The organism is Paenibacillus sp. UMB7766-LJ446, assembly GCF_030226665.1.
GTDB lineage: Bacteria > Bacillota > Bacilli > Paenibacillales > Paenibacillaceae > Paenibacillus > Paenibacillus vandeheii.
Genome location: NZ_JASOYM010000001.1, coordinates 919,551 through 977,221 on the forward strand (window position 1 = coordinate 919,551; position 57,671 = coordinate 977,221).

47 protein-coding genes and 5 tRNA genes (2 of these 52 cut by a window edge) are annotated in these 57,671 nt (G+C 47.9%); 21 read left to right on the forward strand and 31 right to left on the reverse strand.

Annotation, left to right across the window (positions count from 1 at the left end; genetic code table 11):
- Nucleotides 1-51: the 3' portion of a nitrogen regulation protein NR(II) gene (locus QP794_RS04655; protein ID WP_285075138.1), read on the forward strand. The gene continues 603 nt to the left of window position 1, outside the view; 51 of the gene's 654 nt are visible here — the last part of the coding sequence; its start codon lies off the left edge, out of view; the stop codon is at nt 49-51.
- Nucleotides 52-76: 25 nt separating this feature from the next.
- Here the strand turns inward: QP794_RS04655 and urtE are convergent, their stop codons facing one another.
- The 5 genes from urtE to urtA all read right to left on the reverse strand — a co-directional run bounded on the left by urtE (nt 77) and on the right by urtA (nt 4,944).
- The gene (gene urtE / locus QP794_RS04660) at nt 77-772 is read right to left on the reverse strand and encodes an urea ABC transporter ATP-binding subunit UrtE (protein WP_285075139.1); all 696 of its coding nucleotides are present in this window, start codon (nt 770-772) and stop codon (nt 77-79) included.
- Nucleotides 750-1,559 (reverse strand): urea ABC transporter ATP-binding protein UrtD, encoded by an 810-nt coding sequence (gene urtD, locus QP794_RS04665; protein ID WP_285075140.1) that lies wholly within the window; start codon nt 1,557-1,559, stop codon nt 750-752. The genes urtE and urtD overlap by 23 nt, the downstream gene beginning before the upstream one ends.
- On the reverse strand, nt 1,522-2,613 hold the full coding sequence (urtC, locus tag QP794_RS04670) for an urea ABC transporter permease subunit UrtC (protein WP_285075141.1): 1,092 nt from the start codon (nt 2,611-2,613) through the stop codon (nt 1,522-1,524). Before urtC ends, urtD begins: the two co-directional genes overlap by 38 nt.
- Before the next feature lie 21 nt (nt 2,614-2,634).
- A complete protein-coding gene (gene urtB, locus QP794_RS04675; RefSeq protein WP_285075142.1) occupies nt 2,635-3,540 on the reverse strand; it encodes an urea ABC transporter permease subunit UrtB in 906 nt (301 codons plus the stop codon).
- A gap of 153 nt (nt 3,541-3,693) precedes the next feature.
- Nucleotides 3,694-4,944 carry an urea ABC transporter substrate-binding protein gene (urtA, locus tag QP794_RS04680; protein ID WP_285075143.1) on the reverse strand — a complete coding sequence of 417 codons (1,251 nt, stop codon included), beginning with the start codon at nt 4,942-4,944 and terminating at the stop codon, nt 3,694-3,696.
- A 260-nt stretch (nt 4,945-5,204) separates the two neighbouring features.
- On the opposite strand from urtA, the gene QP794_RS04685 reads away from it, so the two are divergent.
- From QP794_RS04685 to QP794_RS04710, 6 genes are read left to right on the forward strand one after another with little or no spacing between them, the layout of a single operon-like run.
- Entirely contained in the window at nt 5,205-5,507 is a 303-nt protein-coding gene (locus tag QP794_RS04685) for an urease subunit gamma (RefSeq protein ID WP_285075144.1), read from the forward strand.
- Between the two features lie 18 nt (nt 5,508-5,525).
- Entirely contained in the window at nt 5,526-5,915 is a 390-nt protein-coding gene (locus QP794_RS04690; protein WP_285075145.1) for an urease subunit beta, read from the forward strand.
- Nucleotides 5,912-7,630 (forward strand): urease subunit alpha, encoded by a 1,719-nt coding sequence (ureC, locus tag QP794_RS04695; RefSeq protein WP_285075146.1) that lies wholly within the window; start codon nt 5,912-5,914, stop codon nt 7,628-7,630. The genes QP794_RS04690 and ureC overlap by 4 nt, the downstream gene beginning before the upstream one ends.
- A 15-nt stretch (nt 7,631-7,645) precedes the next feature.
- Nucleotides 7,646-8,344: an urease accessory protein UreF gene (locus QP794_RS04700; protein ID WP_285075147.1), complete on the forward strand. Its 699-nt coding sequence runs from the start codon at nt 7,646-7,648 to the stop codon at nt 8,342-8,344.
- 38 nt (nt 8,345-8,382) lie between these two features.
- A complete protein-coding gene (ureG, locus tag QP794_RS04705) occupies nt 8,383-9,105 on the forward strand; it encodes an urease accessory protein UreG (protein ID WP_024630701.1) in 723 nt (240 codons plus the stop codon).
- Nucleotides 9,077-9,982, forward strand: coding sequence for an urease accessory protein UreD (locus tag QP794_RS04710; protein ID WP_285075148.1), 906 nt, complete (start codon nt 9,077-9,079; stop codon nt 9,980-9,982). The genes ureG and QP794_RS04710 overlap by 29 nt, the downstream gene beginning before the upstream one ends.
- Nucleotides 9,983-10,135: 153 nt before the next feature.
- Here QP794_RS04710 and QP794_RS04715 read toward each other — a convergent pair whose 3' ends face one another.
- The 5 genes from QP794_RS04715 to QP794_RS04735 all read right to left on the reverse strand — a co-directional run bounded on the left by QP794_RS04715 (nt 10,136) and on the right by QP794_RS04735 (nt 11,629).
- Entirely contained in the window at nt 10,136-10,552 is a 417-nt protein-coding gene (locus QP794_RS04715; RefSeq protein ID WP_285075149.1) for a helix-turn-helix domain-containing protein, read from the reverse strand.
- A gap of 121 nt (nt 10,553-10,673) precedes the next feature.
- The gene (locus QP794_RS04720; protein WP_285075223.1) at nt 10,674-11,102 is read right to left on the reverse strand and encodes a helix-turn-helix domain-containing protein; all 429 of its coding nucleotides are present in this window, start codon (nt 11,100-11,102) and stop codon (nt 10,674-10,676) included.
- Between the two features lie 172 nt (nt 11,103-11,274).
- Nucleotides 11,275-11,357, reverse strand: a tRNA-Leu gene (locus QP794_RS04725).
- 17 nt (nt 11,358-11,374) lie between these two features.
- Nucleotides 11,375-11,450 (reverse strand) — tRNA-Lys (locus QP794_RS04730).
- A gap of 107 nt (nt 11,451-11,557) precedes the next feature.
- Nucleotides 11,558-11,629, reverse strand: a tRNA-Glu gene (locus QP794_RS04735).
- Nucleotides 11,630-11,933: 304 nt separating this feature from the next.
- On the opposite strand from QP794_RS04735, the gene QP794_RS04740 reads away from it, so the two are divergent.
- Both QP794_RS04740 and QP794_RS04745 read left to right on the forward strand, forming a co-directional pair.
- Nucleotides 11,934-12,710 carry a DeoR/GlpR family DNA-binding transcription regulator gene (locus tag QP794_RS04740; RefSeq protein ID WP_285075150.1) on the forward strand — a complete coding sequence of 259 codons (777 nt, stop codon included), beginning with the start codon at nt 11,934-11,936 and terminating at the stop codon, nt 12,708-12,710.
- A 3-nt stretch (nt 12,711-12,713) separates the two neighbouring features.
- Nucleotides 12,714-13,610, forward strand: a complete 897-nt coding sequence (locus QP794_RS04745; protein WP_079350828.1) for a Cof-type HAD-IIB family hydrolase — start codon at nt 12,714-12,716, stop codon at nt 13,608-13,610.
- 54 nt (nt 13,611-13,664) lie between these two features.
- Here QP794_RS04745 and QP794_RS04750 read toward each other — a convergent pair whose 3' ends face one another.
- Together QP794_RS04750 and QP794_RS04755 are read right to left on the reverse strand one after the other, a co-directional pair.
- Nucleotides 13,665-14,336, reverse strand: coding sequence for an MgtC/SapB family protein (locus tag QP794_RS04750; RefSeq protein WP_079350829.1), 672 nt, complete (start codon nt 14,334-14,336; stop codon nt 13,665-13,667).
- Nucleotides 14,337-14,553: 217 nt separating this feature from the next.
- On the reverse strand, nt 14,554-15,153 hold the full coding sequence (locus QP794_RS04755; RefSeq protein WP_079351046.1) for a flavin reductase family protein: 600 nt from the start codon (nt 15,151-15,153) through the stop codon (nt 14,554-14,556).
- A gap of 168 nt (nt 15,154-15,321) precedes the next feature.
- Here QP794_RS04755 and QP794_RS04760 point away from each other — a divergent pair, with 168 nt between their 5' ends.
- Complete coding sequence (locus QP794_RS04760; RefSeq protein WP_285075151.1) at nt 15,322-16,020, forward strand: ArsR/SmtB family transcription factor; 699 nt, start codon at nt 15,322-15,324, stop codon at nt 16,018-16,020.
- A 224-nt stretch (nt 16,021-16,244) separates the two neighbouring features.
- Here the strand turns inward: QP794_RS04760 and QP794_RS04765 are convergent.
- The 3 genes from QP794_RS04765 to QP794_RS04775 form a co-directional block, all read right to left on the reverse strand.
- Nucleotides 16,245-16,333, reverse strand: a tRNA-Ser gene (locus QP794_RS04765).
- A 5-nt stretch (nt 16,334-16,338) separates the two neighbouring features.
- Nucleotides 16,339-16,414: transfer RNA gene (locus tag QP794_RS04770), tRNA-Asn, on the reverse strand.
- Between the two features lie 79 nt (nt 16,415-16,493).
- Entirely contained in the window at nt 16,494-16,955 is a 462-nt protein-coding gene (locus tag QP794_RS04775) for a SprT family protein (RefSeq protein WP_024630710.1), read from the reverse strand.
- 120 nt (nt 16,956-17,075) lie between these two features.
- Here QP794_RS04775 and QP794_RS04780 point away from each other — a divergent pair, with 120 nt between their 5' ends.
- Nucleotides 17,076-17,432 (forward strand): hypothetical protein, encoded by a 357-nt coding sequence (locus QP794_RS04780; protein ID WP_053781679.1) that lies wholly within the window; start codon nt 17,076-17,078, stop codon nt 17,430-17,432.
- 204 nt (nt 17,433-17,636) lie between these two features.
- Nucleotides 17,637-17,780: a cortex morphogenetic protein CmpA gene (gene cmpA, locus QP794_RS04785; RefSeq protein WP_090808144.1), complete on the forward strand. Its 144-nt coding sequence runs from the start codon at nt 17,637-17,639 to the stop codon at nt 17,778-17,780.
- A 153-nt stretch (nt 17,781-17,933) separates the two neighbouring features.
- Here cmpA and QP794_RS04790 read toward each other — a convergent pair whose 3' ends face one another.
- The 6 genes from QP794_RS04790 to QP794_RS04815 form a co-directional block, all read right to left on the reverse strand.
- Complete coding sequence (locus QP794_RS04790; RefSeq protein ID WP_079350832.1) at nt 17,934-20,156, reverse strand: Tex family protein; 2,223 nt, start codon at nt 20,154-20,156, stop codon at nt 17,934-17,936.
- Nucleotides 20,157-20,621: 465 nt separating this feature from the next.
- Nucleotides 20,622-22,811 carry an alpha-galactosidase gene (locus QP794_RS04795; RefSeq protein ID WP_285075152.1) on the reverse strand — a complete coding sequence of 730 codons (2,190 nt, stop codon included), beginning with the start codon at nt 22,809-22,811 and terminating at the stop codon, nt 20,622-20,624.
- A 234-nt stretch (nt 22,812-23,045) separates the two neighbouring features.
- The gene (locus QP794_RS04800; RefSeq protein WP_024630714.1) at nt 23,046-23,396 is read right to left on the reverse strand and encodes a type II toxin-antitoxin system PemK/MazF family toxin; all 351 of its coding nucleotides are present in this window, start codon (nt 23,394-23,396) and stop codon (nt 23,046-23,048) included.
- A 3-nt stretch (nt 23,397-23,399) separates the two neighbouring features.
- Entirely contained in the window at nt 23,400-23,681 is a 282-nt protein-coding gene (locus QP794_RS04805) for a CopG family ribbon-helix-helix protein (protein WP_024630715.1), read from the reverse strand.
- 262 nt (nt 23,682-23,943) lie between these two features.
- Nucleotides 23,944-25,131, reverse strand: coding sequence for an alanine racemase (alr, locus tag QP794_RS04810; RefSeq protein ID WP_285075153.1), 1,188 nt, complete (start codon nt 25,129-25,131; stop codon nt 23,944-23,946).
- A gap of 459 nt (nt 25,132-25,590) precedes the next feature.
- Nucleotides 25,591-26,793, reverse strand: a complete 1,203-nt coding sequence (locus tag QP794_RS04815) for an outer membrane lipoprotein-sorting protein (protein ID WP_024630717.1) — start codon at nt 26,791-26,793, stop codon at nt 25,591-25,593.
- Nucleotides 26,794-27,091: 298 nt separating this feature from the next.
- Between QP794_RS04815 and QP794_RS04820 the strand changes: the two genes are divergently transcribed.
- The gene (locus tag QP794_RS04820; RefSeq protein ID WP_285075154.1) at nt 27,092-28,585 is read left to right on the forward strand and encodes a serine hydrolase; all 1,494 of its coding nucleotides are present in this window, start codon (nt 27,092-27,094) and stop codon (nt 28,583-28,585) included.
- Between the two features lie 42 nt (nt 28,586-28,627).
- On the opposite strand, the gene QP794_RS04825 is transcribed toward QP794_RS04820, so the two are convergent.
- Nucleotides 28,628-30,520, reverse strand: coding sequence for an ABC transporter substrate-binding protein (locus QP794_RS04825; protein ID WP_285075155.1), 1,893 nt, complete (start codon nt 30,518-30,520; stop codon nt 28,628-28,630).
- A 105-nt stretch (nt 30,521-30,625) separates the two neighbouring features.
- On the opposite strand from QP794_RS04825, the gene QP794_RS04830 reads away from it, so the two are divergent.
- Both QP794_RS04830 and QP794_RS04835 read left to right on the forward strand, forming a co-directional pair.
- On the forward strand, nt 30,626-31,876 hold the full coding sequence (locus QP794_RS04830) for an MDR family MFS transporter (RefSeq protein WP_285075156.1): 1,251 nt from the start codon (nt 30,626-30,628) through the stop codon (nt 31,874-31,876).
- A gap of 156 nt (nt 31,877-32,032) precedes the next feature.
- Nucleotides 32,033-34,207, forward strand: coding sequence for a serine hydrolase domain-containing protein (locus tag QP794_RS04835; RefSeq protein WP_285075157.1), 2,175 nt, complete (start codon nt 32,033-32,035; stop codon nt 34,205-34,207).
- Between the two features lie 165 nt (nt 34,208-34,372).
- Here the strand turns inward: QP794_RS04835 and QP794_RS04840 are convergent, their stop codons facing one another.
- Both QP794_RS04840 and QP794_RS04845 read right to left on the reverse strand, forming a co-directional pair.
- On the reverse strand, nt 34,373-35,428 hold the full coding sequence (locus QP794_RS04840; RefSeq protein ID WP_285075158.1) for a hypothetical protein: 1,056 nt from the start codon (nt 35,426-35,428) through the stop codon (nt 34,373-34,375).
- Entirely contained in the window at nt 35,428-37,263 is a 1,836-nt protein-coding gene (locus QP794_RS04845) for an HSP90 family protein (RefSeq protein WP_285075159.1), read from the reverse strand. Before QP794_RS04845 ends, QP794_RS04840 begins: the two co-directional genes overlap by 1 nt.
- A 449-nt stretch (nt 37,264-37,712) precedes the next feature.
- Between QP794_RS04845 and QP794_RS04850 the strand changes: the two genes are divergently transcribed.
- From QP794_RS04850 to QP794_RS04865, 4 genes are all read left to right on the forward strand, one after another.
- On the forward strand, nt 37,713-38,618 hold the full coding sequence (locus QP794_RS04850) for an ABC transporter ATP-binding protein (protein WP_285075160.1): 906 nt from the start codon (nt 37,713-37,715) through the stop codon (nt 38,616-38,618).
- Entirely contained in the window at nt 38,611-39,444 is an 834-nt protein-coding gene (locus QP794_RS04855; RefSeq protein ID WP_285075161.1) for an ABC transporter permease subunit, read from the forward strand. Before QP794_RS04850 ends, QP794_RS04855 begins: the two co-directional genes overlap by 8 nt.
- A gap of 170 nt (nt 39,445-39,614) precedes the next feature.
- The gene (locus QP794_RS04860) at nt 39,615-40,901 is read left to right on the forward strand and encodes a DUF5050 domain-containing protein (protein WP_285075162.1); all 1,287 of its coding nucleotides are present in this window, start codon (nt 39,615-39,617) and stop codon (nt 40,899-40,901) included.
- 191 nt (nt 40,902-41,092) lie between these two features.
- Nucleotides 41,093-42,733 carry a helix-turn-helix domain-containing protein gene (locus tag QP794_RS04865; RefSeq protein WP_285075163.1) on the forward strand — a complete coding sequence of 547 codons (1,641 nt, stop codon included), beginning with the start codon at nt 41,093-41,095 and terminating at the stop codon, nt 42,731-42,733.
- A gap of 86 nt (nt 42,734-42,819) precedes the next feature.
- On the opposite strand, the gene QP794_RS04870 is transcribed toward QP794_RS04865, so the two are convergent.
- Nucleotides 42,820-43,392 carry a GbsR/MarR family transcriptional regulator gene (locus QP794_RS04870; RefSeq protein ID WP_024630728.1) on the reverse strand — a complete coding sequence of 191 codons (573 nt, stop codon included), beginning with the start codon at nt 43,390-43,392 and terminating at the stop codon, nt 42,820-42,822.
- 496 nt (nt 43,393-43,888) lie between these two features.
- On the opposite strand from QP794_RS04870, the gene QP794_RS04875 reads away from it, so the two are divergent.
- Complete coding sequence (locus tag QP794_RS04875) at nt 43,889-45,118, forward strand: quaternary amine ABC transporter ATP-binding protein (protein ID WP_024630729.1); 1,230 nt, start codon at nt 43,889-43,891, stop codon at nt 45,116-45,118.
- On the forward strand, nt 45,084-47,675 hold the full coding sequence (locus tag QP794_RS04880; protein WP_285075164.1) for a glycine betaine ABC transporter substrate-binding protein: 2,592 nt from the start codon (nt 45,084-45,086) through the stop codon (nt 47,673-47,675). The genes QP794_RS04875 and QP794_RS04880 overlap by 35 nt, the downstream gene beginning before the upstream one ends.
- Nucleotides 47,676-47,957: 282 nt before the next feature.
- On the opposite strand, the gene QP794_RS04885 is transcribed toward QP794_RS04880, so the two are convergent.
- The 6 genes from QP794_RS04885 to QP794_RS04910 form a co-directional block, all read right to left on the reverse strand.
- A complete protein-coding gene (locus tag QP794_RS04885; protein ID WP_079350846.1) occupies nt 47,958-48,170 on the reverse strand; it encodes an immunity 17 family protein in 213 nt (70 codons plus the stop codon).
- A gap of 185 nt (nt 48,171-48,355) precedes the next feature.
- Entirely contained in the window at nt 48,356-52,783 is a 4,428-nt protein-coding gene (locus QP794_RS04890) for an S-layer homology domain-containing protein (RefSeq protein WP_285075165.1), read from the reverse strand.
- Nucleotides 52,784-52,796: 13 nt separating this feature from the next.
- Nucleotides 52,797-53,933 carry a DUF6359 domain-containing protein gene (locus QP794_RS04895; protein WP_285075166.1) on the reverse strand — a complete coding sequence of 379 codons (1,137 nt, stop codon included), beginning with the start codon at nt 53,931-53,933 and terminating at the stop codon, nt 52,797-52,799.
- 490 nt (nt 53,934-54,423) lie between these two features.
- Complete coding sequence (locus tag QP794_RS04900; protein ID WP_285075167.1) at nt 54,424-55,797, reverse strand: ABC transporter substrate-binding protein; 1,374 nt, start codon at nt 55,795-55,797, stop codon at nt 54,424-54,426.
- A gap of 302 nt (nt 55,798-56,099) precedes the next feature.
- On the reverse strand, nt 56,100-56,921 hold the full coding sequence (locus QP794_RS04905) for a carbohydrate ABC transporter permease (protein ID WP_024630734.1): 822 nt from the start codon (nt 56,919-56,921) through the stop codon (nt 56,100-56,102).
- Nucleotides 56,918-57,671, reverse strand: the 3' portion of a protein-coding gene (locus QP794_RS04910) for a carbohydrate ABC transporter permease (protein ID WP_079350849.1). 209 nt of this gene lie beyond the right edge of the window; 754 of the gene's 963 nt are visible here — the last part of the coding sequence; the start codon falls outside the window, past its right edge; the stop codon is at nt 56,918-56,920. The genes QP794_RS04905 and QP794_RS04910 overlap by 4 nt, the downstream gene beginning before the upstream one ends.

Consider the following 57,671-nt stretch of genomic DNA (forward strand, 5'->3'; position numbering starts at 1 on the left):
ATCCGAAGACTATATCCGAAGTACTCCAACATTCTGGACAAGCACGCCTAAACTCTCCCTACACCACGAACCTTAGCTACACAGACAGATGGTGCTCAAACTGCGACATATCCAGTTCCCGCGGTGTTCCTTGCAGTGCAATTGCCCCTTTGTCCATTACATAGATATAATCTGCAGCACCGCGTACAAAATCAATGCTCTGCTCTACCAGCAAGATGGAGATCTCACCCTTTGCTTTAATTTGCAAAATAACCTGCCGGATATCCTCTACGATGGAAGGCTGAATGCCTTCTGTCGGCTCATCCAGAAGCAACAGACCAGGCCTTGAAGCCAGCGCGCGGGCAAAGGCCAACTGCTGCTGCTGCCCGCCACTTAGATCACCACCCTGCCGTCCATACATTGTCTCAAGCACCGGAAACATGGCCAGCACATCCTCCGGGAACGTCTTCACTCCTGAGCTGCTTGTCTCCAGACCCAGCAACAGATTTTCTTTTACTGTAAGCTGCGGAAAGATTTCCCGTCCCTGCGGCACATATCCAATTCCCGCCCTGGCCCGCCTGGCCGGGTCGTGGGTGGATAGTTCCTGACCTTTCCACTGAATACTTCCCTTCCGCGTTTTAAGAAGACCCATCAATGTTTTCATCAAGGTGGTTTTCCCTACACCATTGCGCCCCATCAGGCACACCACCTGACCCGGTCGGACATCCAGATTTACGCCGCGCAGCACATTGCTTTCCCCATAACCAGATTCAATTTGTTGCAGCGACAGCATGGTCATCCCTCCTTTTGCCCAGATACACTTCAGCCACTCTCGGATCTTCCTGCACTTCCGCCATCGTACCTTCCTTTAGCAGCTTGCCTTCATGCATCACCGTCACTTTGGCTGCATACTCGCGTACAAACTCCATATCATGCTCCACCACCACAACAGACCGTTCTCGTGCAATTTCCTGCAATAGGCGGCCTGTCTTATGTGTCTCTTCATCCGTCATTCCCGCTGCCGGCTCATCCAGCAGCAATACACGGGGTTCCTGCAGCAGCAGCATGCCAATCTCGAGCCACTGCTTCTCCCCATGGGATAAGGCCCCTGCACGCGCATCCACACGGTCCTGCAAACCAATTTGGTGCGTAATCCGCTCCATCGCAGGATTTATTTTCGAATACCGCTGAATACCTAGCGCCTGTAAAGGAGAACGACGAGTTTCCGCAGCCAGCGTCAGATTCTCCTGCACGGTCAGCCCAGCAAAGATCGATGGGGCCTGGAACTTGCGTCCTACCCCTTTCCGAACAATCTGGTGCTCCTTCAGGCGTGTCAGATCCGCACCATCCGCCATCTTCACCGTACCGGAGACAGGCTTGGTTTTGCCACAAATGACATCCAGCATTGTCGTTTTCCCCGCACCGTTCGGGCCGATCAGAAAATGCAGATCATGTTCATACAGCTTCAGATTCATGCCTTTGACTGCAACAAAACCGCCAAATGCCACCGTAATTCCCTCGGCAACCAGCACTACCGGAACCTCAGTAGACTTTAGGTTTTTCCTGACTGACTGGAACATGCACAACCTCTCCTCTCCGTTTCAGCAAGCGCACGACATGACGGTACACACCAACAAGCCCATTCGGCATGAACAAGACCACCGTTACAAAGAGCCCTCCAATGACAAACAACCAACCTTCCGGATAAGCTTCACTGATACCCGTTTTGGCGGCGTTGAGCACCACAGCTCCAATTACCGCACCAATAAGCGTCCCCCGACCGCCCAAAGCAACCCATAACACCATCTCAATTGAAGGCATGATTCCCATCATGGAAGGCGAAATGATCCCTACCTGGAGCACAAATAACATGCCAGCAATTCCCGCCAGCGCCCCGGAAAGGGCAAAGGCCAGCGTTTTGAAACCTGCCGGGTCATATCCAAGAAAGCGAACCCGATTCTCCCCATCCCGCGCAGCTTCAAGCACCTGACCGAACCTGCTGTTCACCACCCGGCGACAAAGCAGATAAGCGAGCACCAGAACGGCAAGCGTTATATAGTAGAGAGCAATCGTTGTCCCTGCCGAATGAAGGGTAAAACCAAAGATGGCATTATATCCCGTTATACCGTTGGTCCCTCCCGTCCATTCCTGTTTGCCAACGAATAACGTCACTGTAATGAGAACTAAAGCTTGGGTCAGGATTGTAAAATATACACCGGTGATCCGGTTACGGAACGTGAACCACCCCAAGGCAAAGGCCAGCAATGCCGGAAGAGCAATGCCCAGCACTAGCGCCACCGGAAAGGAACTGAATGGCTCCCAAAACCACGGCAGACCACTAAGACCACTCCATCCCATAAAGTCCGGAAGTGTTGTACCACTAGCCTGCAGCTTCAGATACATTGCCATGGCGTACCCGCCAAGTCCGAAGAATACGCCATGCCCCAGACTAAGCACCCCTCCATATCCCCAGATTAGATCCAGACCAATCGCCAGAATGGCCAAGGCCAGGAATTTCGCCAACAAACTAAGCCGGAATTCCGTGGAAATAAGCGGAGCCAGACACATCATGATCAGGACAACGGCCCAGATGATCTTCATTTTCAGACTACCCGTCTTGAGAAGTGCAGACATTACATAACCCCCTTTTTCGCATTAATCCAGACTCCGGGTCCGTATGGCAACGAGCCCGCGCGGCTTCCATTGGAGAAAAGCTACAATACAGACAAATACCAACACCTTGCCGATGGAGGCGGAGGTATACGTTTCGAATAACGTATTGAACATGCCAATTCCGAGCGCACCACACACGGTCCCCGCCAGTTTCCCGACACCACCTAGCACAACCACCATGAATGCATCCACGATATAATACGTACCCAGTGAAGGGCCAATCGGGCCAATGAGCGTCAAGGCACATCCAGCGATCCCGGCAATGCCCGAACCAATGGCAAAGGTCATGCCATCCACTCGTCTGGTGGAAATCCCAAGACAGCCCGCCATACTTCGATTCTGCATCACCGCTCTCATCCGTCTCCCGGAAGAAGTCCGATAAATGTACAAGTACATACACAACAACACAATCGCAACCAGCACAATAATGAAAATCCGTTTGTACGGAAACACAATGCCGTCCGCGATGGTCAGACCTCCGTTAAGCCAAGCCGGACTGGATACTCCTACATTTGGTGCTCCAAATATCGTTCGGGCCAATTGTTGCAGCATCATACCTACGCCCCATGTCGCAAGCAGACTGTCGAGCGGCCTCCCATACAGATGTCTGATCAGCACCACTTCCAGCAACCAGCCTATAAGAGCCGCCACACCAAAGGCGATAGGCAAAGCCACAATAAAATAGACATCAAACCACGCTGGCGGAGCGTATGAAATGAACAGGTTCTGCGTCACATACGTTGCGTAAGCGCCGATCATGATCAATTCACCATGAGCCATGTTAATGACATTCATCAGTCCAAACGTAACTGCGAGCCCTAAAGCAATCAGCAGCAGGATGGAACTGATGCTTAACCCATTGAACAGTTGCAGGACAAACATATCCATCGCCTTTCCCCCCTCATGCTGTGAACATCTGAAACGAAAATGGATACAAGACACCATTTCCATTCCACATCAACGCTTTACCGTAATGTTGTATGAGGGTGTGTTGTCTCACCCTCGTCAGTTATTCAGCAGTTTTGACGTGAGATGCCTTTGCTATTTGTTACTAAGGGAAGCACCCCATTCGTACGTTTTCAGATACGGATCAGGTTTGACTGGAGCGCCCGAGTTCCACAACTCCTTGAACTGTCCATCTTCCTGCACTTCGCCTATCCGCACCGTTTTGTAGATATGCTGGTTCTCTCCATCCACCGTCACTTTTCCTTCCGGTGCATCGAATTCCAAACCTTTGGCGGCCTCCTTCACCTTTTCAACATCGATTGATCCGGCTTTTTCTACAGCTGCTTTCCACAGATACACCGCCACATATCCCGCTTCAATCGGATCGGCCGTCACCCGATCAGCTCCATATCTTTCTTTATATTTCTCTACAAATGTTTTATTTTCAGGAGTATCTGTTGTCTGATAATAGTTCCACGAAGCCAGATGCCCTTTCAGCACATCCGCACCAATCCCCCGGATTTCTTCCTCCGCCACACTCACTGACAGAGTGGTCAACTGCTCCGAAGAGATCCCGGCATCCTTCAATTGTTTGAAAAAGGCGACATTGCTGTCCCCGTTCAGCGTGTTGTACACAATATCCGGCTTGGCAGCCTTGATTTTGCTGATAATCGTACTGTAATCCGTATGCCCCAGCGGTGTATATTCTTCGCCTACCACTTCGCCACCTTCAGCTGCCAACTGGGCTTTAATGACCTGATTGGCCGTTTTCGGGAACACATAATCTGAACCCAGCAGGTAGAACTTCTTGCCCCTGTTCTCCAGCAACCAGGTTACAGACGGTACGATCTGTTGATTCGTTGTGGCTCCTGTATAAAAAATGTTGGGTGATGATTCCAATCCTTCATATTGCACCGGATAAAACAACAGACCTTTGTTCTGTTCAAACACCGGAAGCATCGCTTTCCTACTCGCAGAGGTCCATCCGCCAAATACAGCGGCTACTTTGTCCTGCTGCAGCAGCTTTCCTGCTTTCTCCGCAAATGTAGGCCAATCGGAAGCGCCGTCCTCAACCACAGGCTCGATTTGTTTACCCAGAACTCCGCCCGCTGCATTGATCTCTTCAATGGCAAGCATCTCCGCATCCTTAACCGACACTTCACTGATCGCCATCGTTCCACTCAGGGAGTGAAGAACACCTACTTTAATCGTATCTCCGGACGAAGCAGGTTCTCCCGTCCCACCGGAACCCGATGCCTCAGGCGGCGCGCCACCTTCCACACATCCCGTCAACGCAATGACTGCACCGAGCAAAACACTCCATAACTTGACCGACCTTTTCTTCAATAGCCTACACTCCCTTTTTTTAGTCTATTGACGAACATTAAGGTCATATACGTCCGAAATGTTCGTTGATCCAAATTATGGAGGGTCACACTCACCGTGTCAATAATGCTTACACAATTTTATTTCTTGCATACTCGTTTCATGCATACTGCTAATATAATCAGAACCATATTGACAAAGGGTCCACCCTGTGTGAGTATATTTAACATATAACATGATCCATGACGATATAGACTATCTAAGGGAAAGGTCGGATTGCCTTGCACTGGACTGAACAGGAAAAAGAAAAACTCCTGATTACCGTGGCCGCTAACCTCGCCCGCGAACGCAGAGGACGCGGACTAAAACTGAATGTTCCCGAAACAATCGCATTATTGACCTCCGAACTTATGGAACGCGCACGCGATGGCATGAGTGTCGCAGAGTTGATGAGATACGGCGGCACGATCCTGACACGTGCAGACTGCATGGATGGTGTGCCCGATATGATCCCTGAGGTACAGGTGGAAGCCACTTTTCCTGACGGAACAAAACTGGTCACGGTCCATGAACCTATACGCTGAGAAAGGCAGGAGAACTCCATGATCCCTGGTGAATATCGCTTAAAACAGGATGATGAGATCATCTGTCATCCCGATCGCTCAACCGTGCGTCTGATTGTACTGAACCGCGGCGACCGTCCCGTTCAGGTCGGTTCTCACGTTCACTTCTATGAAGTCAATGCTGCGTTGGACTTCGATCGCCCTTCCTCTTTCGGCCACCGCCTGCACATTCCGGCAGGCACTGCGGTCCGGTTTGAACCCGGTGAAGAAAAACCGGTCGAACTCACCACATTTGGCGGCAAACGTCAGATTTATGGATTTAACGGATTAACTGAGGGTTCGGCAGATCAGCCACCTGATCCACAGAAACTGGAAACATTTCTGAAGGCCTTCGCACCCCCTGTGCAGAACGGAGGGGACCCTATATGAAACGAATGAGCCGGGAACAATACGCGTCCATGTTCGGGCCGACGACCGGGGATGCCGTCAGATTGGCAGATACAGAACTATGGGCGGAGATTGAGCATGATTATGCGGTCTATGGGGATGAAAGCAAATTCGGCGGGGGCAAGGTTATTCGTGATGGAATGGGTCAGTCCACATCTGCCCTTCGCAGTGATGGTACGCCTGATACAGTCATCACCAACGCCGTCATCATTGATCATTGGGGGATTGTAAAAGCAGACATCGGCATCCGCGATGGCCTCATCTGCGCAATCGGCAAATCCGGCAATCCGGATACGATGGACGGAGTCGATCCTGCACTGGTCATTGGCGCTTCAACTGAAATTATTGCCGGGGAAGGCATGATTGTGACCGCTGGAGGCATTGACACCCATATTCATTTTATCTGTCCTCAACAGATTCAAACGGCATTATCTTCAGGAGTAACAACCATGATCGGCGGCGGCACAGGACCTGCAACCGGCACCAAAGCCACTACTTGTACACCCGGAGCCTGGCATATCCACCGCATGCTGGAGTCCGCAGAGGCATTTCCCATGAATATCGGTTATCTCGGCAAAGGCAACAGTTCCAGCACCGCTCCATTAATTGAACAGATTGAAGCCGGTGTCATTGGACTGAAGCTGCATGAAGATTGGGGCACAACGCCAAGCGCTATTGATGCCTGTCTGACCGCAGCCGGAGAGCATGATGTTCAGGTAGCCATTCATACCGATACGCTGAACGAGACCGGATTTCTAGAAAATACACTGGCAGCCATTAACGGACGCACGATCCATACCTACCATACGGAAGGTGCTGGCGGCGGACACGCTCCAGATATTATTCGCGCTGCCGGAGAGTCATACGTCATCCCCTCTTCAACCAATCCAACTCGTCCTTACACACGCAATACCGTAGAAGAACATCTCGATATGTTGATGGTTTGTCACCATCTGGACCCGTCCATCCCTGAGGATGTTGCCTTTGCCGATTCGAGGATTCGTCCCGAAACGATCGCGGCCGAAGACATTTTGCATGATCTTGGCGTATTCAGCATCATCAGTTCCGATTCGCAAGCGATGGGCCGGGTTGGTGAAGTCATCATTCGCACCTGGCAAACCGCCGACAAGATGAAAAAGCAGCGAGGCAAGCTTGAACTGACCTCAGGCTCCCCTTCCGATAACGATCGGATCAAAAGGTATGTTGCCAAATATACGATCAATCCGGCTATTGCTCACGGTATAGGCCATCTCGTCGGTTCCGTAGAGGTAGGCAAGCTTGCAGACCTGATCGTCTGGAACCCGGCCTATTTCGGAGTAAAGCCCGAGATGGTCATCAAGGGCGGCATGATCACCTTTGCCCAGATGGGTGACCCCAACGCTTCGATCCCTACGCCGCAGCCCGTATTCGGTAGACCAATGTTCGGTGCCTACGGCGGCGCAATTGCCAAAGGGTCGATCACTTTTGTCTCCCAAGCCGCAGCAGATGCAGGAATCAAGGAGACATTGGGCTTGAACAAACGCGTAGAACCTGTCAAAGGCTGCCGCTCCGTGAGCAAAAAGGACATGATTCATAACGACGTCACCCCCGTCATCGAAGTCGATCCCGAAACCTATGAGGTTCGGGCCGATGGTGAACTTCTCACCTGCGAACCTGCGGATGAATTGCCGATGGCTCAACGCTATTTCATGTTTTGACAAAGGGGGATACGCATGATGATGCACAGTGGCACGAAACTGCTCCGTTATGTTCAACTGCTGGATTCGGCCCTGCCCATTGGCGGGTTCTCCCATTCGTTCGGTCTGGAGGCATACACTCATGAAGGCAGGATACGGACCACTGCCCAGCTCGAACAGTTCATTCGCGGCCAGCTTCATTCCAGCCTCGTGCGGATCGATGGCCTCGCCATCAAAGGTGTCTACCAAGCTATCGAGCAACAGGACGCCGCCCTTCTGGGCCTTTATGACAAACGCGTACACGCCCAGCGGACCCCCAGGGAGCTGCGGGAAAGCGGACACAAGATGGGGAAGCGATTACTCAAGCTCGCGAGGTCACTTTACCCATGGATGGACTTTTCTCTAATCGATGAAGCCATAAAGGATCACGGTGCCTTTTGCGGCATCACAACGATTCACGGCTACATCAATTATCAACTGGAAATCGGACTGGACGAAGCCGTCACTGGACATCTGTACACCTCTGTTAACGCTTATGTTAATAGTGCTCTGCGTCTTCTGCCCATCGGGCAAACCGAGGCACAGATGCTTATTCAGAAACTTTTGAACGATATTGATTCAGAATGGTCTCAAATCCGGGATAACGACCCGGAAGATATGCACAGCTTCGGTATTGCCCAGGAAATCTATGCCATGAGGCATGAGAGTCTGCCAGCCCGTCTGTTCATGTCCTGACTATATTTATTTAATTCAAAACCAAGGAGGAATTTGTTATGTGTGGAGGAGCTAATCATACGCATCATGCAGGATGGGAACGTAAAGTATTTGATCGGAGTCGCCCGATGCGAATCGGAATCGGCGGGCCGGTAGGTTCAGGAAAAACAGCCCTGGTGGAGAAGCTGTCCAAGGCATTGCGCACACGCTACAGCCTGGCCGTTATTACCAATGATATTTACACGAAAGAGGATGCCGAGATTTTGCTGCGTCAGAACGCGCTCGCACCGGAACGCATTATCGGTGTAGAAACAGGGGGATGCCCGCATACCGCTATTCGAGAGGATGCCTCAATGAATTTCGAAGCCGTTGATGAATTGATCGAACGCTTTCCTGACCTGCAGCTGATCTTTATCGAAAGCGGTGGCGACAACCTCTCTGCTGCGTTCAGCCCGGAACTGGCGGACGTATTCATTTATATTATTGACGTGGCTCAGGGTGAAAAACTGCCTCGCAAAGGTGGTCCGGGTATTACACGCTCAGACCTGCTGCTGATTAACAAGACTGACCTTGCTCCTTATGTTGGCGCAAGTCTGCAAGTGATGAAGGATGATACCGAACGGGTACGTGAAGGAAGGCCATATGTGATGTCAAACCTGATGAGCGGTGAAGGGGTATCCGAAATTGTCCATTGGCTTGAACATCAATATATGGATGACGATGCTTCCGCTGCGCATCTGCATACGCACACCCATGAGCACGGTACGACACACAGCCACTAATTCATCCTCCTCTCTACATGGAGTTGAACACGGACTGAATTGCAGTGCCGGAGAGGCCGTGATACGCCGCAGCGAGCTTCGGGCCACTTTCGCTCTTCAAGGCGGGCGCACCGTCATGACTGATCGGTATTATAGCGCCCCTCTCCGGTTCAGTCGATCCTTTCGACCTCCGGGTGGCGGAGATGAATTATGTATATACACTTCAGACGTCTCTCCAGGCGTGCTGAACGGTGATCATTATCGATCCGAATGGCAGTTGGGCCAGAACACTCACGTAATGCTAAGCAGCACATCAGCCACGAGGCTTCATCCCACACCTACTGTTCCGTCATCTGTGAACCATCACTTCCGACTGGAACAAGGAGCGGTGCTGGAGTACTTTCCTGAATGTGTTATTCCGTTTAAAGGCAGTTCATCCTCACTCACCACGACCTTTGAGCTGGGGGAACAAGCCGTACTTGCGTATGCGGATATCTGGTCCGCTGGACGAATTCATCGAGGGGAAGCCTTTCAGTTCAAGCGTTATCGCAGTCTGACAGAAATCTGGCAAGGGAAGCAATTAGCCGTCTGGGATAGCTTCGGGCTCGAACCAGAATCCGATGATCCGAAATCATCCGCAGCGTTGTTAGACTACACCCACACTGCGGCTTTATGGATGATTGCCCCTGGATTGGGTGCAGCACAGCTGGATTCCATACGGTCCATTCTGCCCCCAGATGGTCGCATGCTTGCCGGGGCCAGCTTGCTCGCTACAGGCGGGATTGGTGTTCGTTTGCTCGGAATAGCAGCCTGGGAACTTCAGGAGCAGTGCCTACAGATTTGGAACACTCTTCGACCCGATCTTTTGGGGAAACAAACGCTGGCTTTTCGCAAATAAACGGTTTTAATTCGATCCGACGAGCCATTCGAAAACTCATTATGTGCACTGTTCTAAAAAACCAAAAACCTCTGGACAGCTTACCGAATGGATTCGGATCTGTTCAGAGGTTTTTGAGCGTATCCAAGCTAGCCGGTCAAATCACACTTGGAGCTATAACGTGTCGTCGTCTTCGGGCGTATCCACTCTCTTGTAGCGAAAGTCATCTGGATCTTTGCCTTCCTTGGATTTGCGGTAACGGGTAAATTCAATATATTCACTGATAAAAGACTGTTCCACAGTCGATAATTCACTTTCCTGGCAATCTAATTGCCGTAACACGTCAAAAAAATAATCCTCCCGTTTTTCCCGCACCATCGCCTCCTTGGATGGACGGCCAATCATGAGCCAGTCCAGGCTCACATTAAAAAACGCAGCAATTTCAATGAGTTTATTCGTACTCGGGACAGATTTGCCGCGTTTCCAGTCACCCAGATTACCTGTGCTAATCTTCAGTTGTTTACAGAACTCTTTCTTGGTCATCCCTCGCTCGGCAATTAGATGTTCAATTCGCTCATAGATCGACTGCATACAGAACTTCCTCCCATCCGAATCACTTAAAAATTTTACGTCTCTCCAATTCATTGCCGAACAAATGATCAAAACCGATTATTCCATAATATTACATAAAAATTGTAATGAAGAGAAGTGCTTAATCTTTCCGCTGCACCGATTCATCCGCTACCGGCTTATCTTCTCCATTGTAACGAAAGTCGCCTGAATTTTTGCTTTCCTTGGATTTACGATAACGGGTAAACTCAATATATTCACTGATAAAAGACTGTTCCACAGTCGATAATTCGCTTTCTTGGCAATTCAATTGCCGCAACACGTCAAAAAAATAATCCTCCCGTTTTTCCCGCACCATCGCCTCCTTGGATGGACGGCCAATCATGAGCCAGTCCAGGCTCACATCAAAAAACGAAGCAATCTCGATTAGTTTATTCGTACTCGGAATAGATTTACCGCGTTTCCAGTCACCCAGATTGCCCGTGCTGATCTTCAGCTGTTGGCAGAAAGCCTTCTTGGTCATTCCTCGTTCGGCAATCAGGTGTTCAATTCGCTCATAGATCGACTGCATACAGAACCGCCTTCCAACCGTAATAATCATTACATGTACCTAAATTATACCACAACCTTCCTGAATCCTCAGCCTTTTAATCCCAGGAATACGTTCTGGTATTTCTCATAACACAAAGATAGACTCCCATGAATAATCATGAGAGTCTATCTTATAACGTCTGTTGCTGTGATGCGGTCGAGAGGACTCGAACCTCCACGGGTATACACCCACTACCCCCTCAAGATAGCGTGTCTGCCATTCCACCACGACCGCATATTTAATTGTAAAAATGGTGAGCCATGAAGGGCTCGAACCTTCGACACCCTGATTAAAAGTCAGGTGCTCTACCAACTGAGCTAATGGCTCTTGCTGTAACTTCACCGGATGTGCCATGCGTAACTCTTTTGTTCAGGAGCTATGACTTTATGAGGATTCCTCATCAGGATTGTACATCCCTGAGGTGGTGAAGATAATGACCCGTAGGGGATTCGAACCCCTGTTACCTCCGTGAAAGGGAGGTGTCTTAACCCCTTGACCAACGGGCCTTATTAACAAGTTGTCTTTCTTGGCGACAAGAATGAGTATATCACAGGCTAAATAAAATGTGCAACACTTTTTTTCGATTTTTTATTCTCTCCTTTTTACCCCTTCTTCATGAGCTTAAGAGCCTACTCACTCCAAAATCTCTTTCACATATTTATCACCGTAATCATCGTAATTTGTAAAATTAATATCAAAAAACTTAAATACACTTACATTCACTTATAATATTGCAAATATCATTATTAGTACTTATAATTAACCTATCAGTTATAAACACGGTCAGCTACGTATAAGGAGGCGGCACGTTTGTTTCAGGAAGAACGAATGCAGCTGATTATTGAGCACCTACGTAAACACAATCGTATTTCAGCTGAGGATATTGTATCCCTGTTTGACGTTTCCCGGGACACGGCTCGAAGGGATCTGATCAAGCTCGAAGAACAGGATGCCATCATCCGAACGCGCGGCGGTGCAATTCTCCCCGTTCCACCAGTTGAGCATCGATCTTATAAAGATCGTCTGCTCCACATTTCCGATGAAAAAAGAGCTATTGGCAAACTAGCCGCTGCGATCGTCCGCCAAGGCGAACAGATTATTCTGGATTCTTCCACTACAGTGCAGACTTGTGCCGAAAATCTGAACGGCAAATCCTGTACCGTCATTACCAATTCCATCTACTCAGCTGAACTTCTCTCCAATCATACAGCTGTCGAGATTCGTTTGCTTGGTGGTAAAGTCGATAAAGAGCAGCGTTATGTCTATGGCACTTCCGTAATCGAAACTCTTTCCCACTATTATGTAGACAAAGCCTTTATCGGCATTGGCGGAATTACGATGGACGGCTTCAGCGCTTCCGAAGAAGAAGGAAAGATCAAGCACAAAATGATGCAAGCTGCGAAACAGGTTATTGTACTCGCTGACCATTCCAAGTTTGATAAGCGTTATGGTTATCGTTTTGCGGACTGGTCACTCGTTGATATGTTAATTACAGATCAATGGCCTTCCCAGGATTGGCGGACCTTTTTGACCGAACAGCAAGTGGAGATTCTCATCCCTGAACCTACAATTGAAAAGGAGTTGTAACATATGAAATTATTTGCTACCGATTTAGATGGAACCCTGTTGAACAGAGACAGTCAGATCAGCCCGGAAAACGCAGCTGCAATCCATAAGGCGCAACAAGAAGGATTGAAGGTTACGATCGCTACAGGACGGGTCTATTCCGACGTATTAACGATAAGCAGCGAAGGCGGAATTAACACACCAGTCATCGGCTCCAACGGAGCTACCATCCATGATGCCAACGGTGAGCGCCTCTTCCATCTTCCACTTGAGCGTGAAACGGCAGCATCCGTCATGCAGTGGCTGGAAGATCATCATTGCTACTACGAGGCCTCCACACAACAGGGAATCTACGCCCCTATAGGCAGTCATGAGGCGATGCTCGCTGAAATGGATCGCATTCTGGGTTCGAGTCCTGGGGAGGATATTGAACGCCTCATTCGAGCTGTTAAGAAGCACTATGACAAGAAAGATTACCACCGCGTTAATTCCCATCAAGAAATTCCTTCCGAAGCTTTCATTTATAATATTATGGCCTTTTCATTGGACCCCGCTCAATTGCAGCAGGGACGCGAATACTTTGCTTCACGCTCCGATGTAGCCATGGTGGTATCCTCTGAACACAACTTCGAAATGCAGCATCCTGATGTATCCAAAGGTAATGCCTTAACCAAACTGGCTGCGCATTTGAACATCTCCATGGAAGATACAGCTGCCATTGGTGATAATTTCAACGACGTATCCATGCTAAAAATGGCAGGACTCGGTATTGCCATGGGCAATGCTGAACCGGAGATTAAGGCGCTTGCCAAAGCTGTGTCGTTGACTAATGTGGAGCATGGTGTCGCACATGCCATTCATTGTGTTCTTGAAGGCAAGCCTGTTTCCCAGCCGGAGACTGTCATTGAAGGCGGTCAGTAATCGCTTCTTGTGATGTTCGGTATGAGGACCTAGCGATCTAACGATGGCCTGGGCTCACCTCATATCAACGGATCGAACGTGAGGCACATCCTGCAATAAAATAATTAGCTGCTCGGCCCGATATGAACCGGGCAGTTGCAGAGTGAATTCAAGCACTGTCTCCTCTCCGGAGTCTGTGCTTGTTTGCTGTTCTGTTTTGAATCCGATTACCGAGATTTTTTCCTGTCCCAGCAAAGCCAAAACGGTTTTGAGGGTGTCCCCTTCCTTTAGCAGTCGAATGGTCAACGTCTCTGTTCTCGCGGATACCAACCAGCGTGTCGGCCGATGCAGCAGCATCTGGGCCAGAACAATAAGCAGCGTTACCCCCGCACCTGTCCAATACAATCCCGAACCAACAGCCAGTCCCATTCCTGCAGTCGCCCAAATTCCCGCCGCTGTCGTCAATCCTCGGACCGTATGGCGCTGTGTGAAGATCATGCCGGCTCCAATGAAGCCGACCCCACTGACCACCTGTGCAGCAATCCTGGATGGGTCAAGCGAGAGATTCACCCAGCCTGCCTGATCCTGAAAGCCGTACTTGGATACTATCATCATTAATGCTGCACCCACAGCAACAACAAAGTGAGTACGTATTCCCGCTTCCTTCATTCGGTTCTTGCGCTCATATCCGATCAACACGCCGCATATGCCAGCTATGAGTACACGCATCAAGTATTCCGTTTCCATGCTCATCACCTCTCTTATGTATATGCTTACATGTATCTTTCTTTACTATTTACCCAATCCTTGACTAATAAAATAGCCGCACTTATACATTCACCGGACGAACTCCTAAATAATTCTCAATGTAGGCCGAAAGAAGCGAGCGGTGCCCTAACTGGCCCCACTTCGTATATTTTGTATCACTTATGGATTGCGTATGCTAATTTAGTATCCTAATACATCACTTCTCTGCCCGAAAGCTCTCCCCATGCCGCTCTCCAAGTCCATAATAATGTCGGAAATTATAAATTAAAGGATTCCATTTCTCTGGGTTAATCTTGTTCAAATCTGATATCAGGCGGTGATGAGCATGTACCTTCAACGCTTTTACTTCCACAATCGCCATGAAAGGCGTGTGTTCGGGAATACGTATGTGTTGTACCGCGGCTTCAATCTGGAGCGGACACTCCGCTATTTTATTCGGCTCAACCAGAACTGAATTTTGAGGCGTCAGTCCAGAAGCAGCAAATTTATCATCACAAAATTCAAACCCCATCCTTCTTTTCTCTTCAGGAACGGGATATTTCCCCGTATAACGTCCCAGTATCTCAACCTGCTCCCACATGGATGCATCGGGCAGATTAATTACACATTCAGGGCGTCGGTTCAGGTTCTCAAAGGCTTTGCCCTGAATACCAATTCCAAGTACCAAGCAGTCGCCGAGTGCCCAGGATGAAGAAAGTGGAGATAGATTTGTTGTCCCCTCTTCGTTTAACGTGCTCAGTAACAATACAGGTGTGCCATAGTACAAAATACTTGGAGTTATCACCTCATGCTGCATCAACTCTCGGTTTGAACCTCGGTGACTCTCTGGTTCAGGACCATCTTTCGTTCTGTCATTTGTATACATTGCTTCTTCCTCCATTCTTCAATCCATCCAGTGATCTCTTGGATCGTCATTCATACACATTGAATTGTAATACACCAATAGTTCAGGTATCATCGAAGTATGAATGCATATCCGAATATATCCGCTGTTGCGTCGTTAGTTGCTGATCCCAGTCGTGCTATTTTTTTGGAAGCTTTGTTGGATGGTCGTGCACTTCCTGCAGGCGAACTTGCTTACATGGCGGGTGTTACCCCCCAAACGGCAAGCAGTCATCTCGCGAAGCTGGTCGAAGGCGGGCTGCTCGTCGTTGAACAGCAAGGGAGACATCGATACTATCGACTTGCAGGCAAGGAGGTTGCTTTTCTGATTGAGACAATGGGTAGTATCGCTGCACCAGTTCAAGTGAGGTCCCTCAAACAGTCTGATCAGCTTCAACATCTGAGCTTTGCTCGAACCTGTTATGGGCATCTGGCCGGAAAATTGGGGATATCGTTGTGCGAAGCTTTATTGCGGGAAGGTTATCTCGAAGAACCTGAGGATGAGCAGGCCAAGGATTACCACATTACAGAGAAAGGGATTCAATGGTTCACTTCTTTTGGCATCATACTTGAAGGTAAAGCCGGATCGCGTCGCGCTATGGCTCGCAAATGTCTGGACTGGAGTGAACGCCGTCATCATATCTCCGGTGTATTGGGAGACGAACTCGGGCGCCGCTTGTCTGAACTGAAATGGACCCGTCAGAAGGCAGGCAGCCGTTCGGTTGAAGTCACGGAAGTCGGCAAGAAGGGTTTGTACGAGGTATTGGGTATTTCATTGTAGGGCGGCAATTAGGCATTCGTGTACATTAGCAAAATGACGATACATCAAAAATCCCCCTACTCACAAACCGTTAAATGGTTCTTGAGTAGGGGGATTATGTTTTGTTCAGAACGAGAGAGAGGGATACTCTCACTTCATTCGAGACTGCGATGTATTCCTTACGAAGCGTATGCTTCGACGAACCTTTAGGGTTCTCATCCCTTGTACAGAGAAGTAAATCAGAACGGAGAGAGAGGGATTCGAACCCTCGCACCGCTTACGCAGTCTAACCCCTTAGCAGAGGGTCCCCTTATAGCCACTTGGGTATCTCTCCAAGAATGGCTCCCCGAACAGGGCTCGAACCTGTGACAACTCGATTAACAGTCGAGTGCTCTACCAACTGAGCTATCAGGGAATATTGATCTTGAATATCCTAAATTTATCATGATTAATATTCCAAGTCAACATGCCTCCGATGACTTTCTTAATAAGCTTTAGATACTCTGAATTCCTAACTTGCCCGCACAACGACCACAGCGATACCGCTTCGGATCCACTTTGCGTTTACGCAAATATTCCGTGCCACAGCTCTTGCACACCAGCTTATAGCGATACGGTAGTGGCTTTCTGCCCTTTCCATCCGGAAGGGACTGACAGAACCTCGAACCGCCCACCTTCTGCAACAAGGCTTTGAATTCCGGGTCCCGGTGTTGGTAGCCGCGTCCACGGATGTGCAGATGATAGTGACACAGTTCATGCTTGATGATTTTCTCAACCTCTTCCCGCCCATAGGCTTCGAGCTGATGAGGATTAATTTCTATTCGGTGACTCTTGAGCATATAACGCCCACCTGTCGTGGTCAGACGACGGTTAAACAGCGCCTCGTGAGTGAACGGAACCCCGAAATGATCCAGCGACACCTGCTCAATCCATTGCTGCAATTCCTCATTTTCCATCGGTTTTCCCTCCTTTCATTCCCCTTGGGCCGTTTGTTTTTCCGCCATAATACTTGAATTTTAACCGTTTCGTAGGCTACACTGTCAAGTAGAATGTATGAGGGGAGATTATTACTCGTTATGCCTACAATGCGCTACGTCATCCTGCAGCAGGAACAGCACTTGCAGTTTGTGGAAATGCCCGCCGATTACGCTTATCAACTCAGTGCGCTCAACCTGCGCCTGCACAAAGAAATTGACAAACTTACCGCAGCAGATGTACCTGTTCTGCCTTGGGCAATCGCTGAATGTGACAATCTTGACCTTCTGGACGAGCAACTCTCCATTATCGGAGGCCTTGATTATATCAATGCCCTTGAACAAAGCTTCGCAGCACTTAGAGAAAGTGAATATCCTTTGATTTCTCTGCTCACTGAAATTCGTGCGCTTCAGGCTCAATTAGAGCAATGGTATGAAGAAGAGATGGAATCACTCTAATCCACTTATGGACTTATTTTTCATGCAGGATGGAACCAAAAGCGCATCTCCTAAAAGCAGGAGTTGTGCTTTTTTTTTCGCCCTTTAATCCATATCCGTATAGATATTGAATTTTCCGTGTTCCTCACTGGTTAATCCGCACAGTCCAGGCTATTGCCACATATGCTAACGTACAGATGAATTATGCAAGAGGAGGAGATACCCTTGCCTCAATGGCTTTGCAATCAACTGATGCGTGCATTTCACAAAAAGGACAGCAGACAGATCAAGCTGCTGAACGAATGTTGGTTCTTTTACCGAAACAAACCGACAAGTGGCACCCCGCGCAGCGCGGACAGCGAACTTTAAGCATCTGACACCACTCTCTTTCGTCCACTTCAAGCTCTCACTTCTTTCATAAAATCCCTTCGAAGAATACAGTACGGGCAACAGTACTATTATAGCTGACAACAAACAGCCTTCCCCTTACAGGGAAGGCTGTTCTCCGAGCATTGTGCTGGATTAGGAAGACTGCTGAGAAGAAGCAGGCTTCTTCATCGTGAGGCCGACACGGCCTTTTTTGGTATCCACATTCATCACCCAAACCGTTACATTATCCCCGACAGATACCACATCCATCGGATGTTTGACGTAACCGTTGCTCAGCTGTGAGATATGGACAAGCCCGTCACTCTTGATGCCGATGTCGACAAATGCACCAAAGTCAATTACGTTGCGAACCGTGCCTTGCAGCTCCATGCCTTCCACCAAATCCTCAATTTTGAGCACATCGGTGCGGAAGATCGGTAGCGGCATTTCCTCACGCGGGTCACGACCCGGACGCTGCAAGCTGTCCAGAATGTCACGCAGTGTAGGTACACCCACATCCAGCTTCACAGCCAGCTGTTCCGGTTGTTGCTCAGACAGAAGAACAGACAGTTCCTTGCTGCCCAGCTTGTCCAGTTCAACCTGAAGCTCTTTAAAGAGCTGATCAACCACCTTATACGATTCAGGGTGAATCGGTGTACGATCCAGCGGGTTCTCCCCTTCGCCAATCCGCATAAAGCCTACGCATTGCTCATAGGTTTTGGCACCCAGACGCGGCACCTTCTGCAGCTGGCGACGATTCGTGAATCGGCCGTTCTCTTCGCGGTATTTCACGATATTTTTGGCAATAGTGGCATTTACACCAGCCACATATGACAGCAGTGAAGGCGAAGCCGTATTCACATCCACACCCACGTGGTTAACTGCGGATTCCACAACAGCCTTCAAGCTTTCTTCCAATATTTTTTGAGATACATCATGTTGGTATTGACCTACACCAATGGCTTTTGGATCGATCTTGACCAGCTCAGCCAGCGGGTCTTGCACCCGGCGGGCAATCGAAGCAGCACTACGTTCGGCAACGTCAAGATCCGGGAATTCTTCCTGGGCCAGCTTGGATGCAGAATACACACTCGCTCCTGCTTCATTAACGATTAGATACACGAGACTTTCGTCACCGTTCTCCTGAATGATCTCGGCAACAAACTGTTCCGTCTCACGGGACCCTGTACCATTACCGATAACAATCAATCCGATATCATACTGCTTGATCATCCGATGGAAGACCTCGGCAGCTTCACGCTTCTTGTTGTGTGGTGGCGTTGGGTACGTAACAGCCACTTCAAGCAGCTTGCCCGTATCGTCGACCACAGCCAGCTTACAGCCGGTACGATAGGCAGGATCGACACCAAGCACACGTTTGCCATGAATTGGTGGCTGAAGCAGCAAATTCCGAAGATTAGCCGAGAATACGGATATCGCTTGGTTTTCACCTTTTTCCGTCAGTTCTGCACGAACCTCACGCTCAATCGAAGGGGCAATCAATCGTTTGTAAGCATCTTCAATCACAGCACGCAAAATGTCCTGAACCGCAGATGCACCCTTGATGATCTGCCCTTCCATATGACGATGAGCCGGTTCAGGCTGTACGTCCAGACCCACTTTCAAAATGTTCTCACGTTCACCGCGGTTAATGGCGAGAATGCGGTGAGGAGGCATTTTTTTGGCTAACTCACGATAATCATAGTAGTTCTCATATACAGACTCCTGCTCCGCATCCTTCGCTTCCGAGGTCAGCATGCCATGGTCGAGCGTATAACGACGAATCCAGGCACGAATAGCAGCATCATCTGCAATATTTTCAGCCAAGATGTCCTTAGCTCCCTGAAGTGCGACCTCTGCATCGTCTACCCCAAGTTCAGCATTAATATAACGCGCCGCTTCCTCCAGGACATTCCCTTGCTTCGGTTGACCCCAGATCCATACAGCGAGTGGCTCGAGACCTTTTTCCTTCGCTACACTGGCACGGGTCTTCCGCTTCTGGCGAAACGGACGGTACAAGTCCTCCACTTCCTGCAGCTTAACTGCCTGGGTGATGGACTGTTTCAGTTCTCCGGTCAGCTTGCCTTGTTCCTCTATAATACGGATGACTTCCACTTTGCGGTCTTCGAGATTACGCAAGTATACGATGCGTTCTTCAATGAGCCGCAGCTCGTTCTCATCCAGCTCTCCAGTCATTTCCTTACGGTAGCGGGCGATAAATGGAATCGTATTGCCTTCGTCCAGAAGCTCCGACGTTGTGCGGACCTGCTTCAAGGACAGTGACAGTTCCTTGGCTACCTGTTTGATGATTCGTTCATGGCGTTCTGCCTTTATTGTTTCTTCATTGGGTTCCAGAACCGTTTCCTGTTCAGACAAATAAATCCCTCTTTCCTTCCTGAATCGTTCAGTTGAAGCTTGTTCAGGGCAGCTTTGCTGCTGTAATTACATTTTGATTGAACCATTTGCTTCAACCACTCTACCCTATATTATCACAAAATCACGTCCAGATTTCCATCATTCCACTGGCATACAAGTTCTGACAGAATTACGTCTTCCTCCAGCCTTCCCCATTACGTCAAAAAAAGACCGAAAAACGTCAACGCGACGCTGTTCGGTCTTCCTCATTAGGACTTTATATGCAATTGAACTCTAAATAAGTGAAACTACTCATTTACACGATGACGGAGAGGACAGAAAAAACCTGAAAAAGCGAAGCGTTCGCCTTTATCCCCGGATTTTCCCCTTAAGAAAAGGGAATCGAAAAAAATCTGGGGATAACAGCGATTGGAAGGTTGTTCTGTCATCGTAGTATCCGTGTAAATAATCTGTAGTTCAACTTATTTAGACCCGTTCGAATCGGAACATTTCACTCAGATAGTCTCCCGATGCACGACCTACGGAGATCCCGCCATACATCAGCGCATCCCCTGTAAACGTCTCGGAGCCGCCTTTGAGGCGATAATCCGCGTTAGGGTCCAGCCCCTTCAACTTCAGACGTTGGAGCGGTGCATTGGGTTCAGACAGCACACGGAAGTAGAATACAACGGCTTCGCTGCCATCTGGTGAAATAAACATCCATGCCGTTTCATTTCCTTCAAACGGACTTAGCAAGCGCCGGAACGTTCCGTATTGAATGGTTCCCCGAATTTCCTTGTACAGCTCTACCTGAGCCTTTACAATGGCATTCTCTTCCTCTGTGAATCGAGTCAAATCCAATTCGTATCCAAAGTTACCGGACATGGCGACATGTCCACGAATCTCTAGAGAAGTAATTCGATTAACCTGGTGATTGGGAACCGCTGAGATATGTGACCCCATTGAACTTACCGGATATACCAGGCTTGTACCATACTGAATACGAAGACGGGATATCGCGTCCGTATTATCGCTGGTCCACGTTTGCGGCATGTAATACAGCATACCTGGATCAAAACGGCCGCCACCACCTGAACAGCTCTCGAACAGGATATCCGGAAACGCTGAAGTAATCCGTTCCATGACTTCATACAATCCAAGCATATACCGATGCGCAGTCTCACGCTGTCTGTCTGCTGGTAGCAATGCAGATCCCACTTCCGTCATATTTCGGTTCATGTCCCATTTCACATAAGTGATCGGCGCAGATCCAAGCACATCGCTTAACATGCGTACAATCTCATCTCGCACATCCTGACGGGAGAAATCGAGTACCAATTGTTGGCGCCCTTCCGTGCGGCGGCGATCCGGCACATGCAGACACCAGTCCGGATGAGCACGGTACAATTCACTGTCAGGCGAAATCATCTCAGGCTCGAACCATAGTCCGAACTGCATGTCCAGACTGGTTACCCGGTTGGCCAAATCATCCAGGCCTTGTGGCAGTTTGTTCTTGTCCACAATCCAGTCACCGAGTGAGGAATTATCACTGTCCCGATGTCCGAACCATCCATCATCCAGTACGAACAGTTCAATACCAAGCTTCTTCCCTGCCTGGGCGATCTGCTCAATCTTATCTGCGTTGAAGCCAAAATAGGTCGCTTCCCAGTTGTTGACCAGAACCGGACGCTCTGCATTGCGGAACTTGCCACGTGCAAGGCGCTCGCGATACAGTTGATGATACGACTGAGACATGCCATCCAGACCAGCATCCGAATAAACCATGACCGTCTCAGGCGTCTGGAATGACTCCTGCGAATCCAGCTTCCAGCCGAACTCAAACGGATTGATTCCCAGCGATACACGAGTGGTGTGGAACTGATCCACTTCCGCCTGTGCAGTGAAGCTGCCGCTATATACAAGGCTAAACCCATAGACTTCACCCTGATCTTCGTCTGTACCCGGTGTCATCAGAGCAATGAACGGGTTCTGCTGGTGACTGCTTGAGCCGCGACGGCTCTCGATGCCTTGCAGGCCGGAAGCAAGTGGTCTGCGAACGATGTCCCGTTCACGCGTCCATGCTCCTGACAGCTGCAGTAATTCGTAATCGGCATGTGGGAAATCAACGGAAGAACTGTGCGCACGTGCAATATTTACCGAGGCAGCGCTCTCATTAACGATACGCATGGAACGCGTAATCGCATTAAATGCCGTAAAGGCCGTGTAGCTAAGTTCTATCTTGATCCCTGCAACACGGTCTTCCAGTTCAACGATGAGTGTCTCCGCTTCATCGTCAGACTCAACATAAGTTGCCGGCAGCCCGGTTAGCGCTGCCTTTCCTTTGATCAGTCGATGGCCTGTATACGTAAATTCCGAAACAGTTGAACCGTTCTCAAGCTGCAATTGGATTGCCGGATTACGGAAATCACTCGTACCGTATACTGGCAACTCTTGCGCCAACGTGTCGAAGGAGATCGTCCGATCATCCGGTACCGGATTCGGGCTGAATGAGGCCCGCTCCGTACGCACATGAAGCCAGCTCAGATCGGTATCACGCAGTCTTTTGCCATAATATAAATGTACCAAATATCCCGAAGGCAGCACCTGAAATACGTAGCTTGCCTTTTGAGTCTGTAGATGAAATTGAAGTTTCTCCTGGTCAATATAAATGCTCATATGTCTCCTCCACCTCTATATATGTTAATTAACGTAAACGGTTTCTCAGGTATCATTATAACGAAAAGACTCTAAATGTTCTACGCTTTCATGAAGCTTTAATCAAAAGAGCGTACCCCAGCCGTTAGGCTGTTGTACGCTCTTTTGATTGCTGTCTGAAATTGTGTGTTCCTGCAAGGAACATCCATTGTCTACGGGCGGCACGGCAGAACAAAGAAACAACTGCCTGATGCCTTAAAAATCGATTAAACCCAGGCTGATCTGTAAGGCTTCGTTGACCAGTTTCATGGTCTCCTCGTCCAGATGGGTAATCTTGTCGGTCAGCCTCTGCTTATCAATCGTCCGTATTTGTTCGAGCAAAATAACCGAGTCCCGGTCAAAGCCGTGTGCCGCCGCATCAATTTCCACATGCGTCGGCAGCTTTGCCTTTTGGATCTGGGCGGTGATCGCCGCCACAATACAAGTAGGACTAAACCGGTTGCCGATGTCATTCTGGATAACCAGAACCGGCCTGACTCCACCTTGCTCGGAACCGACAACGGGAGAAAGATCCGCAAAAAAAACGTCACCGCGTTTTACGATCAATGTCTACACCCCGCTAACTAAGCGGTCCAGAGTGCTGTCCGCATCTTCCTCCGCGTGAAAGGCCTCGGATGCCATGGTGAGGTTAATCTTCGCCATCTCCATGTACCCTCGCTGCATCGATTCACGGATGTAACGTTTCTTACGCTCCGTCAAATACAGCTTCATGGCCTGCCTAATCAATTCGCTGCGGTTGGAATTCTCCAGCGCTACGATGCCATCCACTTCCTGCAAAAGATAATCAGGCAAACTGATCATGATCCGCTTGGTGTTCTGCAAGTTGGCCACCTTTCTTCCACCCCCACAAACCTTTCGCCATTGTGAACCAGTATTACGTTTTTCCAGAACTTTTATACAAAGGAATATATATGCCCCGAGTATATCAAGTATGCTGTACTCCCATTATAAACACGGGGAACATTATTCGTACAGACCAAACATCTCTTTTCAGGATTTTTCATCCCAGTCATCATTCATAATTCGAGATGCTCCGACAGTTTTCCTTCTGTTCTGAAAAAAAGTTTATTGGAAATAGCGTCCAGTCGAGCTGTCAGGATGTCAAAAGAGGGTTGATTCTGGCGATTACTGCTCCATTACGGGTATAGACCCGAGGGATTCGATGCGCCATCATGCAGATCACTTCGTAGGAAATTGTACCGAGCTGAGATGCCACCTCTTCTGCAGTTATAACTGCACCTGATTGGTGACCGATGAGAACAACCTCTTCGCCGACTTGAATTTCTTCTGCTTCTGCAGCAAAAGATTGTAGCGACACCATACACTGATCCATGCAGATCGTACCGACGACGGGAACACGACGGCCGCGTACAAGCACTTGTGCTTTACCTGACAGCATTCTTGAAAATCCGTCTGCATAGCCGATAGGCAGGGTCGCTATTCGTTCGTTCCCTTGTGTTACATAACGGGTTCCGTAGCTGACACCCCAGTGGGGCGGCAGCGTTTTGACCAGAACCGCCTTCGTCTTCAGTGTCAATACCGGGGAAAGCTTCACTACCTGATGATTCACCTCTGCCGACGGGTATAATCCGTACAGGCTGATTCCTACACGAACCATATCATCCGACAATTCCGGTGTATCAATGGTAGCGGCGCTGTTCGCCGTATGTATAATCGGGATGACACATCCCTGATCCCGCAACGCATCAACCACGCCTTGGAACCGTCGATACTGCTCCAGTGTATAGGTCTTGTCTTTTTCATCCGCCTTGGCAAAATGAGTAAACATACCTTCCAGCATGACCTGCTTCAGCTTGGCTGCTTCCTGAATGAAAGCAAGTGCCTCGTCGCCAGGCAGCAGGCCAAGCCTGCCCATGCCGCTGTCAATTTTGATATGCACCTTTAGCTTACGAGAGGAAATTCCCGTCTCCAAATGTTGAATGGCGTCGAGCACTTCCTTACTGAACAGCGTAATGGTTACATCATGTTTCCATGCTTCAGCGATGCCTTCTGGCGGCGTGTAGCCCAATACCAGAATCGGAAGGGTAATTCCGTGTTGTCGCAATTCAAGCGCTTCGTCAAGAAAAGCTACACTTAAGTAATCCACACCAACTCGTTCCAGTTCCCTGGCCGTCTCCACTGCCCCATGTCCATAGGCGTTAGCCTTCACACAGGCGAGCAGTTTCTTGCCTTGCGGCAATGCTTCACGGAAAGCTTCTACGTTGTTGCGCAAATGATCCAAATTGATTTCCGCTTGGGTCGGCCGATATTGTTCTTGCACGTTAAGTCACCTTCTCTAATCATCTTAATCCGGCTCACGTCAGACTCCATCGTAATGCTCAAGCATGTGACTGTCAAATGAACGAAAGATCTGCAGACCAAAACACATACAGGAGTAGTATCCTGGAGTCGGGAGCAAACGCAGAATAAGACCTATAAGCGAGACCATGAATGAGATATTCATCTCTCCATAACTTAACTGATCTGCTTATATCGTATTATTTACCCGGTTCCTCCCGCGTAGAAGCGTGTTTTGCATTATTGAGTGCACCGGACCTATTCCTTGCTTATCTTACGCAGGATCATAGCCTGTTGATACTACTACCTTCAACTGAAATTAAATCCTGCAAATTACGGATATAAACCAGGGACAATGACCTGTGTATGCAGCAAAGCACCGGAGAAATCATCTCCGATGCTTCTTAGCATTCCTTATGTTAGGACGACTATACTTTCCAAATCATTTCCCTGACTCTTCCTGCATGGAGGTCGCAATCTGAATCATCTCGGTATCTGGCAAATCTGCGCTTGTAATCCTGTACTCCACTCCATCTGACATCCATGTTAGTGTCTGCAACGCATCTCCGCTTATCATTCCAAGGGTGAATCCAAGATCCAGAACACGGGATGGGGCAAGCGATACGGCTCTGTCCTGCGGCCGTGCCTCAAAGATCGTGTAATTATACGTTCCTTCATAGCGGAGCATAACCGAATAGTCTCCTGATCCTTCCACGATCTGATCGTCTTTCAGCTTGACTCCTTCTGGGGCGTAGGTCGGCTGAATAACCCCGAAGCTGCCTGTGCCGTCCGGCTCTGCCGATGTCGGTTCTTCCGTGCCTTGCCCGCTGGCTGGATCTTCCGAACCTTGCTGCTCGGCGTTATCGCTCACACCGGTCTGTCCATCACTAACGGTTCCGCTTGGATTCGATGCAGAACCTTCCTCTGTTGCAGCTTGAGGATTGGTAGCCTCTTTGCCATCCCCAGCAGGAGCCGCGCCTGAGTCCGTACCGGCCTTGCCACCATTTTCTGAAGCAGCCGTCATATTACGCTGCATGTCAAACGCGTCTTTCTCAAATTCGGTACCAAATTTGAAGCTATCGAACTTCACATCCACGACCACATTGGCATTCGAATCAGATACTTCTACCTGCTTCGGTGCGTAATCGCTTTTGTTTAACCATATTTTCTGTCTGACCAATGCATGTGTATTGTAGTTGGCAGCTACATCGAAAACATAGCTTTCCTTCTCATCGGCAAACTGGCGGGTCGAATCACCTGTTATACTGCGGATCAGCGTCTCGTAGAGGTAAACCTGGCCTTGATTATCTGGCCAGTTACTCTGGAAACGGAAGCTTTTGTTCTGGCTCGGCGTCAGGACAAATACGCCTTCATCATTACGCAGTACAATTTGCGTTACATCCTTTTTGGCATTCGTTAACGCGATACGATAATACGAAGGCTTTTGATGCCATACCTCGACCTTGTACTGCTGCGGCGTATCTCCGGTATGCAGCGTCATGACGCCTGCCCCCTGATAACTTTCCATTTCTCCTACGACTTCGTTCAGATCTTTGACCACGGCTGCCGCATCCTTCTTCCCGCAGGCGGCAAGTAAGGTCGATAAGACCAATACCATGGCAAGCATCCATGATATTCGGCGCATGACATCATCCCCTTTAGCACATGTTTTCACTTCAGGATTGTGCGTACAGCAGAACCCCTACTTGATTAGTACATGTTATGAGGGACTTGTTCGATATATGCGGACTAGTTTGACAAGCATTCCCTTTTTCCAAATGCCGCAATACTCTATTGGGTAACAAAATCAGTCTCGAGTAGGATGTGAAATTCAACCAGATTCTTCATAGTAAATACAGATAACAACTCAACCAATGCAATTACATACCGCTATGATGTAGCTTAATTGAGGTACAACTCTATTTCCAAATTGGAGGGAAATAATGAATACAACCTATCATCACTCATTGCTGAATGGATTGGATGATTTTGTGGAAGAGCAGCTTCAACGCTGGAAAGGCGTAGGTGTGGCAGTAGCGGTTATTCACAAGGATGAAGTTATTTTACAAAAAGGATACGGTTATCGCGATCTGGAATCTAAGCTCGAAGTCACGCCCAATACACTATTCGCGATCGGTTCCAGTACCAAAGCCTTTACAGCATCAACAGCTGCCCTGCTCGTCGATCAGGACGTTCTGAAGTGGGACACGCCTGTTCGAACGTATTTGAAAGACTTCAAAATGTTCGATCCCGTAACCACAGAACGTCTGACCATCCGTGATATGCTCTGTCATCGCTCCGGACTTCCAAGGCACGATATGATGTGGTACAACTCATCACGGAGCAGAGAAGAACTCGTAAACGCGCTTCAGTATCTGGAGCCAAATGAAGACTTTCGGAACAAGTGGCAATACCAGAATCTGATGTATATGGCGGCTGGTTATCTGGTGGGGCAACTCAAAGGAACTTCATGGGAGAATGTTGTTCAGGAGTCTCTGTTTAATCCCCTCCGTATGAATTCAAGTGTCCTCTCTGTCGATGAGATGCAAAATCAACCTGACTTCGCCTTCCCTTATATGGATCAAAACGGAGAGAGTACACGAATACCTTTTCGAAAAATAGATGCCGTAGGCCCCGCTGGCTCCATTAACAGCAATCTGGTCGATATGATCGCTTGGGTGCAATTCCAATTGAATCAAGGGCAACAGGATGGGAATCAACTGATCTCCAAAGAACAGTTGGCTGTTATGCACAGCCCGCAAATGGCTTGTACTTCACCATTCCACAGCAAAGAGCTGCCTGTTAGCACGTACGGTCTGGGCTGGATGATTGATTCTTATCGCGGACACGCCATGATTCATCACGGCGGAGCAATCGATGGATTCGCTTCACAGATCGCCTTTTTACCAGAGGAACAGATCGGTGTTGTGGTCCTTTGCAATACCAATGGGAGCATTCTTCCCTACACGATTTCTTTTAACGTTATTGATCGCTTGCTTGAAGTGGAACCTGTGGATTGGAGCGGGAGATTAGCCAAATTAGTGGCTGGAGAATCGAATGAATCTGAAGCAGCTACAGATACCATAGAAACACCAACTACTTCAGAAACCTCTGTTGAGGAAAAACCAGACGAAACCCAGGTTCACCCCCATGATCGTCCTATCCATGCTTATGCGGGCAGCTATACACATCCGGGTTACGGCGAAATCGTTATTCAACAGTCGAATGATGGGCTACAAGCCACCTTGAATGCCATTGACATGCCTATGGAATACACAGGAAATGATACTTTTTCCGTAGAACTTACCCTGTTTGGCCTGAAGGTCACATTTACATTTAAGATGGATGAACACGATAGCGTAAGCTCTCTATCTATTCCGCTGCTGCTTGAACCGGGCACGAATCCAATTGAATTTATAAAGACATCATCCGTCTAAAAACATCCCATACCGGCCTATCCCATTGTGAAGTTACACTCTTTACCACAATGGGATATATGCCGGATAACTCGCTTTCTCTTCTTCTGTATTCGGACTTCTCTTCACCCATAGTCGACGCAGATCTGGCATGCCGAATGAAACTACACGATAATCCTGAAGCGAAGCGTGGTGTGCATGTTCTTCCCTGAAGCTGTATGTAGGCAGGAGCACAGCATCATGAATAAGCCGCTCCTCCAACGTCATTAGCATTCGTAATCGCTCAGCACTATCCTGAATCATAACGACACGTCTGCATTCATGTTCAAGCTCGCTTTTTCGTTGGTCATCCAGCGCAATGAGAAGCAACGTATTCTGGAACGTATACATCGTAAGCAGGCTTAATGTGAGATGGTCATCGAACACCTCACCCGTGTATATCAGATCGCAAGAAGCAAACTCATCATGGTACACAGCATCTACCGGATTACCTGGCATAACACTCACCTTCAGTCCAATAAGCTCACAGCGATGTGCGAACCAGTTCATATCTGTCTCCATTTTCTCGCCTTCCTCTACCCACACATTCATGATCTGGCCTGCGTAACTGCTGCGTTGTAACAGCTCTGAAGCTCTTGTAAGAGATGATTCAGCGAAGGGGGCTGTATGCTTTAATGCCTGCTGCAATTGATGGGTTTGCTCTATTTGCTCCAGGGATTCCTGCTTTTCCTCGGACTTGTCTCGAACCAGGCTATAGGCAGCCTCTATATTTGTACGTGCCAATTCCTCCACCATCTCCTGTGGATTCATTAGTTGCTGAACAGCCTGACGGAAGTATATGTCCTGCTGCGGACCTTCTTTTCGCATATTAAACGTCATGTACACACCACCCTGAACCTCGTGCTGCACCGATTGAGCTTGTCCGTCCGGAAACAAATCCTGTTTGATCACCGACTCCACCAGATTTGACTGGGGAAGCTGCCATATTTCAACCCGATCAATAAAAGCCCGGCCCCTAAAATGGGAGGGGAAGACGTCCATGACAAGCAGCTTGGGATGATTGCGCGTCAATCGGTAAGGTCCCGTACCAATCGGATGCATGGGGTCCAGCTCTATATCACGGGGCAAGATGGAAGCATTCATACTGCTCATCAGATCCGGAAACATATAGTTGGGAAATCGTAACACAAAACGCACCGTAAGCTCATCGAATGTCTCTATACGATGAATGGAGCCAAAAAGCGGCCTGCAAGGGCACCCCTGATCTGAAACAATTCGTTCAAACGTATATCTGACGTCTTCTGCATCAAGTATCCTGCCGTGGTGAAACCGTATGCCTTTGTGCAAATAAAATGTCCACTCTGTTCCCTCCTGATTGCTCTCCCACGCCACAGCAAGGCTCGGTTCACAGACCTGACGCTCAGCATTATACTGCACCAAACGATCAAATACCTCCGCAATAATTCCAACTTCTCCCCACATGGCAGCCTGAGTCGGGTCCAACGTCTCAAAGGCCGTTTCCTGTGGAATACGCAGTGTATCCATTCTTCCACGAGCGCCTTGATCGGAACGCAGTCCGAACTGGCCCTGCAATCCTTGCATCAATACTTCCTGCAACGAGAATGGCATGGATGAAGCCAGCACATAAGCCTCCTCCAGCTTGTTTCCCTGCAATAGTCGGTCGAATCGTTCCTGAACAGCCTGCAGCAGAGGATGGCAAAACACGAGCACCGATGTTTTCCCTCTACCGCGTTGTGGGCTCCATCTGACCCAGCCTTGATCCATAAATTTGTTCATAATCAAATTCATATTGCGCATCGTACAACATAAATGATTCGCCAGTTCACCAATCGTTGTATGTATTTCTTCCTCTTCGTCCACGTTCGAAAAGACCATGCGAAGCTGAATATAATGATCCACGACCTCCACTATCTTCCCTTCCTTTCCTTCTCCCATGTAAAATACGAAATACACTCTTATGCTTCTACAGTTTTTCTTCAGGTTTTCCTCCATTATACTCAGGTACATCGACAACACCAGCAGAAAGGAAGAGCGCTGAACATGAAATATACGGATTTGCATCGCAACATAAGGATTCGCATCATTACTGATTTTTTTACGGATCTGACTCAGAAATCTATTATTCCTTTTATGGCGATTTATCTAAGTGTTCAGATTGGTGCAGGCTGGGCAGGTATATTGTTAACTGTTAATATTGCGGCCTCCATGCTCGTTGGCTTGGGCGCAGGATACTGGTCTGACCGAGTCGGGCGCAAGAAACTGATGATATTCGCTCAAAGTATGCAGGTGTTCGCCCTGTTCTGGCTGGCTGCTGCCAACTCCCCATGGATGGACTCTGTTCCTATAACTTGTGCCATGTTTTTGCTTAGTAGCATCAGTTCGGGTATCACCGTACCCATTGCCAATGCCATGATTGTGGACGTGAGCAGTGAACATGAACGTCGTTATGTCTATGGGCTGCAATATTGGACGACCAACGTTGCCGTTACAATCGGAGCGATGATGGGTGGATTATTATTCGAGTCCTTCCGTTTTATTTTATTCAGTCTGGTATGGTTGGAGAGCCTGGTTACACTGTTCATTCTCTTCATATATATTCATGAAACAATGGTTAAACCATACTCAAATCAACATAATAACCCGACACACAAAAATATACTGAAAACTTATGGCCTTGTATTTAGAGACCGACGTTTTATGGTGTTTTTCACCGCGACGATGATGGCTGTCTCTCTGGAATTCCAATTGGATAAATACATCGCCGTTCGTCTGAAAAATGAATTCACTGCCCAACTTTTCAGTTGGGACATCTCAGGTCTGCAGATGTTCAGTCTGATCATGGCGATCAACACTGTACTCGTCGTATTAATGGCTATTCCATTCTCCAAATGGTTGGGGCGTTTTCAATCCAGATTTGTCATGACCGTCGGCATGTGTCTTTACACTGCTGGTTTTGCCGTGCTCGCTTTCAGCAATTGGGCCTGGCTGCTTATTATGTCCGCTGTACTCCTGACCATTGGTGAGCTGATGTATGCGCCTGTCCGTCAGGTCATGCTTGCTGGCATGATTCCCGACTCCAATCGTGCTGCCTATATGGCTGCTGACGGCATGAGCTATAACGCGGCTGCTCTGCTTGGTAGTCTAGGCCTAACGGTTGGCGCATTTCTGCCTTCGTATGCAATGGCAGGCCTGTATGTATTGATGGGGATCGGCGCTCTCATATTTTTCCGTCATTCCCTTCGGCCATCAGCGGGTCAAGGTGAACCACGACTATGTGCAGATGCATCCTGAATACCCGCCTCTTCAGGCTGTATTTGGCTCATTGTTGTTCTGAATTCTATTGTGATGTACACATCTTAATCTACTATCTTGAAACCGATCGTGTCCGTAAGCAGTAATAAACAGGAGAGTTCTTTTTACAAAATTTTCTTTAGAAGGAGTGTTTGCATGCATTTATCCAACCGAAGCACCCGCTTCAGGCTCACCTCCCTAACCGGGGCGTTCATGGCGTTTGTCCTGTCCCTCAGTCTATGGGCACCCGCCGTTCAGGCGGAAACCGCACCCGCTGCGGTCAATGAAAAGGGGAAGGCAACAGCGCTGACTACTGATTCCGCTGCAGCTTTTCTCGATACATTTTTCGATTCCCCTGAAGCGAAGGCCCAATATGTTGGCGCTTCCGTAGTCGTTGTCAAAGATGGAAAAGTCGTAGCAGAGAAAGGCTATGGTTATTCCGATTTGGAGAGCAAAACACCGGTTGATCCAAAAAGCACCACCTTTCGTATCGCCTCGGTCTCCAAAACATTTACGTCAGCTGCTGTCATGCAGCTCGTGGAGCAAGGCAAAGTCGATTTGAAAGCCGACTTTCAGACCTATGTGAAAGGACTGGAATTCGATAACCCTTTTGACAAACCTGTAACAGTGGAGAATCTGCTCACACACACCACCGGATTCGAGATTCGCGACCCACAGCAGGAAGACATCCATAATGACTTCGACAAAATTGTATCGATGGAGGATTATGCCAAGTTACATATGCCACCTGTCGTTCGAGAACCTGGTAGCGCCTACATGTACGATAACTTCTCCTTCCTGCTGCTTGGCATGATTGTGGAGAATGCCAGCGGCGAACCGTTCGAAACGTATATGCAGCAACATATCTTTAAACCTCTGGGTATGGATAACAGCAGTTTTATGCTGAACGGCAAGTTCAAAAACCAACTTGCAACAGCCTATGATGCGGCTCATAATCCACTTGGCCTGTATACCCTTTCCCCAACACCTATGCCTCAAGGTGGCATGCTCTCAACAGCTGAGGATATCGGGAAATTCATGATTGCTTTCCTGAATGATGGTGTGAAGGATAACGAACGTATTTTGAAGGAATCTACTGTAAAAAGCATGGAACAATACCGCTCTTCTATTCATCCGCTGCTACCAGATACGGCTTACGGATTTGAAGCTGCTTTTCAGCTTCCGGGTGCAGGCAGCAGTTCCAAAATTATTACCAAAGCTGGCGACCTGATCGGATTCAGCTCTTATCTGTTCCTAATTCCTGAGCAAAACACGGGCGTCTTCCTTACCTACAACCAGACAGGAGCACTTCGTAATCTGTTCTATCCGGCCTTTATTCAGACGTTCTTCCCGCAATATGCGGAACCAGTCAAGTTCAAGGAATATAAACCTCAATCTGCGGATAAGCTGCAACGCTTCGCTGGGCTTTACGCGGATCTGCGGCTGAGCACGATTGTCAGCTCCCTGAAAGATGGCGGCACAGAACCTGGAAAATTAAGCATTTCCGACGTCTTCCTCGGCCCACGTACACTGATTCAGGTTGAAGAGAACCTCTTCAAGGATGAGTTAACAGGTCAGTTCACGGCGTTCAAGGAAAATGCTGATGGAACCATCTATATGAAAGAACCTTATCTCAACCCGTTCGGCTATGAGAAAAAAGGGCAAAAACCTCAAGGTTTCCGGGATGTTCGTGAGAACAGCCCCTATGCTGAAGCCATCTATGGATTACAATCGCTTGGATACTATACCAATGATGCAAGTGAAGCTTTTCAACCCAAAAATGCCGTTACACGGGCTGAATTCATTGAGGACGTCCTTAAAATGAGCGGACTGAAAGCCAGCAAAACGACACCACCTGCGGATACCGACTGGGCTACCCATCCTGCTGCAGGTTACATTCAGCTTGGTTATGAATCTGGCATGATCACGGGTGCGGATGAGAAACAGTTCAAGCCGGATCAGGTCATTACCCGTCAGGAAGCCATGGTGATGATCTGGAGAACTCTCCAGCTTCAATATCCAAATGAACTGTTCGAGGATGTGAAGCTGACCGGGAAGACAGATGCCTGGGCTGTGCCTGCGATCCAAATGATGGTTAAGCTCGGTATCCACGGCCCAGAAGTGAAAGTGCTGGAGGATGGATCAGTCGATTTCCTTTCCCGCAAACCACTGATCCGTCAGGAAGAAGCCTCGATTATGTACCAATTGTTTACACAGCCAACCGACAAGATCGTAGCTGACCTGTTGGCAAAGCAGCCGAAGCCCGAAACCTCCGTAGATGAGGATCCGGCCGAAGATACACCCGCGCCTGCAACCGTGACTTCTGAATAACCTGATTACCCACCTCATATTCACGTTATAAAAAAAAGATAAACAGGCTTGTTCGAAGGAGGAAACCCTCCTTCTGAACAAGCCTGTTTTGGTTTTGGGCGGTGGCCATCTCATAATGCCTAATAAAATCGATGAGTTCGTTACTGCTTTAGTGAAATATTCTAACTATATCTCGCCCAACATCGACGAAACATGTTGATTGCCATTCCGCTGGTCATACTTCTCTGCGGCTGATTTGGCATACGCCGCAAAATAATCGGCCAGTTTATGCAAATCTCCCGGATCTCCTTCATAGGGGAATGAAGCCGGAAGCCGTAATCGGTATTCTGGCGATTCATCAGCCCAACGGCGCAGCAGCTGGGCAGCCCTGGCATAGAACATCATTTTGGCAAACGGATCTTCATGATCCATTGCGAGCACCAGACTTTCTTCCAGTACATCAATACCCTTCGCCGGGTTTGTCCGTGCAAGGTAATCCATCTGCTCGGCAAAGCTCTGCACAAAGTCATTATGTCCTTTGATCAAGCGGTAGCCTTTGGGCTGATGCTTATCAGCTTCATCCATTTTCCCAAGCCGGTATAGTGGCATCAAAATCTCCGATAAGGTCAGATGCGGAATTTCGGCACAGCTCATCCGCCCTTTCAAGATGGGCTTCGCCGCTTCCAGCACCTTCTCATCATCTCCAACAAGTATCCAGTAGCGCATAATTTCATCCTGTTCACAGGCTTCGCAATCACTCATAAAATCACGATCCATGCTTCTGAACTTCGTGTAGCTGTTTCCAGCCTCCTCCAGATCCCCAAGATCCATGGATATGCGGAACCGATAATACCAGTACGAACGCTCGCTGTACCCGAATGACTTAAAGCGACGTCCGAAGTCCTCGAGCAGCTCCATGATTTTGTCGCGTGACACTTCCGGGAAGCTGGATAGTTCGCCCAAAATCCATTTATACGACCACATTAACGTTTCTTCGTCATAGCGTTCAGGCTGTTGATCAAACTTGCCCAGCTGCCAGGAAAAAGCAATCAGTGCCTTCATCGGATAACCGCAAAATGTCGCTGTCTCCACGATTTCTGAACGTGCTTCGTACGCCTCTTCCTCCATGCCGTTCACATCGGCGACTCTTGCCGCTTCCTCCAGCATGCCCAGCTTTGCTGGTCCATTAGGCAGGCCATAGGCCTCATCCATCAAATCCTCAAAATCCATTTCGGTCTGCATCAGGCATCCCCCTTACGATCTGTATTCGCCCGCAAGCCCCAGTCAATAAAACGAACGATGCCCTGATTCAGCACCTCAAGCTCCTGCCGATTCATGGCATAATGCCCCATCATCAACGCATTGACATACAACATTTCAATGGCAATTGGCGTCATTTGAGCATCTGGTGAAGTCAGCACCCGCTGAATAATTGGATTGCTGATGTTCAGGTACAGGGTCGAATAACCTGCGGAACTAATGCCGGATGACAATGATCCAAGGACAGAAGAGAACAACTCTGTACTCTCCTCACTTGCTTTTTCCAATGCACGCAGCGTAGAAGATTCCTGAGAGAGCGTGAACAGAACCGGCAAATCGGCTGGCTTGAAACCCTTGACCTCTGCACGGCAGCGGAAACGTTGCAAAGCAGAATCAGCGAGGCGCAAGGCATCATAATATTGATTCCGTTCAGCCGGCGGCACGTCCGTGAAACTCATGGATACTTCATCCGGCTGTAATCGTTCCGTCTGTGCATCCTGCACCGCCAATGGCAGCATGGCCATCAAATCACTGTCGTAGATGTATCCTCCGTTAATGACCAGCATCGATTGGGCTGAGGCGACATGATGAATCTGACGATACTCATCCACCGTGGTAGTGAAGTACAACGTCTCTCCCTCATTCATCAGCTCGCCCAGTTCCCGATGACCACGGGTGCTCTCAAACGGCAGCCAGCGGTGAATCATGGCATAGAACTCCTGATCCTGCACAGCCAGTGCCTTCATCGACAGAGCATGCAGGCGAATCAGCTTCTGCAACCTTTCCGTCTGGCTCTCAGCCATGTCGGCCAATCCCTTACGAAGGGCATCGCCGAGTTCAAAGCGTACATCTTCCAGCTTTTCATTTTCATAAAAGTGTTCTCGCGAAGCCGTTGGTTGAAGCTCGTCTGTCCAGATCAGGCATTTCACGAAGAACGCCCAGTCCGGCAAAATATTTTCTGCCTTCTCCGATATAAGCATTCTCTTCAGATACACCCGATGGGAACGCTTGGCATTCAGATTGACAGCATGCGGCAGAACAAAAGCAATGCCCCCTGTACGCCCCGAAGCCGTCGTCAGTGGAATGAAATCCTGAAACTTCTCTCCAAGTAATCGTTCACCAAAAGCCAACACTTCCGCTCTGCGTCCACGTGCAAGCTCAGGCTCCATCAACCAGATCGGTGACTCGCTATTTACAATATGTTGAACACCGTCACTATGCAGGATGACTGGATAAGGCAGCAGCGCTCCATAATAGAACAAGGCTTCCTTCACATATTCCGTTTCGAAATAATGGGCTGCATCCGGCGTACAGCGAAGATATACTTTCGTTCCCGGAGACAGCTGTGTCTCCAATTGCCGAATCGTATAGGTACCATCCGGCTTACCCCGCCACTCCATCGAAGGTCCACCCTTCGCGGATTGTGTCAGCATGACGATTTCATGGCTTACCATGAAACAAGACAATAATCCGATCCCGAATCGCCCGATAAACGAAGTCTCTCCATCCAGCAACGCCTGCTGACCACGCTTTGAAGATTGACCAATCATCGCCAGAAACTCATGGATATCCGCTTCCGTCAAGCCAATACCGTTGTCCTCCACCATCATCGTACGTTGATCACCTGTTCCGGTCAGTTCCACACGTACTTCACCCTGATATCCTGGTTCCGCCTCTGTTCGAGCTGTAATGGCATCAGTCGCGTTCTGCATTAGTTCACGTAAAAAGACTTTGGGGCTGCTGTAGAGATGGTTTGATAAAATCTGAATCATGCCGCTCAGGTTCACCTGAAAGCGATACTCATTGGATGCTGTCATTTTGCTCACCTTCCTCTGGGTCCAAACACATCACATGCTCCAAAAGATAGGTGTGCATATGATGTGTTAGACGAAATCAATTATGTAATCGCAATAAATGGGGCGATTCATCAATGGAATCACCAAGTGACGACGTCAAACCGGCCTTGGCTAACCAAGACCGGCGTTAGATGAATATTCAGGCGTTCATAATATGTAAGAGGCCTTAAATCTAATCACCACGTTATGGATGGCAATGAAACGGGATAGTGCACCCCTTTTTATCAGAATACATGGTAAAGACCAGACTGAAAACAAACCTGAGACCCGATTTCGCCGGACTTTAGGGTGAAGTTGCTGCCTGGGTTTGGGACTAAAGACGGAGAAATTTTATTTTTCGACCCATCATTTGAACGATATGACTCATCTGAACGTATAATCTCCAAACTCAGATCGGACGGTGAAGGAACATGATTGAAGTTCGTAACATTTCCAAGCAATTTAAAGTACATCAGGCACTGAACGATGTCAGCTTCACGGTTGAACAAGGCAGCGTTACCGGGTTAATTGGACCCAACGGTTCAGGCAAAACCACCCTGATTCGAATTATGAATGGCGTTCTCGGCGCTTCGGGTGGGCAAGTAAGCATTAACGGCCTGGACCCCTTTCGTGAGACGGAGAACGTACTGGCTATCTGCGGAACATTAACGGAGCAGAGCGGATTGTATGAAAATATGAGCGGACGGGACAACCTGATCTTTTTCGCTGAAGCTTTCGGTGTACAACATGCCAAAGCCCGAATAGACAAGCTCGTGGATCTGTTCGAAATGCAGGATTATCAGTATCGAAAAGTGGGCACCTACAGCACAGGTATGAAGAAACGCGTAGGTCTGGCGCGAGTGCTGCTGCATCGCCCTTCCATTCTCTTTCTGGATGAGCCGACCAATGGGCTTGATCCGGACGGGATTCAGATGGTACTTCGTATCATTCGCCGGTTAAATCAAGAGGAACAAATGACGATTCTCGTTTCGTCTCATGTCCTATCCCAGCTATCGGCCGTTTGCGATCGGTATATTTTTATGGAAAAGGGGCGCAAGGTTGAGGAAGGTACGGAGCAGGAGATCATCAACCGTTACCTAACCTCACCCCGGCTTGAAGTTGAAGCGATCATGCCGAATGGCTGGCAAACGGTACCTGAATATACACCGGAGATGATCTCCGCAAACAAGGCGGTATTCCAGCTTCAAGCCCGTGAGGATATTCCATTGCTACTTCGACAACTGACCGAGCATGGACAAGTCTATCAGGCCCGAATTATGGGCAATGACCTGGAGAGCATTTATTTTGCCATTAGGGAGGCACACCAATATGAATAACCGACAAGCCATACGTGCACTTGTTCGTAAAGATATTCGAGCCATTACAGCCAGCGTACAGCTCTGGCTGCCCATGTTGATCGTTCCGCTAGTTATCGGGATCATCATGCCTGGGATACTCATTTGGGCAGCCTCAAGGATGGAGCTTGCTTCCCTCGGCAATATGAGCTTCCTGCTTAATACGCTGGATAGCCTAACCCATGCCGGGCGGATTCCACAGCTTGCTTCGATGCCTACGGATAATCATCGAATTGTCTATTACCTGGCGTTGTACATGTTCGCGCCTCTGTTTCTCATCATTCCGGTGATGGCATCCAGCATTCTGACGGCCAACAGCTTTGCAGGCGAGAAAGAACGCAAGACGTTGGAAGGTCTTCTGTTTACTCCGATGAGTATGGATACTTTGTTTAAAGGCAAGGTGTTGGCAGCTCTTATCCCTTCTCAGTTATTATCCTGGATTACCTTCATTATCTACGGAATCATTGCCAATATCCTGATGTACCCCATGTTCGGAGCGTTGATGTTTCCCAATCTGAACTGGATCATTCTGGTCCTATGGGTTGTTCCAGCGTGCAGTCTCGTGGTCATTCTGTTGAATGTCCTGATCTCGGCGAAGGTGCGTGGATTTCAGGAGGCCTATCAACTAGGAGGATTGGTGGTAATTCCATTGCTCGCCCTGATTGCTGGACAGGCGAGCGGCATGCTTCTTATCAGTCCACTCATGTTGATTTTAGTTGGAGCCGTGCTTCTACTCATCAGTTTCGCTCTGCTTCGTCTGGTCACCTTGTGGAACAGCCGTCAGCAGCTCGCTGAAAGTCAGATTTAAGTTTGCACCGCGTGCATCTTCTTGCGCGCGGTGTTTTAATTTTTTGCCCGCATCTTAAACGTTAATTATGAAGGCTAAGATGTATAACATATTTTCCATAGTTTACCGATATAACTTAAGGTGTTAAGGTATTTATTACATACATAAAGAAGAAGGGTGACGATTGATTTATGAACAAATGGTTTACACGCATGCAACGCACGGTTTGCACCCTGCTGCTGTTTACACTGATCGCTGCGGCAATGCTTGGAGGCGGAGCCGGTGCTCATGCAGCTTCCCTTAGCCAAACTACGGTATATTATGATTCCGACGGTGTATTGTACAAAGTATCTGGTGACGGTAGTGGAACTACGGAAGTATTGCTTGATTTCGAAGGAGATGGCCTTGCTGCGGCGGGATCTTATCTCTATTACACCCGTTCCGATTCCTCCACAACGCTGCTTCGTGTTCCCAATGACGGTTCCAGCGATTCGGCTGAAACGTATGCGACAGATGTGTTGAGCTACTATACGGATAGTGGGTTCATTTATTATATGGATTCCAAAGGCTCAATCTATCGTGGGAATGGCAATAGCGAAGCTTCGGCTGCCGCCAAAATTGCGGACAAAGCGAATACTGATTTCCCCCTGCTCGCCGTAACGAAAGGCCGTGTATATTATAACGGGCTTGTTAATGGAAAACCCTGGATTGTATCCAAAGCTTCCAACGGCAGCGGTGCCGTAGAGCGGATTGCTGCTGGTGCAGTAGAAAGTCGTTATTTTATGAATATTGCCAAAAACGAACTGCAACTGATGGTGAACACTGACCCGTACGAGCAGTTTTACTCTACCAACGCCATTCTCATGTACAAGGTAAACTACAATACAGGCAAGGGAACAGCCGTTAATCCAAAAGCAAAGCTGGATGTGAACGCTGTTTATGCCGGCGGCTGGGGCAACAATCTTTATGTGTATAACAAAGGCATCAAGCTGGACAGCAACAAGGATTATGATTATTCAACAGGTAAAGCCTTTGCATTAACTACTTCCGGCAAAACACTTCAGATTCATAGCAAGAGCATCCGGGAAGTTGGTTCACTGGGTACGGATAAGGTTGTCGTTGTGGATGCAGACAAAAAGGCGTATGCCAAAACCATCGCCGGAAACAAGGTATCCAAATCTGCCAATCTGAATTTGAACAACGTCACTTTCGTAACAACACAGTTGACCAACGGAACATCAACGCTTGCATATCTATCCGGTACCAACGGTCTTTATTCCGTGAGCACAGCTCTCAAAGTAACCAAGCTTGCCGGAGAGGAATGGGCAACGTTCCAGCTTCATGACGATGTTCCGGGCATGTTCTATATCAACGCAAATGATCTTTACCGTCTATATCATGTTCAAGCCAATGGCACAGGCAAAAAGGTGCTAAGCGACGTTTTCCTGGATGATATCCTATTGGTCGTGCCAAACTAACCCACGCATGTTAATGATGGCTCATAGCCATCTCAATATTCTTGTCCAAAACAAAGAAAGAGGGTAACCCTAAGCCATCACGGCTCTGGTTATCCTCTTTTTGTCATGTGCAAAACTATTTTTCAAAAACATCTTCCATATGAGAATGATAATTGTTATCATTAAGAAAATAAGACAAAAGGATGGTCCGTATGACTGAACAGCTTCCCTTCATTTCTGAAACCTCATCTCTACCGCTCCTCTCTTCCATGTGCCGTGTACGGCGCGGGGAGCATTTCCGTGTGCAAGGCAAGACGGTGTCCCGGCCCATGCTCTGTCTTATTTTACAAGGAGACGGTGTCCTGGTCCTGAACGATACGGTCTATACCGCCGAAGCCAATCAACTGTACGTTCTGAAGCCAGGAACAACGATTGAGGCAGCTGCACGCTCGGCTGTTACGGAGTTCATACTCCTTAGTATGGATACGGTCTGTTTGCAGCAAGTGCACGGCCAATGGAAAATGACCTCCTCCTCTGGTTTCCCGCTGGATTGGGAGACAGGCAGACTGAGGGTTCGCCATGCCCAACAAGCCAGAGCACGATTTGAACAATTGGTTGAAGCCTATCGTGGCATTCAGCCCGATCACTTTATCAGTATACATAGCCAGCTCCACGAGCTTTTGCAGTATCTCTCGGAGAATCGGCTTGAGGAAAATGATGAGAAGGTCGACCCAGCACTTGAAAGCAGCATTATGTATATGCGACGGTGCATGAGTGAAGGCATCAGCATGGATCAACTAGCCAAAATTGCCGGATTGACGCCAAGCTCATATTCTCGCAGTTTCAAAAAAGCCAAAGGCATGTCACCTACCGATTATCTGAATCGCTTGCGGATTGACGAAGCCAAAAAACAGCTCAAACAGGAATCATGCGTACTTAAAGACGTCGCCGTATCTGTTGGCTATGGCAATGAATATTATTTTAGCCGCAAATTCAAACAAAGCATGGGGATCGCACCCAGCCTATATATGAAAAAAGACCAAATTCGCGTCGCTACGGCGTCCTTGATGGGACTTCATGAGAACCTCTCTTCGCTCGGATTGCATCCCGTAGCAATAATGGATGGATTCCCTGATCGGGAGCTTGATGAAATCGAGCAGCAGCAGCGGCTAGTCGCACAATTGGAGAAATTACGTCAGGCCAAGCCGGACCTGATTATCGGTGACTTCAATCATAAACCCTTTTACGATAAGCTCAAAAGTATTGCACCTACGGTCATCCTGGATCAGGCCCATGACTGGAAAGAAATTCACTTACGCTTGGCTGAATTGGTCGGACGGGAGCAGCAGGCCTTGCAGAATTTCAAGCAGCTGGAGCTTCGCAGCCTGGACATCGGACTTCGTTTGAAGCACCACTTCGGGCAAGAACGTATTATGCTTATGCAGGTTACGAATCAGTCTATTCGGCTCCAGGAAAATGCCGAGCATCCATTACATCACCTTATTTACGGTGAACTGGGACTAAAGCCTGCACAGATCATATCAACAGATTTAATGTCAGACGAGTATGCGGCAGAGAGCATCCCCATGCTGGACACGGATCATCTGTTCATACATCGCGTCTCCACTTCTCCTGTGAGTGAGAAACTGCTTCGGCGCATGAAACAAACTACCGCCTGGAATCGCTCTCCGGCCGTGTTGAGAGGCAGCGTGCACGATATATCCGATTGGTCCGCACGATCCTGGACTCCAATAGGACGTCATCAGATCATGGACGAACTGGAACAGATTGTTCAGCAACTTGTGACCTTATCCCATGTGGGATTAATTGGACAATTGCAAAGCATAAACTAAGATTAATGCGTGCGTATTTCTTCATTAACTAATCAAGACAAAAGTGGCCCTCTCCGATTTGGAAAGGGCCCTTTGCTTTGCTGTTATTAATGTTCCTTGATTTCTTCTTTTGGAACCAATTTGTATATTTCCTCATCTTCCATAGTATCAATCAAGCGGTCCAGCCATTTGTAGTAGGCCTCTGCTTGAAGCACCTTATGCTTGTCTTCCTTAAGAATATGAAGAAGTTCAGCATCTGCTTGTTCATCCAGATCAGAAATCAAACGATTCATTTCTTCAATGGATTTGCGCAGTACCTGAAGGTTACTCTCCACGGCTTTTCTCCATTTAATCACAAAATAATCCGTAAACGTCTGATGCCAGTCATACTCCACTTCATATAGGTCTTTCCGGGAGCCTTTGTTCCATACTTTATTTACCATTTTTAGATCCAGCAGTGTACGTACGCCGGTACTCATGCTCGTTTTGCTCATTTCCATTTCCCGGCCCATATCGTCAAGGGTCATAGGTTTGTCTGCAAAAAAAAGCAATCCATATAAGTGTCCCGTGGACAGCGTAACGCCGTAGAGATCCATATTACGCCCAATGGCTTCAATGACGCGTTTACGGATTCTAAGAACGGTGGCCTGCTGTTCCTCTTGTAAATGGTCCAAGCTCATGCTTGCAACCTCCATTCTGAACATTCCCAGTCTCGGCAAAATAATTGCAACTGTTTAAGATCCTGCTTACATGGGAACGTATCCGGCAGGACATCCTATATGCCAACGGGCTTTAGGTTACCCAATGTATATCATGGGAGCTTTACCAAGTTGCAAACGCCTACGACTATCTTTAACCAAAAAAAACTGCTTAGATTCAGCACATTTTCTATTGTAGAAAAAGCGATATCAAATGTAAAGGTGTCTTATTAGCCAGAATAAGGAGAATGACAGAGCATATGGACGGAAAACTTTGTACAGTTTTTACTGTATGAACATTATGTACTGTTTATTCGGTTGCTATACGGGTTAAGTATTGTTAGAATACTAAACGTTACCCAGAAAGACGGGAAGCGAAGCAACAATTACCGGATTTCGTGGCTGGGCGCACAAGTGTATGGGCTTGTGGATGCTGAAAGCCGTTCGAAGTGCACAACACATCAGAAGGGGTGAAAACATGACCATACTTGAAGTAAAAAATGTAAGTAAATTGTTTGGCCCCCAAACCGAGCAAGGTCTGCAATTACTGGAGCAAGGTTGGGGCAAAGAAAAGTTGGCCAAAGAAAAACAGATAACGGTTGGTGTCAACCGGGTCAACATGGAGATTCAGGAAGGTGAAATTTTCGTCATCATGGGGCTGTCCGGGAGTGGTAAGTCAACGCTTGTTCGGATGTTTAATCGTCTGATTGAACCCACATCTGGAGAGATTCTTGTCCATGGTAAAGATTTACGCAAAATGAACAAAGAACAATTGCGCGAAGTGCGTCGGAAAACGATCAGCATGGTATTCCAGAAGTTTGCTTTATTCCCGCACCGTACCGTTCTTGATAATGTGGAGTATGGACTCGAAGTTCAAAAGGTAGATAAAAATGAACGTCGGGAAAAAGCAAAAACGTCGCTTGAACTGGTTGGCCTCAAGGGATGGGAAGATAAAATGCCGGATGAGTTAAGTGGCGGTATGCAGCAGCGTGTAGGTTTGGCCCGTGCGCTGGCTAATGACCCGGAAGTCCTGTTAATGGACGAAGCATTCAGTGCACTAGATCCACTGATTCGCCGTGATATGCAGGATGAACTGATTGAGCTTCAGGATAAAATGAAAAAGACCATTATTTTCATTACCCATGACTTGGACGAAGCGCTGCGCATCGGCGATCGTATTGCCCTCATGAAGGACGGCGCAGTCGTGCAGATCGGTACTCCGGAAGAAATCATGATTCAACCGGCCAACTCATATGTGGCCCGCTTCGTCGAAGACGTGGACTTGTCCAAGGTCCTTACCGCAGCTCATGTTATGAGACGTCCTGAAACGATTACGCTAGACCGTGGTCCTCGTGTTGCCCTCGAATTAATGCGCGAACGTGGTATTTCCAACCTGTTTGTCATTGACCGTTCGATCAAACTGCTTGGTGTCATTACAGCTGAAGATGCAACCCGTGCGATGCGCGAAAACAAAGTGTTGAACGACATTCTGATCACGGATGGACCAACTGTGTCACCGGATACCCTGATTCATGAATTGTTCGAAATTGTAAGTTCAGCCCATGTGCCGCTCGCTGTTGTTGGCGAAACTGGCCGTCTGCAAGGTGTTATCGTCCGCGGTGCCCTGCTTGGCGCACTAAGCGGTGAAGTTGCAGTAAAGGAGGAACTTGCGAATGATTCCCAAAATACCACTAGCATCGTGGATTGAATCGATAGTTGACTGGATGAGCTCCTCGCTCTCCGGATTATTTAAAGTCATTTCCGTTGTCATTCAGGAGGTTGTCGGATTTTTCTCCGGGCTGTTCATGCTCCCCCATCCGCTCCTGTTTATTGTAATACTCGGTGTACTCGCATATCTTGTTGGCCGATTACCACTGACCCTGTTTACGGTTATCGGTTTCTTGCTCGTAGATAACCTCGGATACTGGTCCCAATCAATGGACACACTTGGCCTCGTTATTACATCAGGATTGATATCCATCCTGCTCGGTGTGCCTGTCGGTATCTGGCTCGCATACAGCAAAACTGCAGCACGGATTATCACACCATTGCTTGACTTTATGCAGACCATGCCTGCATTTGTCTACTTGCTGCCAGCGGTAACCTTCTTCAGTCTTGGTGTGGTTCCGGGTGTTATCGCGTCCGTTATATTCGCGATTCCACCTACAATTCGCCTGACTCACCTCGGAATTAAGCAGGTATCTGGCGAACTGGTTGAAGCAGCGGATGCTTTTGGTTCCACGTCTATGCAAAAGTTGTTTAAAGTACAGCTTCCACTTGCATTGCCTACCGTAATGTCAGGGATTAACCAAACCATCATGCTGTCGCTGTCCATGGTTGTTATAGCTTCCATGATCGGTGCACAGGGTATTGGTGCGGAAGTCTATCGTGCTGTAACACAGCTTCAGATTGGTAAAGGTTTTGAAGCAGGTTTGGCTGTCGTGGTACTGGCAATCGTGCTTGACCGCTTCACTCAAAATCTGTTTATGCCAGGCCGCAAAAAGAGCTCCCGGTTCTCAACGAAACAAACAGCCTGGATTACTGCCGCAGCAGTATTGGCTGTACTCGTAGCAGGGTTCTCACAATACTTCATTGGTGGAAATAGTTCTTCTGCCGGAGGTAACAACACACCAGCTAATGCTGTAGGTGAAGAAGTCAATTATCAGATCATTGGTATTGACCCGGGTGCAGGCATTATGAAGTCCACTGCCAAAGCCATCGAAGATTATCATCTGACAGACTGGACCCTGATTGAAGGATCTGGTGCAGCGATGACGGCCACACTGGACAAAGCGATTAAAGCAGAAAAACCGATCATTATTACAGGCTGGACTCCACACTGGATGTTCAACAAATATGATCTGAAATATCTGGAAGATCCGCAAAAATCTTTCGGTGATGCAGAAGAAATTCACACCATTGCCCGTAAAGGCTTGAAAGAGGATCACCCGGTTGCTTATGAATTCCTGTCCCGATTCCAATGGACATCAGATCAAATGGGCGAAATGATGAGTGCCATCCAAAATGGTACATCACCAGAAGAAGCCGCTAAAGACTACGCTGAGAAACATGCAGACCAGGTTGACGAATGGACCAAAGGTCTGACACCAGTTAACGGTGATGCATTTAAACTTGGCTATGTAGCCTGGGATTCCGAGATCGCAAGTACCAACCTGTTGAAATATGTCATGGAAAGCAAACTTGGCTATAAAATTAACGCCCTGCAAGTTGAAGCTGGACCAATGTGGACGGGTGTCGCCACAGGCGACGTAGATGCCTCACCAGCAGCCTGGCTGCCATTGACTCACGCTGACTACTGGGAACGTTACAAAGACCAGGTGGATGACCTGGGGGCCAACATGACCGGTGTACGCACAGGGCTCGTTGTTCCTGCGTACATGACAGATGTTAATTCGATTGCAGACTTGGAAACAGGAGCTGCTTCTTCTACTCCATCGGCAAATGCCAATGTGGGTAATGAAGTGGATCACCAAATTATCGGTATCGATCCAGGTGCCGGAATTATGAAGTCCACTGCAAGTGCTATTGAGAAATACGGTTTGTCTGACTGGAAGCTGGTTGAAGGTTCAGGAGCGGCAATGACAGCTACGCTGGATAAAGCCGTTAAAAATAAAGAACCGATTATTGTTACCGGTTGGACACCGCATTGGATGTTCAACGCATATGACCTGAAATATCTGGACGATCCGGAAGGCGTCTACGGTGAAGCTGAACAAATTCATACCATTGCCCGCAAAGGGTTAAAGGAAGACAAACCTGTCGCATATGAATTCCTGGATCGCTTCTCTTGGACACCTGAGGACATGGGTGAAATCATGGTTGCCATTCAGGACGGCGATGACCCCCAAAAAGCCGCAGCAGCTTTTGCCGAGAAACATAGCGACAAAGTGGCAGAATGGACCAAAGGTCTGACCCCGGTGAATGGAGATACAATCAAACTGAGTTACGTAGCCTGGGACTCCGAAATTGCAAGTACCAACTTGCTGGAGTACATTCTGAAAGAAAAACTGGGTTACAAAGTAACCTCCCTGCAGGTAGAGATTGGTCCAATGTGGACCGGTATTGCCAACGGTGATGTGGATGCAACTCCAGCCGCATGGTTGCCGCTCACCTCTGCCGATTATTTCAACAAGTATAAGGATCAGATCGATGATCTCGGTCCAAATATGGACGGTGCCAAAACTGGTCTGGTTGTACCCACCTATATGGACATCAACTCCATTGAAGATTTAAAAGATAATTAAACCAGATTGAGATGGATAAACCTGAATTTGGTAAAAAAGCCCACCGGAATTTTTTCGGTGGGCTTTTTTTGTAAGTTTTACTAGGGCTTTTCTTCAATCCTACTGAAAAGTGAAGTGTACCTGAACGTATGCCTGAATTGAATTTGAGGACAGGTCCTAACTAACTTCGAAAATCTCAAGGATAAGCTGAACATACTTTTCGTTTCCTTTTACCTTGCATCTTAAATTGTGTGAAACTGAATTATGTACTCAGGCTTTGCAAATTCTTTTCTTTTTCTACGCTTACCCAATCAGCAACAATAATACGCCAATGGTAATCAGCACAATTCCCAGTATACCGTACACCACTCTTGCACCCTGGCGTCCAATCGTTTTTACAAAGAGACCTGCTCGAAAACTCCTCATAAACCAATCCCAATTGTTGATCCCACCCAACAAACTGAAAATACCTGCGGCGATAGCCAGTAGTGCGATTAAAACCGGTTGATCTTGCATGCCAACACTCCTTCATTATAATCCTGTCTACTATACCTTCCTCTAGTGAAAATGAACAGTCATTAATTAGTAAAAATAACGGCTTGCAGATGAGAGTCTGCAAGCCGTTTTCGTTTAAATATCGGAGTTAGCCGTTCAGTATAAAACTGAGTTTTTACTCTGCTCCGGTGGCACATGATTCGATCTTATTGCTTGGACTGTAGCTCACTTGCTGACATCAGCAATGTCACAACTTCAGCACGCGTTGCTTCAGCGAGCGGATTAAACAAGTTATTGCCTGTGCCCTTCATCAGTCCTGCATCATATGCAGCCGCGATGTAAGGTACGGCCCATGCAGGTACTTTATTCGCATCTGCAAAGGTTAAAGTGGATTTCGAATCAACGGGAAGACCCAATGCTCTTACAAGCATAACGGTCATTTCCACACGCGATACTTTGCCGGATGCACGGAACGTCTCATCCGTATATCCACTGATGATTCCTTGGTCCACAGCCTGAGCGATAAAGGATTGTGCCCATGCCGGAATTTTGGAAGCATCCTTGAACGTCAACGCCTTTGTGCTAGCTGGAAGTTCAAATGCTCTTGCCAGCATCACAATGAACTCGGCGCGTGTTGCCGGAGTATTCGGACGGAAGTTACCGTCCTGATACCCATTCACAATTCCCCGGGAAATGGCCTGCTCAATGGCTGCTGCCGCCCAGTGATTGCCGATATCTTTTAAAATCACACCCGGATTCGTTGGTGTAGTACCGCCACCGTTCCCATTACCTGGAACGGATGGTGTTGTAGGTGTGGTCGGAGTTGTAGGATCCGTTGGTGTTACAGGTGTAGTCGGTGTAGTCGGTGTCGTTGTACCTCCACCACTATTACCACTGCCTGGATTACTTCCATTATTTCCACCACCGTTACCAGGGGTACTTCCATTTCCATCACCCGGAAGAGGGGAGCCCTTCAGATCGGTAATGCGTCCTTCCGTTGTCTGATTTACTGTACCTACACGGTCCAGATGTTCATGGAAAACTTCATAGTCGACCAGATTCAATTCATAGTAACGGTTGTCATTCTTCGCCGCTCTCATGGCGCGGTAGAAGTCTCCGCCATTCGCCATAAACGAGTTCGTCGCTACGATGTAGTATCCATTTGGATCAATATCCGTGTACGTCCCGTCTGCATTCTTGGTTTGTACTTTGACCATACGTTGACCGACTTGAGTCACCGTATTGGTCAGGGAATCAACTTTTTCGGCCTGCTTTGTGGAATCATAGAAGTACCGCATGCCTGACACTTGCGGGAAGCGTCCTTCTCCTGTTTCTACACCGCTCACGCCATTTTCCAACGCAGCCGTAATTTCCTTGCCTGTCATTTTTAATGCAGAGAGGTTATTTCCATTTGGCATTACAATCAGCAAATCTGACAGGGGGATGTCTCCCTGCTTGAACGAACCGCGAATACCACCGCCATTTTGGATAGCCACGTATCCTTTAACGTCGTTCTCCTTCACGATGGATTTCACTTTCGCCAGCATGCCGTCTGTTACCAGATTACCGAGGTTGGTTTCCTGTTTACGGACAGTACCGCGTTCTCCATCAAGAAATACATTCGTTTTACCGATGATTGTTTTCTTGAACTCGGCCAGCTTTGGTGCATATTCAGCCAGTTTCGCTTTCGCAGCCGGATCATCTGCGTATACATATTGACCGGAAGTATCTTTCGCATCCAGGTTCAACAATTTGCCGTTCCATGTTTTCAGTACGCCTGCTTCATTGAACGTCACATCCAGTTGACCCAATGAAACATCATATTCACCTGTCTGTACCACAAGCGTTGGATCGATGTGCGTATCCACAACCACCGGTTTGTTCAAAATGGTGTGTGAATGACCACCGACCACGATGTCGATGCCTTCCACCGCTTCTGCCAGCTTCAGGTCTTCCGAGTAACCCAGATGCGTCAGCGCGATGATTTTATTGATACCTTCATCTTGCAGCATGTTCACTGTTGCCTGAGCACTTGTATTGTAATCCTTAAACGTCAGATCATCTCCCGGCGAGGACAGGGATACGGTATCCGGTGTCGTCAAACCAAAGATTCCGACCTTTTCGCCGTTTACTTCTGTAATAATAGCCGGATAGATTTTTGACTTCTCGCCTGGATTTCCGATGTTACTGTTGTACAGGCCCCCCAAATTCGCATCCTTCGTATAGTCAATATTAGCACTCACGAATGGGAAGTTCGCTTGTTCAACGAAATCCTTGAGCACACGAGGACCTTTATCAAACTCATGGTTTCCGAAGGTCATGGCATCGTATCCGATCATGTTCATAAACTCCAGATCCGCCAGACCGTAAAAGAGATTAAAATACAAAGTACCCGAGAATACGTCCCCTGCATCCAGCACCAGTGTGTTATCGTTGCGTGTTTCCTTAATCGCTGTTACACGGCGCGGGATGTTATCCAGATGCGCGTGTGTGTCATTCGTATGCAATACTCGCAGGTTAAAGTCGCCCTCTTCTGCCGTGCTTCCAATGCTCAGCTGCGCGAGCAGCGGATCATGGTCACTGACGCGCCCATGTGAATCTTCGAAGTCAGCATTCACATGAACAGCTTCGATAGCAGCAGTTTGGGACAAATTTTTACTCACCAGAATGTGATCCAGTGTCTGAGAGTTTCCGTCATAGATGTAAGAATAACGTTTGTTCTCTGGCAGTTTGTTTACCAGATTGTCCAGCTCATTGCCTTCAACAATGTTCAATGTTCTGGAGAACTGGAAGTCATTGAAGTCTCCAAGAACAGCGACATTTACCTCAGAATCTTTTTCGATTAATTCAGTTACAAATTCATTGACAATTGTCGCTTGCTGCGCACGTTGCACTTCACTTTTGCGGGTTGCAGGCTGGACATTCCCAACTGGGGCTAAATCCCCACCTTTGGAGTTGAAATGGTTAGCGATAACAACTACACGTTTACCATTAAATTCAAACTCTGCCGCGAGCGGTTTTCTTGAAGTTTTGAAAGCGACATTATCTGGTTGAATGCGTCCTGGATTCAGAGACAGATCTCCACTTGCATCAAGGGCCAGTGCTGTTGTTGCATCGCCTTTGGTACCTGCTTTTAAGGATACCCGCTCCGGATTGTACAGGAAACCTACACGAATATTGCCTCCGGTAGCTCCACCATCCATATTATTTAGCGGCGCAATATCGGTATACTGATAGCTTGGTCCATTATTACTTTTAATTGCATCCAGAAGCGTTTTGAAGCTTTCACTCGCATCTGTGTTTCCGCTATTTGTATCGCCATCGTTATCCTGAACTTCCATGATCCCTATAATATCAGGGCTTTTTAGATTGTTAACGATAATCTTGCCGATTTTATTTCCACGTGTTGCATCCTTTTTACTGAAGTTCTCTACGTTGAACGTCGCAATGGTCAGCTTGTCTTGTTGCGGTTCAATTGAGGTTGTTGCCTGTTGTAAACCACTGGACGTAATCGGCGGCAAGTCACCTTCCAACGCGACCTTATAATTACTACTCGAATAAGAAAGCACACCATTAATCGGACCTGTAAATTTATCACCCGTGGTCACAGCTTGAGAAGGTTTTTTATTAATGAACAAGCGTTGAGGATTTAGAGAACTTTCAAACTCTCCTGCTCCGTTTCCACGTAAGATTAACCCTCCTGCCGGAGTCTTCAATGGATTATTAGGTTCGTTGTCTACCGTCACTGCTAATCCAGGATTGTAGGAATAAGGTCCAAGAATAGTAGCATTATCTAACTGAATACGCATGCCTTCCAGACTTTCATAGAAATCAATGGCATCCACGTCCGGGTTGAATTCACTCAATCCATCCGAATCAATGACATTCGGAATTACGCGACCACCCTTTCCAATGATTACGGGTTGTGGCAATTCAACATTAGGTTGTTCCAAAGTAATATCAGAAGCAACAATTTCAGTGGTTGGCAGGTCTGTTACACTTGCTGCATACTCTTTGACTTGACCCGAAACCTTTACTTGATGCTGAACTTTCATTCCATGATCTTTCTTATAGATTAAAATCCCCTCAGAAGTTGCCGGATCTCCATCTTCCTGACCAGGAATGGATTGCATATAGAATGAATCTGCGTTAACTAGAGATGTAACAATCCCTTCTACATTCTGTACTCTCAGTCCGTCATAAATGGAATTATGGCCTGCCCCCTGAATTTCGTGAATACGTACACCATCCACTCGATCCACCGCAGTATACTCAAAAGAAAAAATGGCGCTTACTCTGCTATCAGCTGTGGCAACAGCTTTAATGATTTGATCTTCATTGATCGTAATAGGCTGTGTGTATTCCGTCGAATTCACGGTTGGTTCAGAACCATCCAGTGTATAAAAAATTTGGGCACCCTCATACGGAGAAGACAACGTAACTTCCGTACCTTTTACAATGCCACCCGAAGGTGTGCTCGCTGTCACGGAGAGCATATCCTCCAGAATATCCGACGCCGTTCGAGGAATCAATTCCAGACCGTAAGTGGAATGGTAAGTCAAGACCCCTGTCACTTTATGATATGATTTGCCAACGGAGAGAGCAGACGGGCTGTTCTTGGCATAAATCAGCATTTCCCCGCCTTGTTCATCTGTCGCAGTGTAAGTGGGCGTTTGTCACTTGAATATTGTTTACTTCGACAAGCATCCCTTCATACTGCCCTCCGGTACCCTTGTTTCCTCCCGTACCTGGAGCAAAATGGGATGAATTAAGCGGTACAGGTGAAGGTATGTCCTGTGACTTTTCGACAGTCCGAATATAGCCACCCTGAAATCCGGATTTGCTTGCTTCAACCTGGACGAGGCCGTTGTAGATCGTAATTGGGCCGTAGGCTTCAATCTTGTCTCCTGCTTCCACACCAGAAGCATTGCCGCGCACAACGATCCCGGCATCGTTATCCTGAATATATAGATTCCATACACTTCCGGATAACTCACTGTAGGTTACAATACCTTGAACGGTAACGGTGCTGTTTTCAGTTGCTTTTCTTGCCTCAGAGATTGGAATAGGAGTTGTGTCGACGAGGGTGTAATCGAAACTTGTAACATCACTATTGTCGATCCCCTCTTTAGCCGCGTAAGTTTCAATATGCATTGCCTCATTTACCGTGATGGGCACGGTGTAGGGAAGATAATCAGCGTCCGTATTCTGCTTGTAGTATACAGTTGCACCGACAGTAGTTGTTTCCAAAGCCACTTTGGTCCCTGTTGGAACTGCGCCTGAAGTAGGATTGGCTGTTACATTTTCCACTTTGGTTACAGGAGTCTCATCGATTAGTTGGAAGGTTGTTGAGTTATTGTAGTGTATACCTTTGGAGCTGAAGTACTCAGCTATATTACCATTGCTAATACGAACTTTGGCTTTATACAAGGAAGGATTACTTTTCAGTCCGAAAATACTTCGAGGTGCAGAGATGGGTACCTGAACAGGCATCATTTTGCTGATATTTGTTTCATCAGGACTATCGGCTATTGCAAAATTGGTATCCAAGGTGAAATCCGGGTTCAACCTTACATTTGGGCCACTACTGTAGGTTCCTACAACATATCCTTCGATTGAAATATTCGAATCTCCAAAATTAAGATTAAGCGCTTGAGCAACCGTTAAAGGCTCATCCGCGGCGGCTGCCTTACTGCTGAACAATCCAGCCGGAATGGCACCTGTGATGAGCAGGACCATAGCCAGGAACAACCTGAGCCACCTCTTCATTTGCAGAACATGCATCTTTTACCTACCTCCATGTTTTAAATTCGTAATCATTTGTTCATGAAGCTTGGACATTAGTTCAAGTATAAGATAACTGAAGTTTTGTTACGTGTAAACAATATTCTTTTCATATGATATAAAATAGAACATATACATCACAAAAAAATATAAGTAAAAATAAAAAACACGTAAAAAGTAGTACATAACAACTATCTAATGTCACTCCCATCACTTTTACATCAAAAATTTGTGTATAACAGCCCATATTGAGTAACTTTAACTAACATATAAAAGATTCAAATCTCTGTATTCGACATTTTTAGATAGATATCCCTATCTACAATTCGCCTTTAAGCGGTTCTGCTCTTAGATCTTTTCACAGCAAAACGATGCGACAGTCAGGATTGACCATCGCATACGTCTCACTTCGTTATAACACCCTAAGTTAAGCTATACATTTCAATTTTGCTAAACCCAGCTTGAAGTTTATCCTCTTTCAAGCAATAAGTTACTTCTTCACCGTGCTGTTATACTGTGCAATCTTGTCTGTAATTTGCTTCGCTGCTGCATCCAATGCGTCTTGTGGAGTTCCTTGTCCATTCAGAACCGTCTCGATCGCTCCTTCGACAATTTGACGGGCTTCGGGGAATACACCCATAACGGCCCCGGATGTTGCTGTCGAATCCGCGGAAGCGTGCAATTGGTCGACTGCTGTCTGGAATTGCGGGTACTTCGCCATATTATCCTTTAATACTTGCTCATCGTAGGCTGCTGTCGTAATAGGGAAGTATCCTGTCGCAACGCTCCAGTTGGCTTGTACCGCAGGTGTTGCCAGATACTTGATGAATTCCCAAGCGGCTTGCTGTTGAGCATCGGATTTGTTGTTCATGATATACAAGCTTGCGCCACCAACCACGACGCCGCCTTCTTTGGCATCAGCAGGACGAGGCAGGAAGCCGGTTCCCAGCTCAAACTTGCCACCAGCACCCTCTACAATTTTGCGCAATCCAGCGGTAGAATCCAGCGTCATACCGATTTGTTGCGCAGTAAATGCAGCGGTCGTATCGTCTGTGCTACGTCCCAGATTGGAGACGGTCTTCTCGTCCATCATCTTTTTCCACCATGTTAAAGTCTTCACACCAGCTTCGGAGTTCAGCAAGGATTCAGTCGCTGCGCCGGTTCTACCGTTACCATTGTTTACATAATCTGCATTCTGGTTCGCGAAGAATTGTTCCATAAACCAGCCATAGATCGCCATGGATGCGCCGGGTTTACCGTCTTTCGCCAGTGCTTTGGCTGCTTGCTCAAATTCTTCATATGTCTTAGGCGGGTTCTCCGGGTCCAAACCGGCTGCTTTGAACATGTCCTTGTTATAGTACAAAATCGGGTTCGACGTGTTAAAAGGCATTGCGTTCAATTTGCCGTCAATGGTGTAATAACGGATGATGTTTGGTTCCAGTTGGGACAGGTCAAACTTGTCTTTATCAATAAATTGCTGTACTGGCGTAATCATGCCCGAGTCGATCATGAACTTGCTGCCAATCTCATATACCTGGATAATGTCCGGGCCGCTGTCCGAGCCCATGGAAGCTTTGAGTTTGTTCAGGCTCTCATCGTATTTCCCCTGATAGATTGGCTTTACCTGAATGTCCGGGTGACTTGCGTTGAAATCGGAAGCGAGTTGGTTAATAGCTTTCTCCCCTGCGCCCGACATGGAATGCCACCATGTCAGTTGTACTGGTTCAGCAGCTGCGGCATCTGCCTGCGCTCCGCTCGTTGTGCTTGTCGTTTCGGTTTTTCCGCCGCAAGCGGCCAGTACCAACATCAGTGCAGCCAGCATCAGTGCAAATGTACCTCTTTTTTTCAAACGAAACCCGATCATAATCGCTCTCCTTTTTTGGGACTCACTTCAAAATAAAATCTTGGAGATGACACGGAGTGGCCGTTACGGTTACGAATCGTTCTTTCGATCGCTGTTATCTCCGGATTTTTTTTCATTCCCCTTCAAAGGGGAAAATCCGGAGATAAAGGCGAACGCTTCGCTTCTTCAGAATCGATTTCGTCCCCTCCACTACTACCGTGGTATATCTTCTCAACATCTTATTTCAAGAGTGAGCCTTGTTTATTCGCTTCTGGTATCCAAACCGCCAACCTTTTAAATCCTTAAAACAAACCTTACTCCTACTATCCCTTCAGCGCGCCTGCGGCCATACCGCGGACAAGCTGTTTCAAACCGAAAACTAGAAGCAGTAGCGATGGCAGAATCACCATAGCCGTACCGGCAAACACCAGATTCCATGCTGTGGATTCCTGGAACTCCAGCATCGAGATCCCGATTTGTACGGTCCTCATCTCTGGGGTATTCGTGACGAGCAATGGCCACAGATATGAGTTGTACATACTCAGGAACGAATAGATCGCCAGTGTTCCAAGTGCCGGACGGGACAGTGGCAGAACATGGGATACGAAGTAGCGGATGTGTCCGCAGCCATCGATCTTCGCCGCTTCAAATAACTCTTTCGGAAGCTGCATGAAAAATTGTCTCAGCAGGAAGGTACCAAACGCCGTTGCCAGGAACGGTATGGTCAGCCCTTGATACGTATCAAGCCAGCCCCAACTGCGCACCGTCAGGTAGTTTGGGATCATGGTGACTTCCCAAGGAATCATCATCGTGGCCACAAACATGCTGAAGATGACGTTCTTGCCCTTAAACTCCATTTTCGCGAATGCATAGGCCGCCATGCTCGCCGTAACAAGCTGACCTAACATCGTCAGTCCTGCAACGAGGAACGTATTACCGATAAATGAACCAATCGGGACGATATCGAATACTTCAGCGAAATTGGACAGGTCTATGGACCGCGGTATGATGTGCGGCGGATACGCACTGGCATCCTCCGGCGTCATCACGGCCATGAAAAAGGTGTACAGCACCGGATACAGCACAAGCGCCGCACAGATTGTAAGCAACACATACAGCAATGTTTTCGTCCATGGTGTTCTCATTGGTAATGCACTTTCCTTTCCACCCATTTGAACTGAATCAGGGTCAGCAGCATAATGACCGCGAACAGGATAAGTGCCTGCGCACTGCCCGTCCCGAATCGGAAATTAACGAATGCTTCCTGATAGATGGAATAGACGAATACATTGGTACTGTCCATCGGGCCGCCCCGGGTAAGAATGTTGATCTGACCAAATGATTGGAACGCACCAATGATCGATACTACGGTCACGAAAAACAGGGTTGGTGACAGCAGTGGCATCGAGATTTTGCGAAAAGTAAGCAAAGGACCTGCGCCATCAATCTTTGCGCTCTCATAAATTTCTTCCGGGATGCCCTGTAATCCACTGGACAAAATAATATAATTGAATCCGAGATTCATCCAAATCGTCATGATGGAAATCGATATTAACGCCCAATCCGGGCTGGTCAGCCAGGGAATCGGGTCAATTCCTACTTTTCCTAATAAATAATTCAGCATGCCCAAGGTCGGATGGAACAGAAACTTCCAGATGACCGCCGAAGAACCAACAGATAACACCACAGGCAGAGAGAATACAAACTGAAACACGCGCATCCCCTTGAATCGGTTGTGGGTCAGTGCCGCCAGAATCAGAGCAGCGAGCATGCCCGTTGGCACGGTAAACAGGACAAACAACAACGTTACTTTCATCCCCTGCAGGAACAATCCGGACTGGAATACCGCCTTGAAATTGTCTAGCCCCACATAAGCTGCAATCTGTCCGGTAGGG

What these genes read in the sequence shown, in the direction of transcription:
- QP794_RS04870 (WP_024630728.1), bottom strand. Translation starts at nt 43,392, where the DNA reads ATGAGCTTGGACCATTTACAAGAGGAACAGCAGGCCACCGTTCTTAGA.
- QP794_RS04690 (WP_285075145.1), top strand. Translation starts at nt 5,526, where the DNA reads ATGATCCCTGGTGAATATCGCTTAAAACAGGATGATGAGATCATCTGT.
- QP794_RS04700 (WP_285075147.1), top strand. Translation starts at nt 7,646, where the DNA reads ATGATGATGCACAGTGGCACGAAACTGCTCCGTTATGTTCAACTGCTG.
- QP794_RS04830 (WP_285075156.1), top strand. Translation starts at nt 30,626, where the DNA reads ATGAAATATACGGATTTGCATCGCAACATAAGGATTCGCATCATTACT.
- QP794_RS04820 (WP_285075154.1), top strand. Translation starts at nt 27,092, where the DNA reads ATGAATACAACCTATCATCACTCATTGCTGAATGGATTGGATGATTTT.
- QP794_RS04775 (WP_024630710.1), bottom strand. Translation starts at nt 16,955, where the DNA reads ATGGAAAATGAGGAATTGCAGCAATGGATTGAGCAGGTGTCGCTGGAT.
- ureC (WP_285075146.1), top strand. Translation starts at nt 5,912, where the DNA reads ATGAAACGAATGAGCCGGGAACAATACGCGTCCATGTTCGGGCCGACG.
- QP794_RS04825 (WP_285075155.1), bottom strand. Translation starts at nt 30,520, where the DNA reads ATGGGAGAAGGAAAGGAAGGGAAGATAGTGGAGGTCGTGGATCATTAT.
- QP794_RS04745 (WP_079350828.1), top strand. Translation starts at nt 12,714, where the DNA reads ATGAAATTATTTGCTACCGATTTAGATGGAACCCTGTTGAACAGAGAC.
- QP794_RS04715 (WP_285075149.1), bottom strand. Translation starts at nt 10,552, where the DNA reads ATGCAGTCGATCTATGAGCGAATTGAACATCTAATTGCCGAGCGAGGG.
- urtB (WP_285075142.1), bottom strand. Translation starts at nt 3,540, where the DNA reads ATGGATATGTTTGTCCTGCAACTGTTCAATGGGTTAAGCATCAGTTCC.
- QP794_RS04815 (WP_024630717.1), bottom strand. Translation starts at nt 26,793, where the DNA reads ATGCGCCGAATATCATGGATGCTTGCCATGGTATTGGTCTTATCGACC.
- QP794_RS04895 (WP_285075166.1), bottom strand. Translation starts at nt 53,933, where the DNA reads ATGCATGTTCTGCAAATGAAGAGGTGGCTCAGGTTGTTCCTGGCTATG.
- QP794_RS04710 (WP_285075148.1), top strand. Translation starts at nt 9,077, where the DNA reads ATGAGCACGGTACGACACACAGCCACTAATTCATCCTCCTCTCTACAT.
- ureG (WP_024630701.1), top strand. Translation starts at nt 8,383, where the DNA reads ATGTGTGGAGGAGCTAATCATACGCATCATGCAGGATGGGAACGTAAA.
- urtD (WP_285075140.1), bottom strand. Translation starts at nt 1,559, where the DNA reads ATGTTCCAGTCAGTCAGGAAAAACCTAAAGTCTACTGAGGTTCCGGTA.
- QP794_RS04850 (WP_285075160.1), top strand. Translation starts at nt 37,713, where the DNA reads ATGATTGAAGTTCGTAACATTTCCAAGCAATTTAAAGTACATCAGGCA.
- QP794_RS04865 (WP_285075163.1), top strand. Translation starts at nt 41,093, where the DNA reads ATGACTGAACAGCTTCCCTTCATTTCTGAAACCTCATCTCTACCGCTC.
- QP794_RS04750 (WP_079350829.1), bottom strand. Translation starts at nt 14,336, where the DNA reads ATGGAAACGGAATACTTGATGCGTGTACTCATAGCTGGCATATGCGGC.
- QP794_RS04780 (WP_053781679.1), top strand. Translation starts at nt 17,076, where the DNA reads ATGCCTACAATGCGCTACGTCATCCTGCAGCAGGAACAGCACTTGCAG.
- urtE (WP_285075139.1), bottom strand. Translation starts at nt 772, where the DNA reads ATGCTGTCGCTGCAACAAATTGAATCTGGTTATGGGGAAAGCAATGTG.
- urtC (WP_285075141.1), bottom strand. Translation starts at nt 2,613, where the DNA reads ATGTCTGCACTTCTCAAGACGGGTAGTCTGAAAATGAAGATCATCTGG.
- QP794_RS04835 (WP_285075157.1), top strand. Translation starts at nt 32,033, where the DNA reads ATGCATTTATCCAACCGAAGCACCCGCTTCAGGCTCACCTCCCTAACC.
- QP794_RS04860 (WP_285075162.1), top strand. Translation starts at nt 39,615, where the DNA reads ATGAACAAATGGTTTACACGCATGCAACGCACGGTTTGCACCCTGCTG.
- QP794_RS04845 (WP_285075159.1), bottom strand. Translation starts at nt 37,263, where the DNA reads ATGACAGCATCCAATGAGTATCGCTTTCAGGTGAACCTGAGCGGCATG.
- QP794_RS04840 (WP_285075158.1), bottom strand. Translation starts at nt 35,428, where the DNA reads ATGCAGACCGAAATGGATTTTGAGGATTTGATGGATGAGGCCTATGGC.
- QP794_RS04905 (WP_024630734.1), bottom strand. Translation starts at nt 56,921, where the DNA reads ATGAGAACACCATGGACGAAAACATTGCTGTATGTGTTGCTTACAATC.
- QP794_RS04885 (WP_079350846.1), bottom strand. Translation starts at nt 48,170, where the DNA reads ATGCAAGATCAACCGGTTTTAATCGCACTACTGGCTATCGCCGCAGGT.
- QP794_RS04880 (WP_285075164.1), top strand. Translation starts at nt 45,084, where the DNA reads ATGATTCCCAAAATACCACTAGCATCGTGGATTGAATCGATAGTTGAC.
- QP794_RS04855 (WP_285075161.1), top strand. Translation starts at nt 38,611, where the DNA reads ATGAATAACCGACAAGCCATACGTGCACTTGTTCGTAAAGATATTCGA.
- QP794_RS04720 (WP_285075223.1), bottom strand. Translation starts at nt 11,102, where the DNA reads ATGCAGTCGATCTATGAGCGAATTGAACACCTGATTGCCGAACGAGGA.
- QP794_RS04795 (WP_285075152.1), bottom strand. Translation starts at nt 22,811, where the DNA reads ATGAGCATTTATATTGACCAGGAGAAACTTCAATTTCATCTACAGACT.
- QP794_RS04890 (WP_285075165.1), bottom strand. Translation starts at nt 52,783, where the DNA reads ATGCTGATTTATGCCAAGAACAGCCCGTCTGCTCTCTCCGTTGGCAAA.
- QP794_RS04900 (WP_285075167.1), bottom strand. Translation starts at nt 55,797, where the DNA reads ATGATCGGGTTTCGTTTGAAAAAAAGAGGTACATTTGCACTGATGCTG.
- QP794_RS04755 (WP_079351046.1), bottom strand. Translation starts at nt 15,153, where the DNA reads ATGCAGCATGAGGTGATAACTCCAAGTATTTTGTACTATGGCACACCT.
- QP794_RS04760 (WP_285075151.1), top strand. Translation starts at nt 15,322, where the DNA reads ATGAATGCATATCCGAATATATCCGCTGTTGCGTCGTTAGTTGCTGAT.
- QP794_RS04875 (WP_024630729.1), top strand. Translation starts at nt 43,889, where the DNA reads ATGACCATACTTGAAGTAAAAAATGTAAGTAAATTGTTTGGCCCCCAA.